53 protein-coding genes and 2 riboswitches (1 of these 55 only partly in view) are annotated in these 55,221 nt (G+C 67.0%); of the genes, 11 read left to right on the top strand and 42 right to left on the bottom strand.

What is annotated here, in order from left to right:
• Together GVL12_RS18520 and GVL12_RS18515 are read right to left on the bottom strand one after the other, a co-directional pair.
• On the bottom strand, positions 1–712 hold the 5' portion of the coding sequence (locus tag GVL12_RS18520; RefSeq protein ID WP_200843892.1) for an ABC transporter substrate-binding protein. 266 nt of this gene lie to the left of the window's left edge; 712 of the gene's 978 nt are visible here — the first part of the coding sequence; the start codon lies at positions 710–712; its stop codon lies beyond the left edge, outside the window.
• A complete protein-coding gene (locus GVL12_RS18515; RefSeq protein WP_200843891.1) occupies positions 682–2,901 on the bottom strand; it encodes a TonB-dependent receptor in 2,220 nt (739 codons plus the stop codon). Before GVL12_RS18515 ends, GVL12_RS18520 begins: the two co-directional genes overlap by 31 nt.
• Before the next feature lie 181 nt (positions 2,902–3,082).
• Positions 3,083–3,324, bottom strand: a riboswitch (cobalamin riboswitch).
• A gap of 406 nt (positions 3,325–3,730) precedes the next feature.
• Here GVL12_RS18515 and GVL12_RS18510 point away from each other — a divergent pair.
• Both GVL12_RS18510 and GVL12_RS18505 read left to right on the top strand, forming a co-directional pair.
• Entirely contained in the window at positions 3,731–4,519 is a 789-nt protein-coding gene (locus GVL12_RS18510) for a MetQ/NlpA family ABC transporter substrate-binding protein (RefSeq protein WP_159916788.1), read from the top strand.
• Between the two features lie 378 nt (positions 4,520–4,897).
• Positions 4,898–5,224 (top strand): hypothetical protein, encoded by a 327-nt coding sequence (locus tag GVL12_RS18505; protein WP_159916786.1) that lies wholly within the window; start codon positions 4,898–4,900, stop codon positions 5,222–5,224.
• An 18-nt stretch (positions 5,225–5,242) separates the two neighbouring features.
• Here the strand turns inward: GVL12_RS18505 and GVL12_RS18500 are convergent, their stop codons facing one another.
• Positions 5,243–5,881 (bottom strand): LysE family transporter, encoded by a 639-nt coding sequence (locus tag GVL12_RS18500; protein ID WP_159916784.1) that lies wholly within the window; start codon positions 5,879–5,881, stop codon positions 5,243–5,245.
• Between the two features lie 69 nt (positions 5,882–5,950).
• Between GVL12_RS18500 and GVL12_RS18495 the strand changes: the two genes are divergently transcribed.
• Positions 5,951–6,904, top strand: a complete 954-nt coding sequence (locus GVL12_RS18495) for an HTH-type transcriptional regulator ArgP (protein WP_159916781.1) — start codon at positions 5,951–5,953, stop codon at positions 6,902–6,904.
• Positions 6,905–6,915: 11 nt separating this feature from the next.
• Here the strand turns inward: GVL12_RS18495 and GVL12_RS18490 are convergent, their stop codons facing one another.
• Positions 6,916–7,407, bottom strand: a complete 492-nt coding sequence (locus GVL12_RS18490; protein ID WP_159916779.1) for a hypothetical protein — start codon at positions 7,405–7,407, stop codon at positions 6,916–6,918.
• A gap of 309 nt (positions 7,408–7,716) precedes the next feature.
• On the opposite strand from GVL12_RS18490, the gene GVL12_RS18485 reads away from it, so the two are divergent.
• Positions 7,717–7,860 carry a DUF3149 domain-containing protein gene (locus tag GVL12_RS18485; RefSeq protein WP_159916776.1) on the top strand — a complete coding sequence of 48 codons (144 nt, stop codon included), beginning with the start codon at positions 7,717–7,719 and terminating at the stop codon, positions 7,858–7,860.
• Between the two features lie 73 nt (positions 7,861–7,933).
• Here the strand turns inward: GVL12_RS18485 and GVL12_RS18480 are convergent, their stop codons facing one another.
• Complete coding sequence (locus GVL12_RS18480) at positions 7,934–8,158, bottom strand: SlyX family protein (protein ID WP_159916773.1); 225 nt, start codon at positions 8,156–8,158, stop codon at positions 7,934–7,936.
• A 3-nt stretch (positions 8,159–8,161) separates the two neighbouring features.
• Positions 8,162–9,358: a PLP-dependent aminotransferase family protein gene (locus GVL12_RS18475; RefSeq protein ID WP_159916771.1), complete on the bottom strand. Its 1,197-nt coding sequence runs from the start codon at positions 9,356–9,358 to the stop codon at positions 8,162–8,164.
• A gap of 184 nt (positions 9,359–9,542) precedes the next feature.
• Between GVL12_RS18475 and nth the strand changes: the two genes are divergently transcribed.
• A complete protein-coding gene (gene nth, locus GVL12_RS18470; RefSeq protein ID WP_159916768.1) occupies positions 9,543–10,181 on the top strand; it encodes an endonuclease III in 639 nt (212 codons plus the stop codon).
• 90 nt (positions 10,182–10,271) lie between these two features.
• Here nth and cobT read toward each other — a convergent pair whose 3' ends face one another.
• The 13 genes from cobT to GVL12_RS18405 form a co-directional block, all read right to left on the bottom strand.
• A complete protein-coding gene (gene cobT, locus GVL12_RS18465; RefSeq protein ID WP_159916765.1) occupies positions 10,272–11,345 on the bottom strand; it encodes a nicotinate-nucleotide--dimethylbenzimidazole phosphoribosyltransferase in 1,074 nt (357 codons plus the stop codon).
• A gap of 244 nt (positions 11,346–11,589) precedes the next feature.
• Positions 11,590–11,889: a hypothetical protein gene (locus GVL12_RS26335; RefSeq protein WP_200843890.1), complete on the bottom strand. Its 300-nt coding sequence runs from the start codon at positions 11,887–11,889 to the stop codon at positions 11,590–11,592.
• Between the two features lie 339 nt (positions 11,890–12,228).
• A complete protein-coding gene (locus GVL12_RS18455) occupies positions 12,229–13,737 on the bottom strand; it encodes a cobyric acid synthase (protein ID WP_200843889.1) in 1,509 nt (502 codons plus the stop codon).
• Entirely contained in the window at positions 13,734–14,792 is a 1,059-nt protein-coding gene (locus tag GVL12_RS18450) for an aminotransferase class I/II-fold pyridoxal phosphate-dependent enzyme (protein ID WP_159916760.1), read from the bottom strand. Before GVL12_RS18450 ends, GVL12_RS18455 begins: the two co-directional genes overlap by 4 nt.
• Positions 14,782–15,795, bottom strand: coding sequence for an adenosylcobinamide-phosphate synthase CbiB (gene cbiB, locus GVL12_RS18445; protein ID WP_159916757.1), 1,014 nt, complete (start codon positions 15,793–15,795; stop codon positions 14,782–14,784). The genes GVL12_RS18450 and cbiB overlap by 11 nt, the downstream gene beginning before the upstream one ends.
• Positions 15,789–16,547: a 5,6-dimethylbenzimidazole synthase gene (bluB, locus tag GVL12_RS18440; RefSeq protein ID WP_200843888.1), complete on the bottom strand. Its 759-nt coding sequence runs from the start codon at positions 16,545–16,547 to the stop codon at positions 15,789–15,791. The genes cbiB and bluB overlap by 7 nt, the downstream gene beginning before the upstream one ends.
• A gap of 53 nt (positions 16,548–16,600) precedes the next feature.
• Positions 16,601–17,170 carry a cob(I)yrinic acid a,c-diamide adenosyltransferase gene (gene cobO / locus GVL12_RS18435; protein WP_159916754.1) on the bottom strand — a complete coding sequence of 190 codons (570 nt, stop codon included), beginning with the start codon at positions 17,168–17,170 and terminating at the stop codon, positions 16,601–16,603.
• A 58-nt stretch (positions 17,171–17,228) separates the two neighbouring features.
• Positions 17,229–18,026: an ABC transporter ATP-binding protein gene (locus tag GVL12_RS18430; RefSeq protein WP_159916752.1), complete on the bottom strand. Its 798-nt coding sequence runs from the start codon at positions 18,024–18,026 to the stop codon at positions 17,229–17,231.
• Positions 18,023–19,036: an iron ABC transporter permease gene (locus GVL12_RS18425; RefSeq protein WP_159916749.1), complete on the bottom strand. Its 1,014-nt coding sequence runs from the start codon at positions 19,034–19,036 to the stop codon at positions 18,023–18,025. Before GVL12_RS18425 ends, GVL12_RS18430 begins: the two co-directional genes overlap by 4 nt.
• Positions 19,033–19,923 (bottom strand): ABC transporter substrate-binding protein, encoded by an 891-nt coding sequence (locus GVL12_RS18420; RefSeq protein WP_200843887.1) that lies wholly within the window; start codon positions 19,921–19,923, stop codon positions 19,033–19,035. The genes GVL12_RS18425 and GVL12_RS18420 overlap by 4 nt, the downstream gene beginning before the upstream one ends.
• A 170-nt stretch (positions 19,924–20,093) precedes the next feature.
• Positions 20,094–20,663: a bifunctional adenosylcobinamide kinase/adenosylcobinamide-phosphate guanylyltransferase gene (locus GVL12_RS18415; protein ID WP_159916743.1), complete on the bottom strand. Its 570-nt coding sequence runs from the start codon at positions 20,661–20,663 to the stop codon at positions 20,094–20,096.
• Positions 20,660–22,066 carry a cobyrinate a,c-diamide synthase gene (locus GVL12_RS18410; RefSeq protein ID WP_159916740.1) on the bottom strand — a complete coding sequence of 469 codons (1,407 nt, stop codon included), beginning with the start codon at positions 22,064–22,066 and terminating at the stop codon, positions 20,660–20,662. The genes GVL12_RS18415 and GVL12_RS18410 overlap by 4 nt, the downstream gene beginning before the upstream one ends.
• Positions 22,048–23,910: a TonB-dependent receptor gene (locus GVL12_RS18405; protein ID WP_200843886.1), complete on the bottom strand. Its 1,863-nt coding sequence runs from the start codon at positions 23,908–23,910 to the stop codon at positions 22,048–22,050. The genes GVL12_RS18410 and GVL12_RS18405 overlap by 19 nt, the downstream gene beginning before the upstream one ends.
• Before the next feature lie 75 nt (positions 23,911–23,985).
• Positions 23,986–24,224: riboswitch (cobalamin riboswitch) on the bottom strand.
• A 139-nt stretch (positions 24,225–24,363) separates the two neighbouring features.
• Here GVL12_RS18405 and GVL12_RS18400 point away from each other — a divergent pair.
• The gene (locus tag GVL12_RS18400) at positions 24,364–24,579 is read left to right on the top strand and encodes a DUF904 domain-containing protein (protein ID WP_159916737.1); all 216 of its coding nucleotides are present in this window, start codon (positions 24,364–24,366) and stop codon (positions 24,577–24,579) included.
• Entirely contained in the window at positions 24,576–24,947 is a 372-nt protein-coding gene (locus tag GVL12_RS18395) for a cell division protein ZapA (RefSeq protein WP_159916734.1), read from the top strand. Before GVL12_RS18400 ends, GVL12_RS18395 begins: the two co-directional genes overlap by 4 nt.
• A 459-nt stretch (positions 24,948–25,406) precedes the next feature.
• On the opposite strand, the gene GVL12_RS18390 is transcribed toward GVL12_RS18395, so the two are convergent.
• The 6 genes from GVL12_RS18390 to hemN all read right to left on the bottom strand — a co-directional run bounded on the left by GVL12_RS18390 (position 25,407) and on the right by hemN (position 33,049).
• The gene (locus GVL12_RS18390; protein WP_159916732.1) at positions 25,407–25,982 is read right to left on the bottom strand and encodes a hypothetical protein; all 576 of its coding nucleotides are present in this window, start codon (positions 25,980–25,982) and stop codon (positions 25,407–25,409) included.
• Positions 25,983–26,085: 103 nt separating this feature from the next.
• Positions 26,086–26,304: a CsbD family protein gene (locus GVL12_RS18385; protein WP_159916729.1), complete on the bottom strand. Its 219-nt coding sequence runs from the start codon at positions 26,302–26,304 to the stop codon at positions 26,086–26,088.
• Between the two features lie 456 nt (positions 26,305–26,760).
• The gene (locus GVL12_RS18380) at positions 26,761–29,250 is read right to left on the bottom strand and encodes an EAL domain-containing protein (protein ID WP_159916726.1); all 2,490 of its coding nucleotides are present in this window, start codon (positions 29,248–29,250) and stop codon (positions 26,761–26,763) included.
• Positions 29,247–30,542, bottom strand: coding sequence for an HD-GYP domain-containing protein (locus GVL12_RS18375; protein WP_200843885.1), 1,296 nt, complete (start codon positions 30,540–30,542; stop codon positions 29,247–29,249). The genes GVL12_RS18380 and GVL12_RS18375 overlap by 4 nt, the downstream gene beginning before the upstream one ends.
• 290 nt (positions 30,543–30,832) lie before the next feature.
• Entirely contained in the window at positions 30,833–31,570 is a 738-nt protein-coding gene (locus GVL12_RS18370) for a sulfite exporter TauE/SafE family protein (protein ID WP_159916721.1), read from the bottom strand.
• A 96-nt stretch (positions 31,571–31,666) separates the two neighbouring features.
• Positions 31,667–33,049 carry an oxygen-independent coproporphyrinogen III oxidase gene (gene hemN, locus GVL12_RS18365; protein WP_159916719.1) on the bottom strand — a complete coding sequence of 461 codons (1,383 nt, stop codon included), beginning with the start codon at positions 33,047–33,049 and terminating at the stop codon, positions 31,667–31,669.
• A 209-nt stretch (positions 33,050–33,258) separates the two neighbouring features.
• Here hemN and fnr point away from each other — a divergent pair, with 209 nt between their 5' ends.
• Complete coding sequence (fnr, locus tag GVL12_RS18360) at positions 33,259–33,981, top strand: fumarate/nitrate reduction transcriptional regulator Fnr (RefSeq protein WP_159916716.1); 723 nt, start codon at positions 33,259–33,261, stop codon at positions 33,979–33,981.
• A 334-nt stretch (positions 33,982–34,315) separates the two neighbouring features.
• On the opposite strand, the gene GVL12_RS18355 is transcribed toward fnr, so the two are convergent.
• The 8 genes from GVL12_RS18355 to GVL12_RS18320 form a co-directional block, all read right to left on the bottom strand.
• Positions 34,316–34,600 (bottom strand): hypothetical protein, encoded by a 285-nt coding sequence (locus GVL12_RS18355; RefSeq protein WP_159916713.1) that lies wholly within the window; start codon positions 34,598–34,600, stop codon positions 34,316–34,318.
• A gap of 80 nt (positions 34,601–34,680) precedes the next feature.
• Positions 34,681–34,962 (bottom strand): FixH family protein, encoded by a 282-nt coding sequence (locus GVL12_RS18350; RefSeq protein ID WP_159916710.1) that lies wholly within the window; start codon positions 34,960–34,962, stop codon positions 34,681–34,683.
• Between the two features lie 171 nt (positions 34,963–35,133).
• A complete protein-coding gene (gene ccoP, locus GVL12_RS18345) occupies positions 35,134–36,045 on the bottom strand; it encodes a cytochrome-c oxidase, cbb3-type subunit III (protein WP_159916707.1) in 912 nt (303 codons plus the stop codon).
• Positions 36,046–36,075: 30 nt separating this feature from the next.
• Positions 36,076–36,216 carry a cbb3-type cytochrome c oxidase subunit 3 gene (locus tag GVL12_RS18340; RefSeq protein ID WP_159916705.1) on the bottom strand — a complete coding sequence of 47 codons (141 nt, stop codon included), beginning with the start codon at positions 36,214–36,216 and terminating at the stop codon, positions 36,076–36,078.
• Between the two features lie 12 nt (positions 36,217–36,228).
• Entirely contained in the window at positions 36,229–36,858 is a 630-nt protein-coding gene (gene ccoO, locus GVL12_RS18335) for a cytochrome-c oxidase, cbb3-type subunit II (protein WP_159916702.1), read from the bottom strand.
• A 16-nt stretch (positions 36,859–36,874) separates the two neighbouring features.
• Positions 36,875–38,314 (bottom strand): cytochrome-c oxidase, cbb3-type subunit I, encoded by a 1,440-nt coding sequence (gene ccoN / locus GVL12_RS18330; protein ID WP_159916699.1) that lies wholly within the window; start codon positions 38,312–38,314, stop codon positions 36,875–36,877.
• Positions 38,315–38,377: 63 nt separating this feature from the next.
• A complete protein-coding gene (gene ccoS / locus GVL12_RS18325; protein WP_159916696.1) occupies positions 38,378–38,515 on the bottom strand; it encodes a cbb3-type cytochrome oxidase assembly protein CcoS in 138 nt (45 codons plus the stop codon).
• Complete coding sequence (locus GVL12_RS18320) at positions 38,515–40,962, bottom strand: cation-translocating P-type ATPase (RefSeq protein WP_159916694.1); 2,448 nt, start codon at positions 40,960–40,962, stop codon at positions 38,515–38,517. The genes ccoS and GVL12_RS18320 overlap by 1 nt, the downstream gene beginning before the upstream one ends.
• Positions 40,963–41,070: 108 nt before the next feature.
• Here GVL12_RS18320 and GVL12_RS18315 point away from each other — a divergent pair, with 108 nt between their 5' ends.
• Positions 41,071–41,514: a universal stress protein gene (locus GVL12_RS18315; protein ID WP_159916692.1), complete on the top strand. Its 444-nt coding sequence runs from the start codon at positions 41,071–41,073 to the stop codon at positions 41,512–41,514.
• Between the two features lie 152 nt (positions 41,515–41,666).
• On the opposite strand, the gene GVL12_RS18310 is transcribed toward GVL12_RS18315, so the two are convergent.
• From GVL12_RS18310 to GVL12_RS18280, 7 genes are all read right to left on the bottom strand, one after another.
• Positions 41,667–43,226 carry a malonyl-CoA synthase gene (locus GVL12_RS18310; RefSeq protein WP_159916689.1) on the bottom strand — a complete coding sequence of 520 codons (1,560 nt, stop codon included), beginning with the start codon at positions 43,224–43,226 and terminating at the stop codon, positions 41,667–41,669.
• Positions 43,227–43,253: 27 nt separating this feature from the next.
• Complete coding sequence (locus tag GVL12_RS18305) at positions 43,254–44,084, bottom strand: enoyl-CoA hydratase/isomerase family protein (RefSeq protein WP_159916686.1); 831 nt, start codon at positions 44,082–44,084, stop codon at positions 43,254–43,256.
• A gap of 4 nt (positions 44,085–44,088) precedes the next feature.
• The gene (locus GVL12_RS18300) at positions 44,089–45,081 is read right to left on the bottom strand and encodes a tripartite tricarboxylate transporter substrate binding protein (RefSeq protein WP_159916683.1); all 993 of its coding nucleotides are present in this window, start codon (positions 45,079–45,081) and stop codon (positions 44,089–44,091) included.
• 201 nt (positions 45,082–45,282) lie between these two features.
• Positions 45,283–46,743, bottom strand: coding sequence for a malonyl-CoA decarboxylase (locus GVL12_RS18295; protein ID WP_159916680.1), 1,461 nt, complete (start codon positions 46,741–46,743; stop codon positions 45,283–45,285).
• Positions 46,744–46,868: 125 nt separating this feature from the next.
• Entirely contained in the window at positions 46,869–47,690 is an 822-nt protein-coding gene (lgt, locus tag GVL12_RS18290) for a prolipoprotein diacylglyceryl transferase (RefSeq protein ID WP_159916678.1), read from the bottom strand.
• A gap of 171 nt (positions 47,691–47,861) precedes the next feature.
• Positions 47,862–49,721, bottom strand: coding sequence for a dihydroxy-acid dehydratase (gene ilvD / locus GVL12_RS18285; RefSeq protein ID WP_159916675.1), 1,860 nt, complete (start codon positions 49,719–49,721; stop codon positions 47,862–47,864).
• A 105-nt stretch (positions 49,722–49,826) separates the two neighbouring features.
• A complete protein-coding gene (locus GVL12_RS18280; protein ID WP_159916672.1) occupies positions 49,827–50,066 on the bottom strand; it encodes a TIGR04438 family Trp-rich protein in 240 nt (79 codons plus the stop codon).
• A 93-nt stretch (positions 50,067–50,159) separates the two neighbouring features.
• Between GVL12_RS18280 and GVL12_RS18275 the strand changes: the two genes are divergently transcribed.
• Entirely contained in the window at positions 50,160–50,465 is a 306-nt protein-coding gene (locus tag GVL12_RS18275; protein ID WP_159916669.1) for a c-type cytochrome, read from the top strand.
• Between the two features lie 150 nt (positions 50,466–50,615).
• Here GVL12_RS18275 and GVL12_RS18270 read toward each other — a convergent pair whose 3' ends face one another.
• Complete coding sequence (locus tag GVL12_RS18270) at positions 50,616–51,110, bottom strand: LapA family protein (protein WP_159916667.1); 495 nt, start codon at positions 51,108–51,110, stop codon at positions 50,616–50,618.
• A gap of 164 nt (positions 51,111–51,274) precedes the next feature.
• A complete protein-coding gene (acs, locus tag GVL12_RS18265) occupies positions 51,275–53,269 on the bottom strand; it encodes an acetate--CoA ligase (protein ID WP_159916664.1) in 1,995 nt (664 codons plus the stop codon).
• 737 nt (positions 53,270–54,006) lie between these two features.
• Between acs and proV the strand changes: the two genes are divergently transcribed.
• Positions 54,007–55,221: glycine betaine/L-proline ABC transporter ATP-binding protein ProV (gene proV / locus GVL12_RS18260; protein WP_159916661.1), on the top strand; the 1,215-nt coding region annotated here is incomplete at its 3' end.

The raw sequence follows: 55,221 nt of genomic DNA, 5'->3' as shown, positions 1-55,221 counted from the left end.
CATGGCGCGCGCCGGCGCGCAGCATGGCTTCATTGGTGTAGGTGCCGGGGCGCGCGACCAGCAGCATGCCGTTGCCCATGCGCCCGGTGACCATCAGCGCGCGCGGCGCATGCCGGCCCGCCACCTGCGCATCCACCGCGCGCAGGCGCTGCTGCAGTGACTGCACCAGCGCCTCGCCGCGCGCGTCCACGCCCGCGGCCTGCGCGACCTGGCGCACATTGCCCATCACCTCGTCCAGGCTGCGGCTGAGCAGCACCATCACCGGCACGCCTATGCGCTCCATCGGATCGACGAGCTGGTTGGCGGCCTGGCGCGCGGGCGTGACGATCACCAGATCGGGACGCTGAGCGACCACCGCATCGACCGAGAAACCCAGGCGCCCGCCGACCTTGGGCAGGCCCGCGACTTCGGGGGGAAAGCGCGTGTATTCCTCGACGCCGACGATGCGCTCCATCAGGCCCAGCGACGCGACGAGTTCGGTGTTCGACGAAAAAATCGTCACGATGCGCTGCGCCGGCCCGGGCAGCACCACGTCCCGGCCCAAGGCATCGCGCAGGCGTATGGGCGCCGCCGCGGCCCGGACGGGCAGCAGCGCGCTCAGGCCCAGCGCCCCGCCGGCACGCACCAGCGCGCGCCGCTGGAGCACGCCAGCCGTGCCGCCCGACAGGCGCATGCCCACGCTCAGAAGTCGGCCTGCAGGCCGAGCATCCATTCGCGTCCCGGCATCGACGTGCCGCAGCCACCGTTCTGGAAGATCGGGTTGGCGATGCACGACCGCTGATCCCGCGCGATGAAGATCGGGTGGCGGTTCAGATCGAAGATATTGTTGATGCCGGCAAACAGCTTCATGCCGCGGCTCACGCGGTATTCGCCGCGCAGGTTCCAGACCGTGAACGCGCCCTTGCGGTGGATGAAGGTGCTGCTGGGCTCGCCCTGGGGGATCAGCAGGTTCTCTTCGGTGTCGTACCACATCGGACCGCGCAGCAGCGCCGTCAGCTGCGCGCTCCAGTCGCCGGGATGGCGGTCCATGCCGCGCGACAGGCGCAGGCCGCCCGCGGCTTCATACTGGTACATGCGCTGCACGCGGTCGGTATTGGCCGAAGCGGCCGCGCCCTTGTCCTTCATCTCGAAGTGATAGTAGCCATTGCCGAACACGCTGAGCACCGGGCCGCCGAACGACACGCCCAGCAGCTTGCCCACATCCGCATTGGCGCTCAGTTCCAGCCCGCGCGCGACAATGTCGGCGGCGTTGTTGGCGTAGTCCGACGTGTTGGTCGTCGGGCCGCGCGAGACGGTGATGATGCGGTCTGAAATCGTGTTCTGGAACAGCGCAGCGTCGACCTTCCAGGCGCTTTGCCGCAGCGTGGTGCCGACTTCGATCTGGCGGCTCGATTCCGGCTTGAGGTTCGGGTTGCCGAAGCTGCGCCCGCCGCCGACCGCGGTGAAGTCCGCCGACAGCTCGCTGGCCGTCGGCGCGCGAAAGCCCGTGGCTGCGCCCGCGCGCAGCGACCAGGCGTCATCGACCTTCCAGGTCGCTCCGGTCGACCAGGTGGTCTTGTCGTAGTCGCGCGAATTCACCACGGCCATCGCCACATTCGGCGTCTGGTCGAAGCGCGTCTCGCCCCAGGTCTTGCGCACGCCGGCGCGCACCGTCACGCGGTCGCCGAAGAAGTTCTGCGCATCCTCGAAATACAGCGCATGGGTGTGCTCGGTCTGGTTGTTGTCGTAGGGTGCGACCTGGCCCGCAGGGCCGCCGGGCATCGCATTGCGCTCGCGTTCCGAGCGCAGGCGATTCTTCTCGTAGTCGAAGCCCAGCAGCAGGTCGTTCGAATCCGACAGGCGCAGGCGCGGCTGCAGGCGCAGGCCGCTGGCGTCGAGCTTGCGAATGTTGTAATCGCGCGCTGTTCCGGGAACGGCATTGACGCCCGACCGGATGACCGGCGACGCCCAGTTGAATTCGTCGACATCCTCGAACGTATAGAGGTGGGCCAGCCAGCTCACCCGCTCTCCGGGCAATGCGCCTTCATAGCGCAGGTCGGCCGACTGGTTGTAGCGGTTGTCGCGGCTGTGGATGTTCGCGCCCGAACCCCGAAAGCCGGCGTTGTAGATGCCGTCGGTGCGCAATTGCACTTCGACGCGGTGCAGGTCGGCAATCTGCCAGCCGAGCGCGCCGCTGGCGCCGCGGCGCTTGTAGCTGGTGTTCTTCTGCTCGCCGCCGCCGCTGCCCGCGCTGTAGTCGTCACGCCCGCCGGCGTTCGCGCCTATGTACCAGTCCCATTGCTCGTTCGCGCCGCTGATCTGCGTGTCGGCACGCCACAGTCCGGCGCTGCCGCCGACCACGGACGCGCGGTTGCCGCCGCCGCTGGCGCCCGTGCGCAGGATGATGTTGATCACGCCGCCCATGTTCTGGCTGCCGTAGACGACCGAAGCCGGGCCGCGCACGATTTCTATGCGTTCCACATCCGACAGGCTCAGCTTGGACAGATTGGCCGTGCCCGCGCGCCGACCATTGAGCAGCACCGCGACCTGGCCGCGGTAGTCACGCCCCTGGCCGTCGGTGGCGGCGCCGCGCAGGTTCATCGACGTCTGCGCCGCCGTCCATTCGCTCAGGAAACCGACAGCATGCTCGGCCAGCAGGTCCGTGACCGAACGCGCCGATGAGCGCTCGATGTCGGCGCGGTCAATGGTCTGCGTGGTCGCGGCAATGCGCGAGCGGTCTTCAGGGCGCGCGGTGGCGGTGACGAACACATCGCTGAGCGCCGGCGTATTTTGAGATGCCGCGTCGACCGCGGCATGGGCCATGCCGCCAGCGGCTGCGGACCAGGCCAGCACGCACAGCGCGGCCGAGCGCTGCAGGCGAAAGCCCGGGCGCAGTTGCGCAGAAATGGAGGGAGAAGACAAAGCGGCGCGGCCAGGCGCGGGCCGCGAACTACCAAAGGAGTGCATACGATGATTTCATATCCGTGCTTCGCTCACCCGCGAAGCCCGACGATCAATACCCACCGCAGTGTGCACCCAGGCAAAGGAGTGGCCGCACGCACGCGCAGCCACCCACTTGCCCGGACATGCGCACTCCCGCGGCGTCCGAAGCGATAGCAAAGGCCGGTATCCGGGCTTGCGAAACGCCGGCCTGCTCGTATCTGTCGAGCATTCCGACTCAGCCCTCGCCTTCCCACGCCATGTTCCGACGCAGTGACTGCCAGCCATCGATTGACCAGCCTGAGGACCTGAGATTTCGCCTACCGTTGCGGGGGCAGCGCAGGAATTGCCGGAGCGCACCTGCTTGTCGTTGAACCCTTGAGAGCGGCTAACACGCCCCTTGAGGCGTCGTTGCATTGCCTTGCCGTGCTACTCGCACTGTCTGCGGCAATGCGCCTAGCCTCAACCGCAAATCTTCGATTTGCTGGGTCGTGTTAGCCGCTCTGGAAGGGCACCTTCGAATCTGGGCGTGACCGGCTTGCGGGCTTGCGCCCGCCGATCTCCGCCTGGGCGCCATTATCAGGGAATACGCCCATTCTCGGAGTGGATTTATTGGCGCGACAGGTGCGCATGGCCTGCGCCAGCCGAGAAACGGTAGGATTGCATAAAAAACCACATTCTTATAACCAAAATTGCTTTTTTGATGCGCGCGCCATCCACAGCGCACTAGACTAGCGTCTGCTGCGCTGCAGGTTCACTGGTTTCGGCGCTGGCGTTGATCGATATATCCACATCCAGGAAAGCCTTTGTCATGCTGAAGAAAACCCTGTCCGCCATTGCCCTTGCGAGCCTGGCCTTGACCGTCCATGCGGCCGACGTGGTACTCAAGGTCGCGGCCACCGCCGTGCCCCACGCCGAAATCCTCAACCACATCAAGCCCGCGCTGAAGAAGCAGGGCATCGAGCTGCAGGTGCGCGAATTCAGCGACTACGTGCAGCCCAATGCCGCGGTCGAAGACAAGCAGCTCGACGCCAACTTCTTCCAGCACCAGCCCTACCTCGACAGCTACAACAAGGACCGCAAGACCTCGCTCGTGGCCGTGCCCAACGGCACCGTCCATGTCGAGCCGTTCGGCGCCTACTCCAGCAAGATCAAGAACATCAAGGACCTCAAGGACGGCGCCACCGTGGCCATCCCGAACGATCCGTCCAACGGCGGCCGCGCGCTGCTGCTGCTGGCCAAGCAAGGCCTGATCGAACTCAAGGACCCCAAGAGCCTCACGCCCACTGCGCTCGACGTGGTGAAGAACCCCAAGAAGCTCAGGTTCCGCGAACTCGAAGCGCCGCTGCTGCCGCGCGCCCTGGCCGACGTCGATCTGGCGCTGATCAACACCAACTACGCGATCGAAGCCAAGCTCAATCCGACCAAGGACGCGCTGTTCATCGAAGGCAAGGACTCGCCCTACGCCAACATCGTCGCCGCGCGCAAGGACCGCGCCGACAGCGCCGAGATCGCCAAGCTGATGCAGGCCCTGCGCAGCGAAGACGTGAAGAAGTTCCTGCAGGACAAGTACCAGGGCGCCGTGGTTCCGGCATTCTGAGTGGCGACTGCCTCCTGATCAAGCGCTGCCTGGCAGCGCTTTTTTCATCGCCGGGCCGCCCCAAGATGAAAAGCATCTGGGGGGCTTCGCCCCCCAGCGCGGACCTTGCGCAGCAAAGGGAGCGTGGGGGCCATTTTTCATAGCCGGGCCGCCCCAAGATGAAAAGCATCTGGGGGGCTTCGCCTCCCAGCGCGGACCTTGCGCAGCAAGGGGAGCGTGGGGGCCATTTTTCATGGGCCGACGGCAGCCTTGAACGACACAAAAATGTAATCAAACGCAACACAATTGAGGCCGTCTATGGTGAAATCGGCGCCATGCCGCCCGCACGGGAGCTCCTCCCGCGCGATGCACTCTTCCCTTCGCCCACGGAATCTCTCCATGTCTGAAGATACGCTGTCCCCTCCCCCTGCCCTTTGCCTGGACCAGGCGGTTCACGTCGGCCTGAACGAAGTCACGCGCACCAAGACGCTGGAGCTGTATGCGCGCAAGTACGGCCAGCCCGACGCCAGCGCGCCGCTGCTGCTGTTTCGCGGCGACGTGGCCGAAGCCCACCAGTACGACAAGATCCGCCCGCTGTCCGCCGCGCGCGCGCTGGGCAATGTGATCGTGATCGAGGCCCAGAGCCAGAAGCTGGGCACCACGGGGCACTACCAGATCCAGTGCAATCAATGGAACCTGCTGGAAGTCCTCGCAAAACTGGCCTGACGGCCTTCAGCGACGGCCTCAGGCCACGGCGGCCATACCGCTCCAGACCCACCACGACAGCGCCAGCATCATCACGCCGGTGAGCGCGTCGAGCATGCGCCAGGGCATGGGGTGGGCGAACCAGTGCTGCAGGCGCCGGCCCGCGCAGGCCAGCAGCATGAACCACAGCAGGCTCGCGCAGGCCGCGCCGGCGACAAACACGGCCTTGAGCGCACCGTCCTGGCGTGCGCCTATGCTGCCGACCAGCAGCACCGTGTCGAGGTAGACATGGGGGTTGAGCAGCGTGATCACGGCCAGCGTGCTCAGCACGCTCAGCAGGCCACGCTGCGCGGCGTGCGCGCCCTGCAGCGCCACATCGGCCGCGTAAAACACGCGCCACAGCGCGTACAGGCCATAGGCCAGCAGGAACAATGCGCCGCCCAGCGACAGGTAATAGGCCCAGTCGGGCTCACGCCCGAGCAGCTGCGACATGCCGGCCACGCCGATGCCGATCAGCAGCACATCGCTGAACACGCACCACGCCACGCAGGCCCGCACATGCCGGCCCTGCACGGCCTGGCGCAGCACATAGAGGTTTTGCGCGCCTATCGAGATGATCAAAGACAGGCAGACGGTAAAGCCCGCGATCCAGGAGGAAGAAATCAACGTTGTCCACATAAGGGAAATTGTCGATTCATCCAGATATTAAGTAAAATTAAATTAGTTGCAACCTATTAAGACAAACTGATGCTCGACTACGCCGGATTGGAAGCCTTGGCCGCCGTGGTGCGCGAAGGCAGCTTCGAGCGCGCCGCGCGCAAGCTGCACATCACCCCTTCGGCCGTCTCGCAGCGCATCAAGCTGCTCGAGGAACGCGTGGGCCAGGTGCTGGTGCTGCGGGGCCAGCCCTGCACGGGCACCGAAGCCGGGCGGCGGCTGTGCCTGCATGTCGAGCAGGTCGCATTGCTTGAAAACGAACTGCGCCGCACCAACCCGGCGCTGGTGTCCGAAGGACAGTTCATGCCGCCGACACTCAAGCTCGCGGTCAATGCCGACTCGCTGTCGTCCTGGTTCATGGATGCGATGGCGGCGTTCACGCGCGAAGGCAACGAGCTGCTCGACATCAGCATCGACGACCAGGACCACACGGCCAAGCGCATCAAGGAAGGTGCGGTCATGGCCGCGGTGACGGCCACATCGACCAGCATCACGGGTTGCAACACCTGGCCACTGGGCTCTATGCGCTATGTCGCGGCCGCGAGCCCGGCTTTCATGCGCCAGCACTTTGCGCAGGGCGTGACCCCCGAAACAATAGCGCGCGCGCCCATGCTCAGCTATGACCGCAAGGATGCGATGCAGGACAAATGGCTGCACGCCCAGGGACTGGCTTCGCGCCATGGACCGCCCAAGCATTGGCTGCCGTCGGCCTATGCCTTCGTGCGCGCCTGCGAGGCGGGCGTAGGCTGGGCGATGCAGCCCACGGTGCTGATCCAGCGCTACCTCGATGCGGGCACGCTGGTGGAAGTTCTGCCCGACACGGGCGTGGATATCCCGCTCTACTGGGCCCATGCGCGCAACGCCCAGGCCGGGCTGCAGCGTCTGACGCATTGCGTGATCACGGCCGCCGCCGGTTGGCTGCAGCCCCTGCCTGCGGATGGCCCAGAGGCAGGGGCTGCGGCGCCGAAAAAATCACCGGGCTGAGGCCCGGACGCTCACTCCTGCTTGTTGAACACATAGTGTTCGTTGGCGCGCTCCCACGCGGCCTTGGCCGCAGGCTCGGCCTCGTACCAGCGCAGGCGCGAGCCATGGGGCTCGCCATCCCAGCGGCGCGACCAGTCATCACGCACCTGCTCCCAGCGGTCGCGGCCCGCGGCGCGCTCTTCCCAGCCGGCGCGATAGGCCGGCGCATAGTCGTCATAGCTGTAATCCGACCGGTAGTAGTCCTGCTTGTCGTACGTGCTGCGCCAGTAGGCCTCTTCGGCCGTCGGGTTGATGGCTTCGGCCACGCCGTGGCCCGCGAGGCCGCCGGCCACCGCACCGACCACGGCACCCACGGCCGCGCCCACCGGGCCGCCGATGGCGCCCGCAGCAGCACCGGCCAGCGCACCGCCACCGGCCCCCAGCCCCGTGCCTACGGGGTGGGCTCCGGGCTCGTCCGTGATCGGGTCAAGATTGAGGTTATTGCGTTGTTCGGGTGTGGTCATGTGTGCTCCTGCTGAAAACAAAGGGCCATCGGCGCGCCGGCTGCGCGTGTAGCGGCCTGTGCGCCTGCTGCGGCGGTACGGACGCTTTCGCAATCCGCCCGCAACACCTTGAGCTTGCCTGCGAAACACGCCAGCACTTGTAGTCCAAACGGCGATGGACCTGCGGGCCTGAGCGCAATTGCATGGATGAGGCCTGCCATGGCGCTTTTTGCGCCGGCCCTTGACCTGGCGCAAGCGCCAAGGCCTGGCCCGCGGCGATAGTCCTCCCATGGCGCCGGAGCCGCACCCCGGGCCCGACTGGAGCTATGCATGAAATTGTGGATCGACCTGTTCTCTACCGACTACGGCCTGATGAGCCTGATCTCCATTTTGCTGATCATTGGCATGGGCATCTTCTTCCTGCTGCTGTTCCTGGGCAAGATGAAGACGATTGCGAACAAGGCGCCCGAGTAGGCCTGCGCGCGGCGGTGCCCATAGGCGCAAAAAGGGCTTCCCCGGGAAGCCCTTTTGCATTGCTGATCGACGTTCAATAGTGAGGTGGTAATTCGTCGCGCAGATTGCGACCGCCCCCGCCGCCTTCGGCCGGCACCTGCTGGCGCAGGTTGCGCACTTCGGCGATCAGCGCGTCGATCTGCTGCTGCTGGCGGTAGATGGTCATGTTCAGCTGGTCGAGCGTGTCCTCGACATAGCTGGCCTTGATTTCAAGCTCGGTGATGCGTTCCTGCGCGCGCTGCGCCTGGTCGTCGGCCATGCCTCAGCCCCGCAGCGCCTGGCCCAGGCGGGCCATGCCGTCCTGGATCCTGGCCACGTCGGCGGTCGCGAACGACAGGCGAAAGCTAGAGACATCGGGATTCTGCGCGAAGAAGGGTGGGCCGGGCACGAAGGCCACGCCCTTGTCGATGGCGCGCTTGGCGAGCACATTCGCATCCTGCAACTGTCCGCGCGCACCGGTGAGCCTGACCCACAGGAACAGGCCGCCCTGGGGCGCGACGAAGCTCGCCGCGTCGCCCAGCTCCTTGCGCAGCGCGTCGCCCATGGCCTGGGCGCGCTCGGCATAGACCGCGCGCACCTTGGCCAGCGTCGCGGGCATGTTGCCGGCCTGCAGGTATTGCGCCGCCGTCGCCTGGGCAAAGGTGCTGGTGTTGGCGTCGCTGAACTGCTTGCACATCACCGCACGATCGCGCAGAGCTTCGGGAGCGACCAGCCAGCCTATGCGCAGGCCGGGACTGAGCACCTTGCTGAGGCTGCCGCAGTGCGCGAGCCAGTCGCGGCTGCCTGGCACCTGCGCAGACAGCGCCAGCAGGCTGGGCGGCGGCGGCGCGTCGAAGTACAGGTCGCCGTAGGGGTCGTCCTCCACGACCAGCGTCTGGTACTTGACGGCCAGCGCCAGCACCTTCTTGCGGCGCTCGAGGCTCAGCGTCGCGCCGCTGGGGTTGCCGAAGGTCGGGATCAGATAGACCATCTTCGGCTGGTGCTCGGCGATGAGCTTTTCAAGCGCATCGGTATCCACGCCCTGGTCATCGATGGGCGCGCTGATCACTTCGGCGCCATAGAGGCGAAAGCACTGGATGGTGGCCAGGAAGGTCGGGCCTTCGACGATGACCTTGTCCCCGGGGCTGATCATGGTCTTGCCCAGCAGGTCGAGCGCCTGCTGGCTGCCCGTGGTGACCACGAGGTCGGTGGCCGCGACGCCGCTCACGCCCTTGGCAGCCATGAAGGTGGCGAGCTGTTCGCGCAGCGGCTGGTAGCCTTCGGTCGCGCCGTACTGCAGCGCAGCGCCCGGCTCGTGGCTCAGCGCGGCCTCGCTCGCCGCGCGAATGCCCGCGACGTCGAACAGCGCGCTGTCGGGAAAGCCGCCGGCAAAGCTGATGATGCCCGGCTTGCCCAGCAACTTGAAAAGTTCACGGATTGCGGAAGTCTCCACATTGTTCAGACGCTCGGCGAATTGCATAGATAGGGTCCGTTTCAGCAACAAAATTCGGTGGCAGTCGCGCGCGGCCGCCAACCCTGCATTTTTCATCAAATTTGCACGCCATGCGCGCAATACACTGCGCGCGCCAGGATTTGGCGTGGCGCCGCTGCAGCGCGCGTGCGCGGTTTTGCCCGACAATCGCCTTTTGCCTCGGGCTTCCCCCATGCAGACTGCGCAGATCGTTCCCTTTTTCGCCACGCTCAAGGCGGCCAACCCCATGCCCAACACCGAGCTCGAATACACCACGGTGTTCGAGCTGCTCACGGCCGTGCTGCTGTCGGCACAGGCCACGGATGTCGGCGTCAACAAGGCCACGCGCAAGCTGTTTCCCGTGGCCAACACGCCCCAGGCGATTCTCGACCTGGGCCTCGACGGCCTGGAGTCATATATCAAGACCATAGGGCTGTACCACAGCAAGGCCAGGCACCTGCTAGAAACCTGCCGCCGGCTGATAGAGCGGCATGGTGGCCAGGTGCCGCGCACGCGCGAGGCACTCGAAGACCTGCCGGGCGTGGGCCGCAAGACCGCCAACGTGGTGCTCAACGTCGCGTTTGGCGAGCCGACCATGGCCGTGGACACGCATATCTTCCGCGTCAGCAACCGCACGGGCCTGGCGCCCGGCGCCAACGTGCTGGCCGTTGAAAAGCAGTTGCTCAAGCGCGTTCCGCCCGCGTATGCGGTCGACTCCCACCACTGGCTGATCCTGCTCGGGCGCTATGTCTGCCAGGCGCGCAAGCCGCGCTGCTGGGAGTGCATCGTTTCGACTTACTGCGACTTCCAGCCCAAGACGCTGGCGCCCTGAGGCGCTTTTATCGTGAGGGGCAGGCGCCCTGCGCCAGGATGCCCTGCGCCAGGATGCCCTGCGCCAGGCCCAGGGCGAACGGTGTGGCGCTCAGCCCCCGGCGACTTCGGTCTGCTGCCCCGCGACACCGGCCGAGGCAAAGCTCGCCATGTCGCGCAGCATCGCGCAGGCCGACTCGAGCAGCGGCCAGGCCAGCGCCGCGCCCGAGCCTTCGCCCAGGCGCAGGCCCCAGTCGAGCAGCGGCTCGGCGCCCAGCGCCTGCAGCACGATGGTGTGGCCCGGCTCGCCCGAACGGTGGGCAAACACGCAGCGCTCTAGCACCGCGGGGCGCAGGCGGCTTGCGACCAGCACCGCGGCCGTGGTGATGAAGCCGTCGACCACGATCACGCGGCGCTCGTGCGCGGCCTGCAGCACCGCGCCGACCATGGCCGCGATCTCGAACCCGCCCATGGCCGCGAGCACGTCGAGCGGCTCCTGCACCGCGCCATGCAAGGCCAGCACCTCGCGCAGCACGGCCACCTTGCGCGCCACGCCCGCAGCATTGAGCCCCGTGCCCGCGCCCGTGACCTGGGCGACGTCGAGCGCGCACAGCCGCGCGAGCAGCAGCGACGCGCAGGACGTATTGCCTATGCCCATTTCACCGAGCAGCAAGGCATTGCCCGGCAGCGCCTGCACCAGGGCCGCGCCATGGCGCATCGCGGCGTCGCACTGCGCGGCGCTCATCGCGGCCGTCGCCGAGCAGTCCTGCGTGCCATGCGCGACCTTGCAGTGCCACAGCCGCGGCCGGCCGGCCACCACCGGGCGCTGGGCGAAGTCGCGCGCCACGCCGCAATCCATCACATGCAGGGCCAGGCCGTTTTGCCGCGCGAACACGCTCACCGCGGCGCCGCCCGCTAGAAAGTTCTCGACCATCTGCCAGGTCACATCGACGGGATAGGCCGACACGCCGCGCGCCGCAAGCCCATGGTCGGCCGCGAACACCACCATCTGCGGCTGCTCCAGTTGCGGTGCCTCCGAATGCAGAATGCAGGCCAGCCGGTGCGCGATGCGCTCGAGCATGCCAAGCGACCCCAGGGGCTTGGTCTTGTGGTCGATCAGCGCTTGCACGCGTGCATTCCATGCAGGGTCGTGAATGGAAGGGATTTCAGGCAAAAAACGAGTCATCGCGCACCGGCCAGCGGCAAAGTCCAAAGACCGCGAGTATCGCCGGCCCGCGCGGTGCATGGGCCGGGCCTGCACCATCCTCGCGCGCGGGTCATGGTCTTGCGCGCGTGAACAAATCCCCACGCTTGCTCGCTTCGCGTCGCTGCGTCGGGGGCCAAGCCTTCTCAGGTGGATGTTTTTTCCTTGAGGCGACCCAGCTGCAAAAGAGGCCCCGAAGGGCCTCGTGTTGCGCAGTGCCCCGCCGTTACGGCTGCACGGGCACCTGCTCGGTGTACTCGCGCAGCACGCCGCCGTCCCTTACGCTGCCACTGACTTCCGCCGAGCGCACGCGTTCGACGCACGAGCGGCGGTCGTCGGCTTCGCGGAATGCATCGCAGCGCGCCAGGGCATTGCGCTGGTATTGGTCCATGTCCTGGTCGCGTGGCATGCGGCCGGCGCGCTCTTCGGCGCGCACCGCGGCGGCCTCGTGGTCATGCGGGCTCGCATATCTACCGCGCTGGCCCTGGTGGCGCTCGCCCTTGTGACCACGGTGATCACGCTTCATATGGGGCGGTTTCTTGCCATCGTGCTGACCCGCGCCCGGCGGTGGCGGCGCAGGCGCCTGGGCAACTGCGAGCGGCATGGCGGCACCGGATGGTGAAGAGGATGGAGTCTGTGCATTGACCACGCCGAGCGCGCAGACGGCGGCGGCACACAGTGTCATTTGCAAGGAGCGGGACCAGGTGGACTTCATGGTAACTTTCTCCAAAGTGAATCGATGGAAAACGAGTAAGCCGCGGGAGCGGCCTCATCGCTTGCGTTACACAGCTTGCGGCAGTTTGCCCGCCCGCCTTATCAGCCCAGCCCGCCTGCGACTGCAGGCGCGAACCTACATCAGGCGCGTTCAGGCCCGCGCCGGCAGCTGCGCAAACCACTCCTCGACGCCGGCGGCAAGCCGCTCGAAGACGCTGTCCAGCGTCGGCGCATTCGCGCCCAGCAAGGCCTGGACGACGGCGGCGTTCTCGAACATGCCATGCCAGTAGCTCGCCAGGATGCGGCCGTCTGCGCTTTGCCACACGCGGCCCGGCACGCGCTCGTGCACGCCCATGCCCGCGGCCACCATGTCATCGCGCACGCGCGTGCGGCCATGGTGGATTTCGTAGACCTCCAGGTCGAGGCCGGACAGCGCCTGCCAGGGCGCGTCCAGCTGGGGCATGCGCACCTCGGCGCGCAGCAGCCGCTTGTCGACTTCGAACACCGTGACCAGCGGCAGCAGACCCAGCCCGGCCTCGTTGCCATCGACGCCGTGCAGGTCGATCAAGGCCTCGCCCAGCATCTGCAGGCCGCCGCAGATGCCCCACAGCCGCCCGCCCCGGGCCACATGGGCCGTGAGCGCGGCGTCCAGGCCCTGGCGGCGCAGCCAGCGCAGGTCGCTGGCCGTGGCCTTGGAGCCCGGAAGAATCACCCAGTCAACGCCCTGCAGCTGGGCCGGGCTGCGCGCCCAGACCAGGCGCACGCCGGGCACGTTGAGCAGCGGCTGGAATTCGTCGAGATTGCTCGCGCGCGGGTAGGCGATCACCGCCACCGTGGTGTGCACCACCGCGCCGGTGTCGAGTTCGTCGGCACCCGCGTCGTAAACCCCATCCTCCTCGGGCAGGCCATGGCGCGCGAGCCTGGGGATGGTCGCCACGACCGGCACGCCGGTGAGGTCCTGCAGCATCTGCGGGCCGGGCGCGAGCAGGCGCGCGTCGCCGCGGAACTTGTTGAGCACGAAGCCGCGGATCAGCGCCTGTTCCTCGGCAGGCAGCAGCGCCCAGGTGCCGTAGAGATGGGCGAACGCGCCGCCGCGGTCGATGTCGCTGACCAGCAGGCAATGCGCCTGCGCATGGCGCGCGACGCGCATGTTGACGACATCGCTGCTGTGCAGATTGATTTCGGCGGGCGAGCCCGCGCCTTCGATGACCACCACGTCGTTCTCGCCGCGCAGCGCGTCCAGGGCCTGGGCGATGCGCGGCCAGACATGGGCGCTGCGCTCGCGCCAGGGCAGTTGCGTGAGCGCGTTGTCGACCTGGCCCAGCATCACCACCTGGCTGCGCATGTCGGCTTCGGGCTTGAGCAGCAGCGGGTTCATGCGCACGTCGGGCGCGCAGCCCGCGGCCAGCGCCTGCAGGTACTGGGCCGTGCCCATCTCGCCCCAGGCATCCTCCGCGGCCGGCACCACGCGTGCATGGTTGCTCATGTTCTGCGCCTTGAACGGCGCGACCTTGAAACCCTGGTTGCGGTACCAGCGGCACAGCGCCGTGGTGACCCAGCTCTTGCCCGCGCCGCTGCTGGTGCCCAGCACCATCACGCACAGCGCGGGTCGCTGGCCGGGCGTGGGCAGGGGAAGTGAAGTGCTTGTCTTGGGATTCATGGTGTGTTCTTGGTGTTTTGCGCCGAGCGCCAGGCCAGTGCCAGCGCCTGCTGCGATGCCGGGGGCAGCACCCCCAGCCGTACCGCGCCGGCAAGGCCGAAGCTCGTCGCGTCGCGCAGTTTGATGCCGTGTTCGCCGCGCAGCCAGGCCAGGCGCGCGGCCATGCCGGCGTGCTGCGCATACTCGGCCTGGGGCCAGCGCGCGACAAAATAGTTCGCCAGGCTGCCGGGCACAACCTGCCAGCCCAGCGCCGTGCACAGATCGATCTGCGCAGCCTTCCACTGCGCGAGCTGGTCGCGGCTGCGCGCCACCCACTGCTGCACGGCCGGTGTGGTCCAGGCCTCGAGCAGGGCCACGCCATGCGCGCCCACGACCCACGATGCGGCCAGCGCCTGCAAGGCGGCGACGTGGTCCTCGGCGCCTTCGGGTGCGAGCGCATAGGCCGCGCGCACGCCGGTCATGCCCAGCGCCTTGTTCGGTGTCCAGACCTGCCAGACCCCGGCAGCGCTTGCGCTTTGCCGGCCGTCAAGGCGAAGCGGCTGGTAGGCGCAGTCGAGCACACGCAGATCCGCGCCCGCGTCACCCGATGCCAGCCAGTGTGCGAGCGCGGGGTCGGCCTGGCCCAATGGGCTAGACGGCTCGCAGGCCCAGTGCAGGGCCCGCTGCAGCCTTCGCCCTGAGCCTGGCCAAGGGCCCTGCCCCTCCAGGCGCAGGCACGCCAGACTCCAGACGCGCGCCGCCTGTGCATAGTCGCCATAGCTGTGCGCGGGCAGCAGCGCCTGGCGCAGACCCAGGCGCGCCGCATGGGCGCTGATGCGGTAGATGAACTCGCTGGCGCTGCCGGCAAGCACCACGCGCGCGGCAGCGATGCCGTGGAAGTCGCCCAGCCGCTGGCGCAGCGCGGCATAGGCCGGGTCGGGGTATTGCTGCGCATGCGCGGCCTGCAATGCCTGCATTGCCTCAGGACACGGGCCGCAGGCGTTGCGGTTGGTGGAGAAATCATGCGCAGGCACGCCCAGGGCGTCGGTGCCGCCGTGTGTGTGTTCAGACCACATGGAACCACACCATAGCGACCGATGCCTGCCACGCCACCAGGCCCAGCAGCGCAAGCCCTGTCAGCCCGCCAAGCAGATGCACCGCGCGGCGCGTCAGGCGCAGCGCCTGCGCCGTATGCCGCGCCTCGGGCGGCTGGCCCGCGGCATGCAGCACATAAGAGCCGGGCTTGCCCAGGCGCACATCGAGCGCCAGCGCGAGCGCCGCCATGGGCCAGCCGCCGTTGGGCGATGGCGTGCGCCGGCTTTCACGCCACAGACTGGCGAGCGACAGGCCGCCCGCGCTCAGCGCGAGCAGCAGCGCGGTCAGGCGCGCCGGAATCCAGGACAGCAGATCGTCGGCGCGCGCGGCCCACTTGCCGCCCCATTGCCAGTGGCGCTCATTGCGCCAGCCGGGGTAGCCCCACATTGCATCGGCGGTGTTGGCGAAGCGGTACAGCGCCGCGCCGGGCAGGCCCAGCAGCGCAAACCAGAACAGCGGCGCGATCACCGAATCATTGAGGTTCTCGGCCAGGGTCTCGAGCGCGCTTTCGCGCACTTGCGATTCGCTCAGCTGCGTCACATCGCGGCTCACCAGCCACGACAGGCGCTCGCGCCCCGCCGCCAGCGACTGCTGCAGCGCCGCTTCGACGGCCTGCACTTCGGCCTGCAGCATGCGCCAGGCAAACAGCGGCTTGAGCAGCAGTGCGAGCAAGGGGATCGCCAGCCACCATGGCATGCGCAGCAGCAGCGATTGCAGGCCCGCATAGAGCGCGGTCACCAGCAGCGCGCCCAGCGTCCAGGCCAGTGCGCCGCGCAGGAAAGCGCCATAACCCTGGCGCCAGTCGCCGGGCTCGAGCGCTCTGCCGGCGCCGACCCGGCGCCCGCTCCAGGCCAGGAAATTGCCCATGCCGACCACGGGGTGCAGGCGCGCGGGCGGCTCGCCCCAGCAGCGGTCAATGACCAACGCCAGCAGCACGGCGGCCGTGCCCAGAAGCCACCAGAGATAGCCGTTGATGATCAGCATGGATCCTTGGGGGCGTGTGCCCCTGAGCGGTCTGTCGCGGGCGCTTCCCCGCTGACCGGCTGGCCCCAGACTTCATCGAACAGCATGTCGCCCAGCGCCGCACGCTGCGCCCACTTTTCCTGTTGCAGCATGGGCTCGGCATAGAACGCGGGCACCGGGCCCAGGCACAGCACGGCCAGCGGCCGGCTGCCTTCGGGCATGCCCAGCAGCGCGGCCAGCGCGACCGGATCGAACAGCGACACCCAGCCCATTCCCAGGCCTTCTGCACGCGCCGCGAGCCAGAGGTTCTGGATCGCGCAGGCCGCCGAGGCGACATCCATTTCGGGCAGCGTGCGCCGGCCGAACACATGCTGCTCGCGGCCCGGCGGCATGGCCAGCACCAGCACTTCGGCCGCATCGCGCACGCCCTGGACCTTGAGCCGCATGAACTCGCTTTCGCGCTCGCCCAGGGCCTGCGCCGTGCACTGGCGCTCGGCTTCGACCAGCGCATGGATGCGCTCGCGCATTGCGCGCTCGCGCACGCGCACGAAACGCCAGGGCTGCATGAAGCCTACGCTGGGCGCATGGTGGGCGGCGCGCAGCAGGCGCAGCAGCACGTCCTCGGCCACCGTGCCGCCGCTGAAATGGCGCATGTCGCGGCGTTCGTGGATCGCGCGGTAGACGGCTGCGCGGTCCGGCGCGTCAAAAGGCAGCGCGGCCAGCGTGGCACCGGGCATTTCTTCAGTGCGCGCAGGGCTCGGGATGGTGGTCATGGTGGGGCCGTTTCTTCAAGCCAATGGGTCCGGCCATTGTCCGCGCGGCGCCATCAGTCTTCAATGCCACGTTGCGCGGGAATACCCGCCTGGAAGGCATGCTTGATCAGCGTCATCTCGGTCACCGTGTCGGCAAGCGCGATGATTTCTGGCGGGCAGCGCCGGCCCGTGAGCACCACGTGCACATCGCGCGGGCGATCGCGCAGGGTCTGCAGCACGGGCTCGAGCGGCAGCCAGCCATAGATCAGCGGGTAGGTGATCTCGTCGAGCACCACCATGAAATGCGCGCCCGAGGCAATCGCCGTGCGCGCGCGCTCCCAGCCTTCGCGCGCGAGCTGGGCCGAGTGTTCCTGGTCCTGGCTCTTCCAGCTGAAGCCGTCGCCCAGGCCTTCGATGGGCATGCCCAGTTGCTCGAACATCCGGTGCTCGCCAAAGCGTGCGGTGGGCACTTTCATGAACTGGAAGATCCTGACGGACTTGCCGCGGCCGTGCGCCCGCAACGCCAGGCCGAACGCGGCCGTGCTCTTGCCTTTGCCGTTGCCGGTGTTCACCAGCACCAGTCCGCGGCGCTCGCCTTCGGGCTTGGTATAGGGCTTTTCGGTCGGGGCTTGTTCGATTTCCATGAGGGGACTTTCAGCAAAGTGGAATAGCTGGGGACGCGGCCCCGGGAGAAAAATTCAATCAGCGCGGTGCGGGCAGGCGCGGCAGCGCCACCCATTGCCCGTCGATGGCGCGCACCTGGATGCGCTCGTCGAACACCTGTTCGAGCGCGCGGTGGGTCGTGACGTCGGCGCAGCCGCCCTGGTGCAGCACGCGGCCTTGCGCGATCACCACCAGTTCCTGCGCCTGCAGCGCCATCGAGATTTCATGCAGCACGCTGACCACCGTGGTGCCCCGGGCGACGAGTTCCTGCACGCAGTGCAGCCAGTCGGTCTGGTGCGGCGGGTCGAGGTTGGCCAGGGGTTCGTCCATCAGCAGCACCTGGGCCTGCACCGCGAGCGCGCGCGCCAGCAGCACGCGCTGGCGCTCGCCGCCCGACAGCTGGCCCAGGCTGCGCGCGCGCCAGTCCCAGCTCTGCGTCTGGCGCAGCGCCTGTTCCACGGCCGCATGGTCCAGCGCCGATGGCGCGCCCAGCCAGGGCTGGTGCGGCAGGCGGCCGAGCATGGCGACGTCGTAGACCGACATGTCGCCCGCCGTGGCCTGGTTCTGCCCGAGCCAGGCCAGGGTGCGCGCGCGAGCGCGGCCGTTCCAGCCCTGGAGCGCACGGCCTTGCAGCAGCACCCTTCCCTGGTCGTGCCCCATGCCGGCGAGCGCGCGCAGCAGCGTCGACTTGCCCGCGCCATTGGGCCCGACGACGCTGGTCCAGCGCCCCGCGGGCAGACGCAGCGACAGGTCATGCAGGACCTGCTGGCCGCCCAGCGAAACCGACAGCCCTTCGGCCTGCAGCGCCCATTCGGCGGCAAGAGAGGTTGCACTCATGAAAGCTCCTGCACATTGCGCCGGTGCATCAGCCAAAGCAGATAGGTGCCGCCGAGCACCGCCGTGAGCACGCCCACGGGCAGCTCCTGCGGCGCGATCAGCCAGCGCGCGAGCAGGTCGGCGCCCAGCAGCAGCACCGCCCCCATGCCCGCGCTCAGCAGCAGCAGCCAGCCGTGCATGGCACGCACCAGCGAGCGCACCAGGTGCGGCGCGGCCAGGCCGACGAAAGCAATCAGCCCGGTCTGCGCGACGGCCGTGCCCGTGGCCAGCGCCATCACCACGATCAGCAGCATGCGCAGCGGCGCGAGCGGCAGGCCCAGGCTCAGCGCCGTGGCTTCGCCCAGCGCCAGGCCGTCGAGCACGCGGCTGAGCGACCAGGCGACCAGCACCACCAGCGCCAGCACCACGGCCATCAGCGCGCAGGCGCCCCAGCCGACAAACGAGGTGCTGCCGAGCATGAAGGATTGCATGGCCTGGATGATTTCGGGCGACAGCATCAGCACCATCGACGACGCGGCGCCAAGCACCACGCCCACCACCACGCCGGCGAGCAGCAGGCGCATGGTGTTGTGCGCCCCCTTGGCAAGCAGCAGCGTCAGCAGCACGGCGCCCACGGCACCCGCAAACGCCGCGCCGGTGATGCCCAGGCGCAGCAGGCCTTGCAGCGCGAACGGCGACACGCCCAGCGCCGCCATGGCCAGCGCCACGCCCAGCGAGGCGCCCGAAGCGCTGCCCAGCAGATACGGATCGGCCAGCGGATTGCGGAACACGCCCTGGGCCACGGCACCCGCGAGGCCCAGCAGCGCGCCGGCAAGCCAGGCGCCCGTGGTGCGCGGCAGGCGGATATCGCGCACGATCTGCCAGGCCAGCGGATCAGCGTTTGGCGCGCCCAGGCTCCAGACGCTTTCCCAGCCCGTGCTGCCAATGCCCGCGCCCAGCAGCATCAACAGCAGGCTGGCCAGCAGCAGCGCGAGCGCAAGCCAGGAAGGACGCAGCGGATTCGCCTTCATGGGTAGACCTTGCGCACGCAGGCGGCCATGGCCATCGCCGCCTCGGCCAGCCGCGGGCCGGGCCGTATCATGAGATCGGACTCGGCGCCCTCGAAGCGGCAGATGCGTCCGGCCTGCACGGCGCGCAGCGCCGACCAGCCCGGATAGGGCACGCCGCTGTCGCCCAGGCTGCGCTGGCCGCCCATCAGCAGGTCCGGGTCGGCGCGCACCACGTATTCGGGGTTCAGCCGTGGAAACGGCCCCAGGGCCGCGGGCACGACGTTGACCAGGCCCAGCCGGGCCAGCGTCTCGCCGATGAAGGAATGCGCGCCCGCGGCCACCGGACCGCGGCTGGCATCGAAGAACACGCGCTGGCCGCGCGCCTGCGCGGGCATGGCGCGCGCGGCCTGCTCCAGGCCCTGCTCGATCCGCGCCCAGAGCGGATCGGCGCCCTGCTGCGGTGGCAGCGCCAGCATCGTCGCCAGCGTGCGCAGCACGCCATGCACTTCGGCATGGGTGCGCGGCTCGAGCGCGAGCACCTTGAGGCCCAGCGCCTCGAAGCGCTGCACGGCGCGCGAAGCCACCGAGATCAGCACCACGTCCGGGCGCAACGCCAGCACGGCCTCGATGTTCGGGTCCAGATTGCCGCCCAGGCGCGGCAACTGCGCGAGCGCGGGCGGCCAGGTGGTGTAGCGGTCCACGCCGACAATGCGCTCGCAGGCGCCGAGCGCGCAGACCGACTCGGCGAGCGACGGCAACAGGCTCACGATGCGCTGCGGCGGCGCGGCCAGCTGCACGAGCTTGCCGCGCGCGTCGGTAAGCGTGATGGCGGCTGCTGCAGTCGGTACAAGTGCCTCAGCACTGGCCGGCAGCGCCAGGCCAGCGATCAGTGACAGAGCCAGGATCAATGCCGTCCACGACAGTCCTTCGACAGGCGCAGAACGAACAGACCTTTCGACAGGCTCAGGGCGAGCGGCCCCTTCGACAGACGCAGGACGAACAGACCCTTCGACAGGCTCAGGGCGAACGGAAGATTTTACTGCCCGCCTCCAGAAAGCATGTAAGCTGAATCCAATCGTCATGCGCCCCCCTTGAGCACCAGCGGCAGGCCGGCGCACATCAGCGTGGCGTGGCTGCAGGTCGCGGCCACGCGCTGGTTGAGCACGCCCAGCGCATCGACAAACGCCCGCACTTCGCTGCCCAGCGGAATCACGCCCAGGCCGATCTCGTTGCCGACGATCACCACCGGCCCCCGTGCCCGGGCCAGCGCGGCCATGAACGCATCGGCTTGTTCCGCCCAGCGCTGCGCCCCGGGCAAATGTTCGGTCATAGGCATCATCCAGTTGGTCAGCCACATGGTCAGGCAGTCGATGACCAGCAGGCAGTCGGGCTGGCTGCGTTCGCGCACTGCCGATGCAAGGTCCAGCGGCACTTCGAGCGTGCGCAGGCCGGGTACGCGCTCGGCGCGGTCGCGCTGGTGGCGCGCAATCCGGGTCTGCATTTCGGCGTCCCAGGCCTGGCCCGTGGCCAGCAGCCAGGCGCTGCGCGCGGGCGATGGCGCCAGCCATTCCCGGGCCAGGTTTTCGGCGCGGCGCGACTTGCCGCTTTTTTGCCCGCCCAGAATCAACTCGCTGCGCGCTGCAGTCATGCGTCCAACTCCCGATCTTGTCCGTCATCACCCGCACCCAGCAACGCGGCGATGGCGCGGGGGTGCGAAGCGAACCAGGCATGGAAAAAACTCGCGTGCAGGCTGCCATGCCGGTACAGCCATTCGCCGCTGCCTTCGCCCGCAGCCTCGCCCGGCCGGTGGCTGCGCCCCAGCGGCGTCGCCGGGCTGTCAAGCTGCGCGTAGTGAAAAGTGTGGCCGCGCAGCGCCCCCCAGGGCGTGGGCAGTTGCTGCATGCCCAGGCCCGCGAGGCGTTTTTGCATCTGCGCCCTGCCCGGCATCAGCCCCCACAGCGGCGCCCACGCGCCGTCGCTGGTGGTAATGCCTTCGCAAAGCGCAAGCATACCGCCGCATTCGGCCCAGATGGCCTTGTTCGCCTGCCAGTGGGCCAGGATGTCGGCCTGCAGCCCGGTCTGCGCCGCGAGCTGCGCGGCGTGCAGCTCGGGGTAGCCGCCGGGCAGCCACAGCGCGTCGCACGCGGGCAGGCGCTCGCCGGCCAGCGGCGAGAAAAAGCGCAGTTGCGCGCCCATCGCGCGCAGGCAGTCAAGATTTGCGGGATAGACAAAGCTGAAGGCCGCATCGCGCGCCACGGCAATCACGCGCCCCGACAGCCACAGGCCCAGGGCCTCGGGATCGCCTGCGGCGGGAGCATGCGCGGGCGGCGCAAACTCCACCGTCCATTGCTGCCAGTCCTGCCAGCTGCGCTGGCCCAGCGGCGTGGCCGCGAGCGCATCGGCGGCGGCATCGAGCCGCTGCAGGCCATCGTCGAGTTCGTGCGCCGCGACCAGGCCCAGATGGCGCTGGGGCAGCAGCGCGGGCTGTGGGCTCGCGTCGGCAGAAATACGTTGCACCGCACCTTGCCACAGGCTGTCCTCGCGCACGCCAGCCTGCAGCAGCTGCGCATGGCGGGCACTGGCCACGCGGTTGGCCAGCACGCCGGCCCAGCGCAGGCCGGGCTGAAAATGCTGCAGCCCGAACGCCAGCGCGCCCAGCGTCGCGGACATGGCCGACGCATCTATCACCGCAAGCACCGGAATGTCCAGCAGCCGCGCGAGGTCGGCCGCGCTCGGGCTGCCGTCGAACAGGCCCATCACGCCTTCGATCAGGATCAGGTCGGCGGTCTGCGCCGCAGCGTGCAGGCGCGCGCGCGCATCGGCCTCGCCCGTCATCCACAGGTCCAGCGAATGCACGGGCGCGCCGCTGGCCAGTTGGTGCCAGTGCGGGTCCAGATGGTCGGGCCCGCATTTGAAGACCTGCACGCGCCGCCCCTGGCGCGTGTGCAGGCGCGCAAGCGCGGCCGTGAGCGTGGTCTTGCCCTGGCCCGACGCGGGCGCGGTGATCAGCAGCGCCGGGCAGCGCACGCAAGTCAGAGCGTGGGTGTCCATTGCAGGCTCACGAAGAAGCGCCGGCCTTCGGTGGCGTAGGTAGCGGCGGTCTCATAGTGTTTGTCGAACGCATTGTCCAGGCGCGCGAGCAGCTTCCAGTCGCGCGCCAGCGACTTGCTCGCAGAAAGATTCCACAGCGCATAGCCGCCCAGCACCTTGGTGTTGGCGGCATCGTCGAAGCGGCGAGCGCTCCACTGCACGTCGGCGCCCCATTGCCAGCCCGCGATCTGGCGGCTTGCGCCCAGCGTGCCGAACTGCCGGGCGCGGCGCGTCAGGTACAGGCCGGTGGAGCCATCCCTGGCGGAATTGAAGTCCAGCGAACCATGCCAGCGCACGCCCAGCGCCCGGGTCGCGGCCGCGAGCGTCAGGCCCTGGTACTCGGCCTGGGCGACGCTGACATAGCAGCCCAGCGAACTCGCGCAGCCGCGCGCGCCGGCCTGGTACGAGACCTGGTCGCGGATGCGGTTGCGGTAGGCCGTGGCCGAGAACGTATCGTGCCCGGCGCCGTAGCGTACGCCCAGCTCGAGGTTGCGGCCGTTTTCCGGCGTCAGGCTCGCCGTGCCGTAGTTGCTGAAGCGCTGGTAGAGCGTGGGCGCGCGAAACGAGGTGGCCGCCGAGGCCGTCGCGCGCCATTGCGGCGTGAGGTCGTAGCCATAGGCCAGGCTGCCGGTCTGCTTGTCGCCGAATTCGCTGTCGCTGTCATGGCGCACCTGGCCCTGCAGGTGCTGCTTGTCCGCATGCCACTGGTAGCCGAGCGCGAGCGCATTCTGCGCGCGTTCGCGGTCCACGGGCGCATTCTGCAGCGCATCCTCACGGCGCTCCAGCGTCGCCGAGAAAGTCTGCGCGCCCACGCGCCAGTGGTTCTGCCACGACAGGCCGCGCAGCTGCGTGGTGCTCAGATAGGCCGTGGGCGTGGTTTCGTAGCGGTCCTGCGATGCATTGAGCGCGAGCACGCTGCTCCAGCGCTCGCTCCACTGCGCATTCCATTCGAGACCCGCGGCGTGCATGCGGTGCTTGGTGCGATCGTCCACGCCCAGCCGGGGGCTGTTGTCGTAGCCCGCATCGATATCGCTGGCCAGCAGCGAAGCGCGCAACTGGTGGCTGTCATTGATGCGCAAGCCCAGCCGGGCCGCGCCCGACAGGCTTTTGTAGCCATCGCGGTCGGGGTTGCGGCTGGGCCGCACGTCGAAGCCGTCGCTGCGCTCGCCGGCGATGTCCAGCGCATAGTCCCAGGCCTTGTCCACACCGCCCACGCCGCTGACGCCGGCCTGCGCACGCAGTGTGCCGCGCGAGCCTGCGCCTACGGTGAGCGACGGTGCAAACGCATGCTCGGCGCGGCGCGTGAAGATCTGCACCACGCCGCCCATGGCGTCGGAGCCGTAGATGGCCGCGGCCGGGCCGCGCAGCACTTCGATGCGATCGACCATTGCCAGCGGAATGCTTTCCCAGGTCGGGCCACCGCTGCCGCTTTGCGAGGAAAAGCGGATGCCGTCGATATAGACCGCCGTGTACGCCGTGTCCGCGCCGCGCAGCATCAGGCTGGTGGTGTTGCCTATGCCGCCGTTGCGCACCATCTGTATGCCCGGCACGCGCACGAGCACATCGGCCAGGCCCGTGGCGCCGCTGGCCTCTATCGTGGCCCGGTCGATGACCGACATGTCGGCCAGCAGTTCCTGCGCGGACTGCGGCGCACGCGCGGCCGTGACCACGGTCATGGGCACCTGGGTTTCCAGCAGTGGCTGGGCCTGGGCGCAGACGCCGCCGAAGACAGCGGACAAGGCCAGGAACAGAACACCGGGGCGCGCGGCAATGGGCGCTGCAGCGCCAGAAGAAGGGTAAGACATGAAAATCAACATGAAGGCACCCGGCGCCGACCTTCCCGTCGGCAATGGGTCAAAGCAATCCGCGTCGCGGGCGACGACGGACCACACCTCGTTGGCCGGTATCCGGGCTGGGCGGAGCACACTCTTGCAAGCCTTCCCAGCGCAGCGCCAGTGGCAAGTAAAGAAGAGCCGAGCATCGCAAGACGCTCATCCGCTGACCGTTGCGGGGGCAGCGCAGGCACGGAACGCCGGCATCACGGCCGCTCCTCCCTGCTTCCCGTTGAACTATGCGCTTGAGAGCCAAGCGCATGAGCACCAACGGCGCCCATTGTATCCGCGCCTGTTTGCGCACGCTGGCAATGCGACGGGCCCGGCATTTTTGTAGGACCAGGGAGGATTTGGCACGCCGCAACGCCGCTGCGCTACTGTTTCTTACGCACACCCGCGGCTACAAGTTCTACAATCAACCAGTCTATGTCTGCCCAGTCACCCCTCGACCTTATTTCCGACCGCGTGGAGCGACTTCTGTTGCGCCACGAGGAGCTTCAGCGTACCAATGCCCTGCTGGCCGAACAGGTCGCCGCACTGACCCAGGAGCGCGATTCGCTGCGCTCACGCCTGAGCGCCGCCCGGGCGCGTGTCGATGCGTTGATCGAACGCCTGCCCAGCAACGAAGGGGCCGGCGCATGAAGCAGCTCGACGTCCAGATCCTGCACCAAAGCTATCTGCTGACCTGCCCGGAAGGCCACGAAGAGCGCCTGCTCGAAGCGGTCGCGCGCGTCAACGACACCATGGGCCGCATCCGCGATGCCGGCAAGGTGCGCTCGCGCGAACGCGTGGCCGTGCTCGCCGCGCTCAACATGGCGTTCGACATCGTGACCGCCGAGCGCATGCCCGCACCGGTCGCAGAGCCCGTGGAGCAGCCCGCCGAGGAGGACCCCGCTGCTGCCGCCGCCTGGGCCCAGGCCATGATCCAGCAGCAGGCCGATGCCCAGCGCATCGTCGCCCTGCTCGAGCGCCTCGACCAGGCGCTCGAAGCCGACGCACAATTACTGTAAAAAAATTGTGCGGCCAGCGCCAGGTTGCGTGCATCCACACTACAATGAAGACGTCTGCAAATCTGCCGGGCTTTATATTTCCTTGAACCAATGCTCATTGAGCCCGGGCTTGGTACATCGCTTGGTGAGCGTGATCGTCTCGCGTTAGATGAACCCAACGTCAAGCTGCCCTTGCCCCCCTGAACCCCGGTTCAGGATGCCGGTCCGGTGATTTGCAGACACCTATTCCCGTGCAAGCCTGCAAGGCTTGCACTTCGCGCTTTGATACAGTCCGCTTCGGCGGACTTTTTTTTGCCTGTCGTATTTGCGAGTGGCTGCGACCGGCCAAAAAAGGGCCAAAAGCCGCAGCCCCATTGAGGGACTGCGGCCTTGGTGGCCGGCATGGGCTGTTATCGCTGGCAATGGCCTGGAGCGCAGCCTTCGATACCGCCGTGAGCCAGCAAGCAGCTCGGGGTGCTGTTATTGCCCGTGAATGCGCTTGGCATCGGCAACGCACTTGTCCTTGACATCGCCGCTCAGGGCATCGCAACGCTCACGCGCAGCCTTGTATTCGGCTTCACGCACATTCTGGCTTGCGTCCTTGCGGGCTTCGGACACGTCAGCAGCCTTGCGGGCCGGCGAGACGTTGCTTTCGGCGCGTGCATCGGCAACCTTTGCGGCTTCCAGCGCCTTCACGCGGGCGGCCTTGGCATCCTTGACGCAGACATCCTTGGGATTGCCCTGGAGGTCGTCGCACTTTTCCTTGTCGACCTCGTAAATCGCATTGGCCTTGGCCTTGGCGAGGTTATGGCGATTGCGTTCGCTGGCGTCAGCGCGGTAATCGAGTTCGGCCTCGGCGACCTTTTCACGGCCCTTGGCTTCCTTCTCACAAACGTCCTTTGCATTTCCCATCAGGGAATTACAGTGGGCTTTCGCCGCCTTGTAATCAGCGCTGATCTGCTCCTTGGCGGCCTTGTGTTCTGCGGGCGTCACGGCAAACACCGAAGACATGCAGACAACAGCGCACACGGCAGTCAGTTTCTGTTTGAAGTTCATGATTATCTTCCTTTATTTATGACGGACAGACAGAAAGCGCGGCATGGAAAATAAAATACGGCGCCCTGAATGCATCTGAAAGAATGAATGCTGGAGAAAACCGTCAGTCGTCGAAGCGGAAATCGGGATTGCGCTCCTCCCAATCCTTGAGCTGCTTCTCGGCGTCTTCCTTGAGGATGCCCTGACGCTCCTGGATCTTGCCGATGAACTGGTCTCGCTTGCCGGCAACGACGTCAAGATCATCGTCGGTGAGCTTGCCCCACTGCTCGCGGAGCTTGCCCTTGAATTGTTTCCAGTTGCCTGCGATTCGATCTTCGTTCATAAGAAATCCTTTTCTATCAAAGCAGGCATTTAATGAATGCCTGCTGATTTTCAAACACATTCACCCGTAAGCAAGATGTGCATTTAATGTATATCGCCATTCCGGCCTGCTCTGTGGGAAATGAAGTTTTACGCCAGTCGGTTTACGCCTACAGCAAATCCAAAAATCAACCGGATTTAAAAAATGATAGTCGCAATTAATTACAACATATTCATATACACCAATGATTAATCTCGTTGCGAGAAAGTGTATCTATATATGTCATTAACTGCGCTGCATTTTCATTCTGAAACCACTGCAGCAAGGCACGCGCCCACGCATGCCCGTGCAGCGGGCAGCGCGCGGCGGATCCATGCCCTGGAAAAGGCAGGCCGCCGCAAACAGTGGGAGCGCAGGCCCAAGTACCTGCCCGCGGTGGCGCCGGCCGGTCCGCCCCGTCGAGGCAGGGGTCGGGCGTTACTGACGACCCGAGCTGCCGCTCTGTATGCCCAGGCCTGGCCCCGCAGCCGAACCGGAGCGCCACTCGTCCTCGACGAGCACGCCCTGCTCGCGCATGCGTGCGCCGAAGGCTTGCGCAGGCAGGCCGGGCGAGCACAGGAAGCCCTGGAAGAAGTGGCAATGCAGCTCCCTCAGGCAGTCGCGTTGCTCGCTGGTCTCCACGCCTTCGGCGACGACTTCCGTGCCCAGCGCCTGCCCCAGGCTGATGATCGCGCTGACGATGGCGCGGTCGCCCGGATCGTGCGGCAGGCCGCGCACAAAGGACTGGTCGATCTTGATCTTGGCGATAGGCAGCTTCTTCAGATAGCCAAGGCTCGAGTAACCCGTACCGAAGTCATCAATGACCAGGCCCACGCCCAGCTCGGCGATCGAGCGCACGCGCGCCGCCATTTCCTGCGCGTCCTGCAGCAGGATGCTTTCCGTGAGTTCGAGCTCCAGCAGGTGCGAGGGCAGGCCATGGCGCAGCAGCAGCAACTGCAGCCGCTCGACAAAATCGGTCTGGCGAAACTCCAGCGCCGACACATTGACCGAGACTTTGAGCGGCAGACCCTGGGTGCTCCAGTGCACGGCTTCGCGGATCGACTGCTCCAGCACCCAGGCGCCCAGCGTCACGATATAGCCCGACTCCTCGGCCATGGGTATGAACACCGCGGGCGAGACCACGCCGAAATCGGGATCGGTCCAGCGCAGCAGGGCTTCGGCGCCCATGATGCGGTTGCTGCCGATATGCACCTGCGGCTGGAAATAGACCGCCATGCGTCCGTGCTCGAGCGCCTGGCGCATCGCGTGCTCGAGCTTCATGCGCGACAGCAGGCCGGAGTTCATCTGCGGCTGGTAGAAGCTGTAATGGCCGCGGCCGCGCTCCTTGACGCGGTACATCGCCGTGTCCGCCTGCATGATGAGTTCGTCCAGCGTATGGCCGTGGCTCGGATACTGCGCCACGCCGATGCTGCACTGCACCGAAAAGCCCAGGCCGTCGAGCAGGAAAGGCCGCAGCATTTCGCGCAGTATGCGCTGCGCGACGCTCGCCGCCAAAGTCTCGTCGCAGCCCTCGAGGTACAGCACGAACTCGTCGCCGCCCAGGCGGCTGAGCATGTCGGCCGACCGCAGGCAGGCCTGCAGGCGCTCGGCGACCAGCTTGAGCACCCGGTCACCGAACTGGTGGCCCAGCGAGTCGTTGATGATCTTGAAATGGTCGAGATCGATGAACAGGATGGCGAACACTTCATGCGTCTGCGCCGCCCGCTCGATGGCCTGGCCCACGTGCGCGGCCAGGCTCAGGCGGTTGGGCAGGCCGGTGAGCGCGTCGCTGAACGCCAGCTCCTCGATGCGCTGCTGGGCCTGCTGCTGCTGCGTCAGATCGCGCATGAAGCCAATGGTCTGGAAAACCACGTTCTGTGCATCGCGCAGTGCCACCCAGGACAAGCGCACCGGGCAGCGCTGCCCCGCGCCCTGGTCCAGCCAGAGATTGCCCTGCCAGAAACCGCCCGTGCCCCACTCCTGGGCCGCCGCCGTATACCAGTTCGCCGGCACGCTGCTGCCGAACAGATCGCGCACGTCGCGCCCCGCGCCATTGCGCTCACCCATCAGTCGCAGGCAGGCGGGGTTGGCGCGCACCAGGCTGTGGCCGGCGTCGGCAATGAAAATCGCGTCGAGGCTGCAGTCGAACACCCGGGCGGCGAGCTCCAGGCCGGCCTGCACTTCGACTTCTCGCGTGATGTCGCGGAAAGTATGGATGCGGCCGATGGGCGCGCCACGCTTGAGCTGGGGCACGGAGCGCCGCTCGATGATCTGCCCGCCCTCGAGCGCCAGCACATCGGTGCTTTCCAGCAAGGGCTGGCGGTGCAGCGCCTCCAGGCGCTGCGCATAGCCTTGCCGGTCAACGACCTTGCCGGCCATGTAATCGAGAATGCCCGCGTCGTTGCGCTCCGTCAGCATGCCCTGGGGCAGCCCCCAGATCGTCGCCAGACGGTGGTTGAACGCGCGTATGCCGCCGTCCTGGCTGCAGACCAGCATGCCGTCGGCCGTGGAATCGAGCGTCGCGCGCAGGTCGGACAGAAGGGCTTCGAGTTCGTTCTCGTTGCGCGCCTGCTCGCTGCGGTCGAGCATGCTCAGCATCAGCCAGCCGGCCGAGCCACCCGAAGGGAAAGCGATGCGCTCGACGCGCTGCTCGACGGGCCGCAGGACGCCATCGCGGCACAGCACCTGGGTCAGGGTCTGCGAGCCGCTGCGCCACTGGTTCGCATCCTCCCAGAGACACAGGTCCTGGGGCGTGGCCGCGAGCGCCTGCACGGGCATGCCCTGCATGGTCTGGCGGTCATAGGACGTGAGCTTCTCGGCCGCGCGATTGGCGAAGCGGATGCTGAGCGTTTCCTCGTCGACCAGCCAGACGGCCTCCAGCAGCGCATCGAGCGTCTGGTGCCAGAGGGCTTCGAACGGCTGGGTCATGGCGCCTGCTCCTTGGGGGCGCAGGGCTCGACGGCGCGCTCGAAGAAGTAGCAGATACGCTGGCGCGGCGAAAGGTAGCTCAGCGCTTCGCGCGGCAGCTGGTCCGGGCGCAGGCTGCGCCGGATGCCTATTTCCTCGAACATCTCGAGGTCCAGCGGCAGTGCCTGGGCAAGCGGCACCTGGGCGTCGTAGACCAGCACCTGGGGCTTGAGCGGGCGCGAGCTGTTGACCGAAACGACCATCGCGAAACGCCCGTCCGCGAGCTGCACGACCGAGCCGGGCGGGTACACGCCCATCATGCGGATGAAGGCTTTCAGAATGGCCGGATCGAAGCGCTCCCGGTACTGGGCATAGAGCACGGACAGCGCTTCATGGGGCGTCTGCCCTTCCTGCGCGAATTCCGGATTGCAAAGGCGGTCGTAGGCGTTGACCAGGCACAGCACCTTGCCCGCGGCACTCAGGTCTTCGCCTATCAGATGCAGCGGAAAACCGCTGCCATCGGCAAATTCGTGGTGCTGGGCCATGGCCGTGAGCACATCGCTGGACACCCCCATGCCCATCGCCAGCGCCACCGAGTCCCCGACATGGCGCTCGTACTGCACGCGCGGCATGGGCGTGGCGCCGGGCTTGGGGTCCTTGCCGATGTCATGCAGCAACGCCGCCAGGCCGAGTTCATACAGGTCCGCAGCGTTCATGCCCAGCGTACGGCCCAGCAGCAGGCACAGCACCGTCACGTTGACCGGGTGCTCGGCCTGGCGGTGTCCCGAGCTTTCGGACAGCAGGCGGATCACCAGATCGCCCGCGGGCAGCACATCCTGGAGATAGCCCTGGACCATGCCGTGGCTCTTGGCGAGTGCCTGTTCGGGCTGTGCGGCCGCGCAGGCGTATAGCTGCATGTATTCGCGCGCCGCGGCGCGAAAGCGCTCATCGCAGCGCCGCCACAGCGGGGGCAGCGCATGCGAAGCCGGCTCCAGCGCGGACCCGGGCTCCGGCGGCCTGGCTTGCGCAGCCTCGGCTGCATCGCCAGGCGCTGCGGGTGCAAGCTGCGTCATGGGGGCGGCGTGCGCCGGCGCCGCGTCGGCATCGCCCACGCTCTCGAAGGAAGCGATTTCACTGAGCGCAGGAAAATAGCGAATAGCATCCAGCCCCAGCGCCTTGAGGGTCTGGAGCTGGCTATCGGAAACAATGCGAAAGCTGTTGACGGGAAAGGGATGGCGCATCCAGCCGACTTCCAGCTGGATGTACATGCCGACGCGCAAGGCATTCGGATTGATCAGGACAGATGAATTCACTGTTGAAAGCGTTACAGTACAAAAGGTTGCACAACTGTCCATTTGTTTCTGACATTATCACCAGTTCTTGAGGGCATGCGAGCCTTCTGCGGGCTGGGCTGGACTTTTTGCGCGGCTGGCGCAGATAAGAGCGTGTTCACGATACCAAAGAGCTTGTGCCATGCCAGCCGCCCTGCGACAAGCTGCGGGGAACGGTGCCTGGGAATTTTGGCACGGGGCTTCTTCGCCCATTCGTCCCGGGGCCCCTCGGCGGGCCCGCCGAAGAATGAACCAACGCGTGCGCACGCGCCTTATCTACACCATAGTGACGGTTTGTAGACCAGATCCATCCACAATGCCCAGGCCGCGACGCCAAACAGCATCAGCCCGGCAGCGCGGCTGCCCCAGTCGGCGCGCAGCGCATTGAGCTGCCCGCGCAGCCGGCCCCAGAGCCAGGGCGCGGCCAGCAGCCACAGCCCGCTGCCGATCGCAAAAGCGGCCATGGACAATGCGCCCGGCAGCGCGCCGCCGCTCAAGCCCGCGACCAGCAGCGCCGAATACAGCAGGCCGCAGGGCATCAGCGCCCAGACAAAGCCGGTGGCAAAGCTGCCGCCAGGCGCGGCCACCACGGGCTGCACGCGCCGCCACAGCGCGCGGCCCGCCGATTCGATCCAGGCCGGCTGGCGCGCCTGGGCCATCATCAAAATGCCCCAGACCATGATGGCCAGGTGCATGAAGGTCCAGACCGGCCCCATGGCCGTGGTGCGCATGTTGAGCCAGGCCAGCCCCTGCACCGCGACGGCCGCGAGCGCGCCCAGGCTCGCATAGCCCGCGATCCGGCCCGCATGGAACAGCGCGCTGCGCTGCCACAGCCGGCTGCGCCGGCCAGGGACCTGGACCTGGACCTGGACCTGGACCACGCCGACGCTGCCCGCGGCACCGGCCGTCGCCGACGTCACCACGGCGCATGGCGCGGCGCACATGGCCAGGCAATGCGGGCCGCCCATGAGGCCCATCACGGCGGCCGTCCAAACCAGCGAAAACAGCATAGGCTCAGCGCCTGGTCACGCAGGCAGAAAAGTGTGAATGGGAACCGGCGGCCGCAGTGCGCTTCGACAGGCTCGGCGCGAACGGACCCGCTCGCTCTAGATGATCCTGGAAAACCGCGCGCGGTTTCTGTCGGCCTGCAAATAGCGGTCAAACGTCATGGCGACTGCGCGCACGAAATACCAGCCCATGGCCGTGACGCGCAGGCTTTCGGCGTCGATCTCCACCAGCCCCTGGTCCTGCAGTTCGGCGAGCATCGCCAGTTCGGCGGCAAAGTAGCGCCGCGAATCGATCAGCCAGGCCTGGTCCAGCGACTCGAACAGCACTTCGCCCTGGCACATCAGCGCCATGATCACCGCGCGCCGTATCAGGTCGTCGCGGCCCAGCGCGAGGCCGCGCACCACGGGCAGCCGGCCCTGGTCAAGCAGGTCGTAGTACTCGGCCAGCGTCTTCGCATTCTGGCTGTAGGTGGCCCCCACCCGGCCTATGGCCGAGACGCCGAGCGCGATCAGGTCGCAGTCGGGCTGGGTGCTGTAACCCTGGAAGTTGCGGTGCAGCCGCCCCTGGCGCTTGGCCACGGCCAGCGCATCGGTGGGCAGTGCGAAGTGGTCCATGCCCACATAGACATAGCCGGCTTCCTGGAAGCTTTCCAGCGAGCGCGCGAGCATGGCCAGCTTCGCGCCCGCGCCGGGCAGCGCCGCGGCATCGATGCGCCGCTGCGGCTTGAAACGCTCGGGCAGATGGGCATAGGCGTAAAGCGCGATGCGGTCGGGCCGCAGTTCTCCGACCTGCTCGAGCGTGCGCTCGAACGATTGCGGCGTCTGGCACGGCAGGCCGTAGATCAGGTCGACGTTGACGGACTCGAAGCCCAGCGCGCGCGCCGCCTGCACCAGCGCGAACACCTGCTCGGCGGGCTGCTCGCGATGCACGGCTTTTTGCACCTGGGGATCGAAATCCTGCACGCCAAAGCTCAGGCGGTTGAAGCCCAGCTGCGCGAGAAACGCCAGGCGCTCGGGCGTCACGGTGCGCGGATCGACTTCGATCGAATACTCGCCGCCGGGCTGGAACGCGAAGTGGCGGCGCAGCAGGTCCATCAGCTCGGTCAGGCCTTGGTCGCTGAGGAAGGTCGGCGTGCCGCCGCCCAGGTGCAGCTGGCTCACAGGCTGGCCCGTGCCGCAGTGGCTGGTATGCAGCGCGACTTCGCGCGCCAGGTATTCGAGATAGGTGCGGGCGCGCTCGGGGTGGCGCGTGATGATCTTGTTGCAGGCGCAGTAGTAGCACAGCGCGGCGCAGAACGGGATGTGCACGTACAGCGACAGCGCCCGCGCCTGACCGGGCGCGCCCTGGCGGCGCTGCGCCAGCGCCAGGGTGTAGTCGTCCTGGCCGAAGGCTTCGACGAAACGGTCGGCCGTCGGGAACGAGGTATAGCGCGGGCCCGGCACGTCAAAACGCTGCAACAGCTCGGGGGTGATTGCGGTCATGGGATATTCCTTGCTTTGCGGTACTTTGCCGCATTGCAATCTCCAGGACCTTGATGTCGATCAAGTCTTGCGCAGCCCGCGCCTGCGACAATTTGATGCATGTCAGTAGCAGCCGTGATTCCATGCGCTGCACGCTGCGGCGTTCCATGCGATAAACAGGGCTCGCGCCGGCCTTCAGACTCGCATCCGCCCACCCCGAGGTCCCCTTCATGAATCTACAAGCGATCAAAGCCTCCTGCTCCACCTGCAATCTGCGCGAGCTGTGCCTGCCCATAGGCCTGAACGAAGAACAGATGCAGCGCATCGACACCATCGTCGCGGTGCGTCGCAAGGTCAAGCGCGGCAGCCTGCTGTTCCACAACGGCGAGGCGTTTTCTTCGCTTTATGCCATCCGCACCGGATTCTTCAAGACCAGCGTGGCAACCGAGGACGGGCGCGACCAGGTCACGGGCTTTCAGATGGCCGGCGAGATCATAGGCCTCGACGGTATCGTCAACGACCACCACACCTGCGATGCGGTCGCGCTCGAGGACGCCGAAGTCTGCGTGATGCCATTCGACAAGCTCGAGGAGCTGTCACGCGAAGTCACGGTGCTGCAAAACCATGTGCACAAGGTCATGAGCCGCGAAATCGTGCGCGAGCATGGCGTGATGCTGCTGCTGGGCAGCATGCGCGCCGAAGAGCGCCTCGCGGCCTTTGTGCTGAACCTGGTGCAGCGGCTGCACACGCGGGGCTTCTCGGCGTCGGAACTGGTGCTGCGCATGACGCGCGAGGAAATCGGCAGCTACCTGGGGCTCAAGCTCGAGACCGTGAGCCGCACTTTCTCGAAATTCGTCGACGACGGCATCGTCGAAGTCAAGCAGCGCCATATCCGCATTCTCGATGCCGATGCGCTCAAGCGCATCGTCAACAACCAGCATGGTTGTGAATAGAAAAGCACCCCCTGAGCCGCTACGCGGCTTCCCCCTCTCTCGCTTCGCGGGAGGGGGACGGCAGCCTCGCTGCGGGGCGGCCCTTGCTCGCTGCCTCCATGCTGAGGCATGCCAGTTATATAGGCTGTGCGACTGACCTGGGTATCAGTCCAATGCGGGTCCCGCCCTCAACCTTCGGTGGAGGGGGGCGCCCGGCCAGGGGCGCCCGGCGAGGGACGCCCGGCCAGGGACGGCAGCATCGCTGCGGGGCGGCGTGCTGAGCTCCGTCGAAGGGCTCGCTGCCCCCATGTGGGGCATGCCAGTAGCTAAAGCCTTGCGCTATGGCTAACCAGGATCAGTCCAGGGCCGGTGCCGGATCACGCAATCGTGTCGCGTCCTTGTCCCTGCCATTGATTTCCGCCGGGCTTATGCCCAGCAGACAGGTCAAGGCACTCGCGCCGCTGATGACCAGCCAGAACACAAAGAACGACAGCGTATAGAACGCCTGCCGGCTCCAGTCGAGCGCCGCGCCCTGCCACTGGATCTCGCTCGGGTCGACGAGCGCGAACACCAGCATTTCCATCGCGCAGGCGGCAAGGAACGCGGGCCAGAGAATCCACACCAAGCGCTTTGCCCACATCAGGAACTCCTTTCGCAGCAAGAATTTCATTTTGCAGCCAAAGAGGCGCGAAGGCGCTGCGGAAAACCCGCGGGCGCGGCTCAGCGGTCGGTGGGCGCGTGTTCGGCCGGCGTGGCCGCATGGTTGCGGCCGGTCAGCGCGGGCGCGAGGCGCAGGTCGGGCTTGCTGGCCAGCGTCTCGTTGATTTCCATGCCGTGGCGGTAGTAATCGGGGTCTATCACCGGATCGGGGTTGGTCACCGCTATCCAGAACGTGACCAGACCCGCGACCACGACCACGGCCGGGCCGCCGATCACCATCCAGACAAAACCGAATTTCCACCAGGGCCGGGGATCGTGTGCGGGAGAGACATTTTGCGACATAGGTGTACTTTCAAATTTGCGCTCAGGGCGCGGCACGTGAAACTGGCACGCCCCAGCGGGGGACGCCGAGCCCTTCGACAAGCTCAGGACGCCGCCCCGCAGCGAGGGCGCCGTCCCTGAGCCGGGCGCCCCCCTCCCGCGAAGCGAGAGAGGGGGAAGCGCCGAAGGCGCTCAGGGGGTGCTTTTCCGATTCGAAAGGCTCCATACATACGAAGTCAGCACGTCAATCTGGCCTTCGGTCAGCTTGTCCTTTTGCGCCGGCATCTGGTTTTGCTTGCCATTGGTGATGATGTCGACGATCGCGGCTTCACCCCAGCCGTGCAGCCAGATGTCGTCGGTCAGGTTGGGCGCGCCCAGTGCCTGGTTGCCCTTGCCGTCCATGCCGTGGCAGGCGGCGCAGGCCGTGAACTTGGACTTGCCCAGCGACGCGCGCAGCGAATCGGCGGGGCTGCCCGACAGGCTCAGCACATAGTGCGCGAGGTTGCGCACGTCTTCGGGCGTGCCCACGGCTTCGGCCATCGGCGGCATGATGCCGAAACGGCCGTCGGTGATGCTCGCCCTGATGGTCTGCGGGTCGCCGCCATAGAGCCAGTCGCCATCGGTCAGGTTGGGAAAGCTCTTGCCGCCGCCAGCATCCGAGCCATGGCATTGCGCGCAGTTGTTCATGAACAGGCGCTCGCCAATGGCCATGGCCTGGGGATCCCCGGCACGCTGCTCGGGCGTCATCGCCGCGAAGCGCGCATACAGCGGCTCGATCTGCGCCTTGGCCTTGGCCCTTTCGGCCTCGTAGGCGCCGACCTGCGACCAGCCCAGCTTGCCCGCCATCGCGCCCAGGCCCGGATAGGCCGCGAGATAGACGATGCCGAAGATCAGGGTGATGATGAACAGCCACACCCACCAGCGTGGCAAGGGGTTGTTCAGCTCGCGCAGGTCGCCGTCCCAGACATGGCCGGTGGTGTTGTCGGCAGTGGCCGCCACCTTCTTGCGCATGGTGAAAAACAGCAGGGCGACACAGAAGGCGATGCCGCCGAGGGTCAGCAAGATCACATAGACCGACCAGAAATTGTTTACGAAATCGCTCATGGGTGGTTCTCGTTATGCAGACAAGACACTTCAGTCTTGTTCAAACGGCAGTTGCGCTGCCTCGTCGAAACGGGCCTTGTTGCGGCGGGCGTAAGCCCACCACCAGATGCCGACAAAGAAGGCAAACGACGCCAGCGTGACCACGATGCGCATGGTGGTGATGATGTCCATGGTGCTTTCCTCTTACTTGAGCGCCGTGCCGAGAACCTGCAGGTAGGCGATGACGGCTTCCATCTCGGTCTTGCCCTTGACCTCGTCGGTCGAGGCCTTGATCTCGTCGTCCGTGTAGGGCACGCCCACGCGGCGCAGCGCGGTCATGTGCGCGGCGACCGAGCCGTGGTCGGCAGGCGTCTTGTCCAGCCACGCATAGGCGGGCATGTTCGACTCGGGCACCACGTCGCGCGGATTGTTCAAGTGGATGCGATGCCATTCATCGCTGTACTTGCCTCCCACGCGGTGCAGGTCGGGACCGGTGCGCTTGGAGCCCCACTGGAACGGGTGGTCGTAGACGAACTCGCCGGCCACCGAGTAGTGGCCATAGCGCAGCGTCTCGGCGTAGAAGGGGCGGATCATCTGCGAGTGGCAGTTGTAGCAGCCTTCGCGCAGATAGATGTCGCGGCCCACGAGTTGCACCGAGGTGTAGGGCTTGACGCCCTGCACGGCTTCGGTCGTCGACTTCTGGTAGAACAGCGGCACGATTTCGGCGAGGCCGCCGACGGCCACGACCAGCAAGGTCAGCACGATCAGCCAGAAGTTGCTGGTTTCCACCTTTTCGTGGGTGAAGCCGCTCGGTTTTTTGTTTTGATCAGACATGTGAGGCTCCTCGAACTCAGGCGTGCGCCGGGTTCACTGCGGGAATGGCAACCTTGACGGAGCGGCCGCTGATCACCGTCATCCAGGTGTTCCAGGCCATGACCAGCATGCCGCCCAGGTACAGCAGGCCACCGACCACGCGGATCACGTAGAACGGATAGGTCGCCTTCACGCTTTCGACGAAGGTATAGGTCAGCGTGCCGTCGGGGTTGACCGCACGCCACATCAGGCCCTGCATCACGCCGGCAATCCACATCGCGGCGATGTACAGCACGATGCCTATGGTCGCCATCCAGAAATGCAGCTCGATCGCGGGCACCGAATACATCCTGTCCTTGCCGAACAGGCGCGGAATCAGGTAGTAGAGCGAGCCCATGGTGATCAGACCCACCCAGCCGAGCGCGCCCGAGTGCACGTGGCCAATGGTCCAGTCGGTGTAATGCGACAGCGCGTTGACGGTCTTGATGGCCATCATCGGGCCTTCGAAGGTCGACATGCCGTAGAACGACAGGGCCACGATCAGGAAGCGCAGGATGGGGTCGTCGCGCAGCTTGTGCCAGGCGCCCGACAGCGTCATCACGCCGTTGATCATGCCGCCCCAGCTCGGAGCCAGCAAGATGATGGAGAACACCATGCCCACCGATTGCGTCCAGTCGGGCAAGGCCGTGTAGTGCAGGTGGTGCGGGCCAGCCCACATGTAGGTGAAGATCAGCGCCCAGAAGTGGACGATCGACAGCCGGTAGCTGTAGACCGGACGGCCGGCCTGCTTGGGGATGAAGTAGTACATCATGCCCAGGAAGCCGGCGGTGAGCAGGAAGCCCACGGCGTTGTGGCCGTACCACCACTGGATCATCGCGTCCTGCACGCCGGCATAGGCCGAATAGCTCTTCATCCAGCCCGCGGGCACGGAAATGTTGTTGAAGATGTGCAGCAGCGCGATGGCGATGATGTAGGCCCCGAAGAACCAGTTGGCCACATAGATGTGCTTGACCTTGCGGATGCCGATGGTGCCGAAGAACACGATGGCGTAGCTGACCCAGGTGACCAGGATCAACAGGTCGATGGGCCATTCGAGCTCGGCGTATTCCTTGCCCTGGGTATAGCCCAGGGGCAGGCTGATCACGGCGCCGACGATCACCAGTTGCCAGCACCAGAAGGTCAGGCTCGCGAGCCTGGGCATGAACAGCCCGGTCTGGCAGGTGCGCTGCACCACGTAGTAGCTGGTGGCGAACAGCGCGCTGCCGCCAAACGCAAAGATCACCGCATTGGTATGCAGCGGCCGCAGGCGGCCAAAGCTCAACCATGGCACGCCGAAGTTGAGTTCGGGCCAGGCCAGCTGCGCGGCGATGAACACGCCGACCGCCATGCCGATCACCCCCCAGACCACGGCCATTATCGAAAACTGTCTTACGACCTTGTCGTCGTAATGCACAGCACTGTTTTTTAGAGCATCCATCGCGCACCTCTTGTATTGCTTGCGAAGTGTTCATCCACCGGACTTCTGGCGTATTGATGCATGTCAATCGTTCCTCAGAATCCGCTCCCCCTCTTGCTCCACACTCTCGAACTGGCCGCGATAGACCGCCCACCACAGGGCGGCCACGATGGCCAGCACCAGGACCACCGATAACGGGATCAGCAAATACAGAATTTCCATCAGATCGCTCCCGAGAGGGCGGGCGCGGGCAGTGCGCCGGAGGCGGGGGCGGGGGCCGGGGCCTGCGCCAGCGGCATGGCGCGCGCCAGGCGCGCCGCGTTCAGCACCACCAGCAGCGAACTCAAGGCCATGCCCAGGCCGGCAAGCCAGGCGGGCATCCAGCCGACCACGGCCAGCGGCACCGAGACCGCGTTGTAGGCCGCGGCCCAGCACAGGTTCTGGCGCACGATGCGCAAGGTGCGCCGTGCCAGCAGCAGAGTCTGGGCGACCAGTTCCAGATGCTCGCCGAGCACCACGAAGTCGGAGCGCGATTGGGCCAGCGGCACCGCGCGCCCGAACGCAAACGAGACATGGGCTCCCGCGAGCACCGGCCCGTCGTTGAGGCCGTCGCCGCACATTGCCACCTGGCGGCCCCGGGTCTGCAGGGCCTGCAGGCGCGCGAGCTTGTCCTGCGGCGTGCAGTCGCCCACGGCGGCGGCTATGCCGGTCCGGGCAGCGATGCGCTGCACGGCCGCGTCGCGGTCGCCCGACAGCAGCAGCACCTCGATTCCCGCGGCGCGCAGCTGCGCCACCACCGCCGGCGCTTCGGCGCGCAGGTCTTCGCTCAGGCCCAAGCGCACGAGTTCGCGCCGCAGGCCGTCGTCGCCCTCTTCGGTGAGCACGACCTGCTGCAGCGGCGACGCCGCCTGCTCGCTCGCGCCCGTATGGCGCAGCGAGCCCAGGCGCAGTTGCCGCAGCCGCTCGGGCTGCAGCTTGTCGCTGACGCTGGCGATCATGCCGAAGCCCGCGCGTTCCTGCACCTGCACGATCTGCCAGCGCGCGGACAGCGCCTGCGCCGGGGCATCGGCTTGCGCGGCGCGCGCCACGGCGCGCGCGGCCGGGTGCATAGACTGGCGCGCAAGCAGCCCGGCAAGGGCGAGTGCCTCGGCCGCATCGACCCCCACGCCCGGCTGCAGGCGGCGCACCGCCATGCCATCGCGCGTGAGCGTGCCGGTCTTGTCAAAGACCAGCGTGTCGACCGCGGCCAGCGCTTCGAGGCCCTGGAGATTGCGCACCAGCACGCCGCTGCGCGCCAGCGTTCCCGCCGCGGTGAGCATGGCCACAGGCGTGGCCAGCGACAGCGCGCAGGGGCAGGTCACGATCAGCACCGCCACCGCGATCATCATCGCGTGGCTGGGATCGGTAGGCCACCACCAGGCCGCGGCCAGGCCCGCAGCCAGCAGCACGGCCACGAGGAACGGGCGCGCGACACGGTCGGCGAGCTGCGCCAGACGAGGCTTTTGCAGCGAAGCGCTTTCCATCAGCGCGACGATCTGCGCGAACTGCGTGCCCTCGCCCACGGCCGTGAGGCGCACCTGCACGGCCGCATCGAGGTTGTAGCTGCCGGCCGCCACCGCATCGCCCACATGGCGCAGCACCGGCGTCGATTCGCCCGTGAGCAGGGCCTCGTCGGCATGGGTGCTGCCGGCGACGATTTCGCCGTCGGCGGGGAACGCTTCGCCGGGCAGCACGCGCACCGTGTCGCCGGCCTGCAGGCGGCGCGTGGCCACGCGCTCCCAGGCGCCGCAGGCGGCGCGCCGCTCGACGCTGTCGGGCAGGCGGTTCATCACGGCTTCAAGCGCGCCGGCCGTGCGATCGCGCAGGCGCATCTCGAGCAGCCGGCCCGAAAGCAGGAAGAAGACGAACATCGTCAGCGAATCGAAGAACACCTCGCGGCCGAACGGCCCCGAAGGATCGAACGTGCCGATCGAGCTCACGACGAAGGTGATCAGCATGCCCAATGCCACCGGCAGGTCCATGCTCACGCGCCGCGCGCGGATGTCGCGCAGCGCGCTCGAGAAGAACGGCCCGCAGGCAAACAGCACCACGGGCAGCGACAGCACCCACGATGCCCAGCGCAGCAGCGTTTCCATCTCCTGCGTGAGATCGCCCGGCTTGGACGAATACGCGGGCCAGGCGTACATCATGACCTGCATCATGCACAGGCCGGCCACGAGCCAGCGCCACAGCGCATGCCGGCTTTCGCGCTTGCGGATCTCGCGCGCAAACACGTCACGCGCGGGAAAGGCCTGATAGCCTGCGCGCTCGACCGCGGCGATCCACGCGGATGGCAGCACCTGGGCAGGTTTCCAGACCACGCGCGCGCGCTGCGTGGCGGCACTGACTTCGGCCCGTTCGACGCCGGGCACGCTGCGCAGCGCGTCCTCTATGGTCAGCGCACAGGCGGAGCAGTGCATGCCGTGCAGGACCACATGGGAATCCCAGGTGATGAAGGCATTTGATGGGGGCTCGGATGCGTGGGTGGCAGCCGGCACGACGGGCCTCCCGAACGCACTCCACTCCTGTGGATCGTCCAGCAGCGAAGCGCTTGCCTCGGTGGGCAGGGGGCCGAAATCGGGCGCTGCCGTCTCCGCCGCAAGCGGCTGTTCGGGATTCTTGTAGGACATGGCGCAAGCGTAACTCGGGCGATTCATACGCATATTGATCTTCATCAATTGCGAAAACCCAGATAAGCTTAGGCTGCGATCCATCCATGTTTCATCCAAGGAGGCCGTATGTACCAACGCATTCTCATCGCCACCGATAGCTCCCCGCTGTCCGACCAGGCCGTCGAAAGTGGGCTCTCACTCGCGGCGCTGTGCAAGGCCAGCGTCGTGGTCGTCAAAGTCGTTCCGCTCTATTCGCGCAGTTATCTCGAGGGCGGCGACTACACCAGCATCGAGGACGTCAAGCGCATCGAGGACCAGTGGGTCCACAGCGCGCAACAGTTGCTCAACGGCATCGTGGTCACCGGCGAAGCCCGCGGCGTGGCAGTGAAGACCATTGTCATGAAATCGGACTTGATCGCGGAGACGCTGGTCAGCGTGGCCAAGGAGCATGCCTGCGACCTGATCGTCATGGCCTCGCATGGCCGCAAGGGCCTCAAGCGCCTGCTGCTGGGCAGTGAAACCCAGCATGTGCTGACGCACTCGAGCGTCCCTGTCCTCGTGCTGCGCTAAGAGCCGCTAACACGACCCTTGAGACGTCGTTGCTGCGCCTTGCCGTGCTATTCGCACTGTCTGCGGCGCAGCGCCTAGCCTCAACCGCAAATCTTCGATTTGCTGGGTCGTGTTAGCGACTTCAAGCAGCCCACCTGAGCGGCTCACGCCGCTCAGGATGTGAACAACTGCTGATACTGGGCACGCAGCAGATTCTTCTGCACCTTGCCCATGGTGTTGCGCGGCAGCTCATCGACCACAAAGCAGCGCTTGGGAATCTTGAAGTTCGCCAATTGGCCCTTCAATGCATCGACCAGCGGCTGGGCCTGCAGTTGCGCGCCGGGCTTGGCCACGACCACGGCCACGCCGACTTCACCGAAATCGGGGTGCGGCACGCCGACCAGCGCGCTTTCGGCCACGCCCGGCAGGTCGTTGATGAAGCTTTCGACTTCCGCAGGATAGACGTTGTAGCCGCCCGAAATGATCAGGTCCTTGCTGCGCCCGACGATGCTCACATAGCCGCGAGCGTCGATGCGGCCCACGTCGCCGGTCTTGAACCAGCCGTCGGCCGTGAATTCCTCGGCGGTCTTTTCGGGCATGCGCCAGTAGCCGGGAAACACGTTCGGCCCGCGCACCTGGATATTGCCGATCTCGTCCACACCTGCAACTTCGCCCGCATCGGTGAGCACGCGCACGCCGACACCCGGCAGCGCAAAGCCCACGGTGCCGGGGCGGCGTTCCGACTGGCCGCCCTGGGCGGCGTCGGGGCCCCAAGGGTTGGACGTCAGCATGATGGTCTCGCTCATGCCGTAGCGCTCGAGAATCCGGTGGCCCGTGCGTTCCTGCCAGGCCTGGTGGGTTTCGGGCAGCATGGGGGCCGAGCCCGAAACGAACAGGCGCATGCGCGCAGCGGCTTCGCGCGTGAGCCGCGCGTCGGCGAGCATGCGCACATAGAGCGTGGGCACGCCCATGAACACGCTCGCGTCGCGCATGCGCGCGATCACCGCCGCAGGGTCGAACTTCGCGAACCAGAGCATCTTGCTGCCATTGAGCAGCGCGCCGTGGATAGCGACGAACAGGCCGTGCACGTGGAAGATCGGCAGCGCGTGGATCAGCACATCGCCCGGCTGCCAGCCCCAATAGTCCTTGAGCACCTGCGCGTTCGACAGCAGATTGCCATGCGTGAGCATCGCGCCCTTGCTGCGGCCCGTGGTGCCGCTGGTGTAGAGGATGGCCGCGAGGTCGTCGGCCGTGCTCGCCACGGGCGTGTGCTGATCGCTGTGGTGGGCGGCGCGCTCGAGCAGGCTGCCGCTGCGGTCGTCGCCCAGCGTGAACACCGACCGGGTGCCGGCCTGGAACGCGATCTTGGACACCCAGCCGAAGTTGGCGGGAGAGCAGACCACGACCGCGGGCTCGGCATTGGCGATGAAGTATTCGATCTCGGCGCTCTGGTAGGCGGTATTGAGCGGCAGGAACACATGGCCGGCGCGCAGCGTCGCGAGGTATAGCAGCAGGGCTTCGACCGATTTCTCGACCTGCACCGCAATCCGGCTGCGCGCCGGCAGGTTCAGCGAGGCGAGCAGATTGGCGATGCGCGCGCTGGCCTGGTCGAGGTCGCGCCAGGTGTAGAACAGGCTCAGGCCGTCGGCGCCTATGGCCTCGACGGCCGTGGCGTCGAGGTCCGAGGGAAAGGCCGCGCGCAGCGCGCCAAACAGGTTGTCGTCAGAAAGCATGGAAATCTCGAAGAAGTTCGGAAATATTCAAAACACCGGCGCACGCTTGCCCAGAAAGGCATCAATGCCCTCCCGGTGCTCGGCCCCGTCGGCATACGCATAGACATCATCGCCGGGCTGGCCCGGCGCGCCCTGCCCCGCCAGGGCCTGCGCGGCGGCCAGCGGCGCGGCCAGCAGCGCGCGCAGGATCTGCTTGTTGCGGCGCGCGGCCTGGGGCGCGAGCGCCGCGATGCGCCCGGCGCTGGCCTGCGCGGCGACTTGCAGCTGGCCGTCTTCAACGACCGTGCCGACAAAGCCGCGCGCCGCCATCTCCTGGGCGCTGAATGTCGCGGCCTCGAGCAGCATCTGGCGCGCCGTGAGCGCGCCCACGGCCGTGGCCACGAGCGCGGCTTCGCGCGGCGCCATGGGAAAGCCCAGGCGCGCGATCGGTGCGCCGAAGCGCGCCGATGCGGCGGCAAGCCGCAGATCGGCGCAGGCCGCGATTTCCACGCCCGCGCCCATGCAGGCGCCCGAGATCGCGGCAACGATGGGCACATCGCAGTCGAGCATGGCCGACAGGCCGCCCCAGACCGCGCCTTCATGGAAATCGCGCAGGCGCGCGGCGTCGAAGCGAAAGCCCGGGTATTCGGAAATATCGCCGCCCGCGCAAAACGCCACCTGGCCCGCCCCGCCCTCACCAGGCCCGCCGCCTTCGATCAGCACGCAGCGCACGCGCGCATCGGCCTGCAGCGCGACAAAGGCCGCGCGCAGTTCGCGCCACATCGCCACCGACATGGCGTTGCGCTTGCCCGCATGGCACAGCTGCACGCGCACGATGCCGGCCGCGTCCTGCGGCAATACTTTCACTTCACCCGACATTCGTTTACTCCACCTTTGCACCCGAGGCCTGGACGACCTGGGCCCAGCGCTTGACTTCGCCCGTGACCATGGCCGCGAACTGCTCCTTGCTCAGGCTGCCATACTCGGCGCCATTTTGCGCCCAGATGGCCTTGATTTCGTCCGTGCGCCCGAGGCGGCGCACTTCCTCGATCATGTAATTCTGCTGTTCGGGCGGCGTGTTCTTCGGCGCCCACAGGCCATACCAGGTGGTCACGGTGTAATCGGGCAGGCCCACTTCGGCCGCGCAGGGCACGTCGGGCAACGAAGGGTTGCGCTTGCTGCCCGAGACCATCAAGGCCTTGATGCGCCCGCCCTTGATATGCGCCGCCGACGAACCCAGGCCGTCGAACATCATGTCGACATTGCCGCCGATCAGGTCCTGCAGCGCCGGGCCCGCGCCGCGGTAGGGAATATGCGTCACGAAGGTATTGGTCTGCAGCTTGAACAGCTCGCCCGCGAGATGGTGCGAAGTGCCCGCGCCCGCCGACGCGTAATTGAAGCTGCCGGGCTTGCGGCGCAGGTCGGCAATCAGTTCCTGGATGGTCCTGGCCGAGACGGTGCGGGGATTGACGACCACCACCTGCGGCACGCTGGCCAGCAGCGCCAGCGCAACGAAATCGCGCTCGAGGTCATAGTCGAGCCGGGCATAGACCGACGGCGCGATCACATGGTGGGTGCCGCCCATGAAGTAGTTGTAGCCGTCGGCCGGCGCCTTGGCCGCGAAGCTCGCGCCCAGGGTGCCGCCCGCGCCGCCGCGGTTGTCGATGACCAGCGCCCGGCCCGTGCTCTTGGAAAACTGCGCGGCCAGCGGGCGCGCAAACGCATCGGTGCCGCCGCCCGCGGGAAACGGCACGACCATGTTGACGGGCTTGGTCGGCCAGCCCGGGCTCTGCGCCCAGCTGCTGCCCGTGAGCGTGACCATGGCCGCAGCCGCCGCGCGCAGTGCATCGCGGCGTTGCAAAGAGATATCCGGCATCGCTTGTCTCCTGTGATTTTTAGTTTGGCTCCGGCCCATGCACGGTTGCCTTCTGGCTAACTACTTCTGCATCAGTTAACGGTCTACGACACTGGCGTGCTCCAGGTCAGGGGCACCGAGCAAGGGCCGCCCCGCAGCGAGGGTGCCGTCCCCCTCCACCGAAGGTTGAGAGGGGGAAGACGCGAAGCGGCTCAGGGGGTGTCATCCTTTAATCAGGCTCTCGATGTCGCGGGACACCGGTATCCGGCCCTGCGCCAGCAGGCCACGATGCTTGTCGATCTTCTTGAGGTCGTAGAGGTAGTTGACCATCAGCCCGAAGGACTGCCTGGCGCCCTTGGCCGATGGGTCGCCAGCCCAGTTCAGGCGCTCGACGCGCGCGCCATTGCCCAGGTGAAAGCGCGCCACGGGATCGAGCGGGCGGCCGTTGTGGCTTTCCTTGCCCAGGTAATGCGCGGCGCACCACAGCAGCGCGCGGCGCACGGGCGAGTTCTGCGGCAGCTGCGCGGCCTTTTCGGCGGCTTCGAGCAGCACGGCGGCATCGAGCGGCAGCTTGGGCGCGATGCCCAGCGCGCGCGCGAGTTCGCCGCGCGGCTTGTCGGCCATGCGTGCGAGCAGCGGCGTGCCATTCTTTGCGAGCCAGGTGCGAAAGCCGGGAATCGGCGACAGCGTGGCAAACGTGCGCAGCTTGGGAAACTCGGCGCTGAGCGTCTGCGCGACATGCTTGATCAGGGAGTCACCGAAACTCACGCCGCGCAGGCCGGCCTGGGTGTTGCTGATCGAATAGAAGATGGCGGTGCTCGCGCGGCTGATGTCGGCCGTGGCCGCGCTTTCGTCGAGCAGCGGCGTGATGCTGTCCGAGAGATCGTCGACCAGCGCGACTTCGACGAAGATCAGCGGCTCGCCCGGCAGGCGCGGGTGGAAGAAGCCATAGCAGCGGCGGTCGCTGTCGAGCCGGTTCTTGAGATCGGTCCAGCTGCGGATATCGTGCACCGCTTCGTACTGGATCAGTTTCTCGAGCAGCGAGGCGGGCGAGTCCCAGCTCAGGCGCTGCAGCTCGAGAAACGCGACGTCGAACCAGGTCGAGAACAGGTGCTCGAGTTCGGCGTCCAGCGCCGCGAAGCGCTTGTCGGACTTGGGCAGGGCCAGCAGCTCGGCGCGCAGGTCGAGCAAAAAGCGCATGCCGCCTGCGGGCACGGCAAAGCGCTGCAGCAGCCGCGTGCGCGCCGACGACAGCGCGCGCCGCAGCGCAATTTCGGCCTGGCCGCGCTCGAGTTCGGAGTCGGCTTCGTCATAGTGCTGGCGCGCGCGCTGCAGGCGCTCGGCGTCGGGGCCGAACTGCTCGCAGACCAGCAGCCACAGGTCCTGGCGCTCGCCGGCCGGGGCCGTCGCATACCAGTCCATCACATCCTTGGCGCGGCGCCCGCCTTCGACTTCGCTGACCTGCTCGGCCGATGCGGCCTGCAAGTCCTCCATCAGCCGGCGCAGCACGCGTGGCGCCAGGGCTTCCGCGCCGCGGCGCAGCGTGGCCTTGAGGCGCTCGTGGGTCGAACGCACCGGCAGCACCTTGGCCGCGGGCTTGCCGCCCTCGGCCGGGCTTTGCACCGGTTCCGGCGAACGCAGCTTAGACACACCGCGCGTAATCCATTCCGAAGCCAGATTCATGCAGCAAGTCCCTCATGACAGATATGGCCGAGGATCGCATCCTCATGGCCCTGGCACCATTATGGGTTGCCCTGCCCCGGTCTTGTGGTCGGCTTCGCCGACCGTGTCACGGATGCGACGCGCAATCAGGCAGCGCTGCGCTGCGGCTGGCGCTGGGCCCAGAGCCACAGGCCGACACCTGCGGCCATCATAGGCAGGCACAGCCACTGGCCCATGCTCAGCCCCATCGACAGCAGGCCCAGGTAGTCGTCGGGCTCGCGGAAATATTCGGCGATGAAACGCAGCAGGCCGTAGCCGAACAGGAAGGCCGCGGCAACCTGTCCCTGGCGATGCTCCTTGCGCGCGTAAAGCCACAGCAGCACGAACAGCAGCAGGCCTTCGAGCAGGAACTGGTAGATCTGCGACGGGTGGCGCGGCTGCATCGAGCCGCTGTGCGCGAACACCATGCCCCATGGCAGGTCGGGACTCGAGAAACGGCCCCAGAGCTCACCGTTGATGAAGTTGCCTATGCGCCCGGCCGCCAGGCCCGTGGGCACGCAGGGCGCGACGAAGTCGGCGACCTGCAGCCAGGGGCGGCGGCGCGAGTGCGCGAACCACAGCATCGCGCCGACCACGCCCAGCAGCCCGCCATGGAAGGCCATGCCGCCCTGCCAGACGGCAAAGATTTCCAGCGGATGCGACAGGTAGTAGCCAGGCTTGTAGAACAGGCAGTAGCCCAGGCGCCCGCCGATCACCACACCGACCACGCCCAGGAACAGGATGTCCTCGACGTCCTTGCGCGTCCAGGCCTGGTCGCCCGTGAGCCGCACGAACGGCGGATGGCGCAAGCGCCTGATGCCCAGAAAAAGAAACAGGCCGAAAGCGGCCAGATAAGTCAGTCCGTACCAGTGCACGGCAATCGGGCCGAGCTGCAGCGCGACGGGGTCGATTTGGGGATAGGTCAGCATGGCGACGATTGTGCAGTATGAACATCACCCCCTGAGCGGCTACGCCGCTTCCCCCTCTCATCCTTCGGTGGAGGGGGGCGGCACCCTCGCTGCGGGGCGGCCCTTGCTCGGTGCCCCCCGGTAGGGGGCACGCCCAATTTTTAGCGCCGCTCGGGCGCAAAAAACACAGGTTCAGTCTTCGAGCAACGACAGGTCGCGCACCGCACCCTTGTCCGCCGACATCACCAGCTTGGCATACGCCTTGAGCGCGGCCGAGACCTTGCGCGGGCGCGGCTTGGCGGGCTTCCAGCCCTTGGCGTTCTGGGCTTCGCGGCGCAGCGCGAGTTCCTCGTCGCTGACCAGCACGTTGATCGAACGGTTCGGGATGTCGATCAGGATGCGGTCGCCGTCCTGCACCAGGCCGATCGCGCCACCGGCTGCGGCTTCGGGCGAGCAGTGGCCTATGGACAGGCCCGAGGTGCCGCCCGAGAAGCGGCCGTCGGTCAGCAGCGCGCAGGCCTTGCCCAGGCCCTTGGACTTGATGTAGCTCGTGGGATACAGCATTTCCTGCATGCCCGGGCCGCCCTTGGGGCCTTCGTAGCGCACGATCACGATGTCGCCGGCAACGACCTTGTCGGCCAGGATGTTTTCCACGGCTTCGTCCTGCGACTCGGTCACATGGGCACGGCCTTCGAACACCAGCAGCGAGTCGTCCACGCCCGCGGTCTTCACCACGCAGCCGTCGAGGGCGATGTTGCCGGTCAGCACGGCCAGGCCGCCTTCGAGCGAGAACGCGTGTTCCACCGAACGGATGCAGCCTTCGGCGCGGTCCGTGTCCAGGCTGGGCCAGCGCGTGCTCTGGCTGAAAGCCGTCTGCGTGGGGATGCCGGCCGGGCCGGCCTTGTAGAAGGTCTGCACGGCTTCGCTGGGCGCGCGCGCGATGTCCCACGCGTCGAGCGCATCCTTGAGCGAGCCGCCATAGACCGTGGGCACGTCGGTGTGCAGACGGCCGGCGCGGTCGAGTTCACCGAGGATGGCCATGATGCCGCCCGCGCGGTGCACGTCCTCGATGTGGTACTTGTTGGTGTTGGGCGCGACCTTGCACAGCTGGGGCACGGTGCGCGACATGCGGTCGATGTCGGCCATGCCGAAGTCGATCTCGGCTTCCTGGGCAATCGCCAGCAGGTGCAGGATGGTATTGGTGGAGCCGCCCATGGCGATGTCCAGCGTGATCGCGTTCTCGAAGGCCTTCTTGCCCACAGAGCGCGGCAGCGCCGATTCGTCGTCGCCTTCGTAGTAGCGCTTGGCCAGCTCGACAATCGTGCGGCCCGCGCGCAGGAACAGCTGTTCGCGGTCGGAGTGGGTGGCCAGCACCGTGCCGTTGCCCGGCAGCGACAGGCCCAGCGCTTCGGTCAGGCAGTTCATGGAGTTGGCGGTGAACATGCCCGAACACGAGCCGCAGGTCGGGCAGGCCGAGCGTTCGACTTCGGCGACCTGCTCGTCGGTGTACTGGTCGTCGGCGGCCATCACCATGGCGTCGACCAGGTCGAGCTTCTTGAATTCGATCTTGTGCGTCGTGGGGTTGGCCAGCTTGACCTTGCCGGCTTCCATCGGGCCGCCCGAGACGAAGATCACGGGAATGTTCAGGCGCATCGCGGCCATCAGCATGCCGGGCGTGATCTTGTCGCAGTTGGAAATGCAGACCAGCGCGTCGGCGCAGTGGGCATTGACCATGTATTCGACCGAGTCGGCAATGATGTCGCGGCTGGGCAGCGAATACAGCATGCCGTCGTGGCCCATTGCAATGCCATCGTCGACGGCAATGGTGTTGAATTCCTTGGCCACGCCGCCCGCCCTCTCGATCTCGCGCGCCACCAGCTGGCCCAGGTCCTTCAGGTGCACGTGGCCGGGCACGAACTGGGTGAAGGAGTTGGCAATGGCAATGATGGGCTTGCTGAAATCTTCGTCCTTCATGCCGGTGGCACGCCACAGGGAGCGCGCACCAGCCATGTTGCGGCCGGCAGTGGAAGTCTTGGAACGGTATGCGGGCATGGTGTTTATGAAAAAGGGTTGCGGGAAAGCACGTGGAATGGGGTCAATTATGTCGCACCTGACCCGTGGCCGCCGCCCACAGGGTCAGTCCCACCACCGCAGCCCTCAGCGCGGAGGCCTGCGCGTGCCCAGGGCCTGCTTTTGCCGCGCGATGCGCTGGAGGCGCCGCGCCTCTTGCTGATCGCCCACGCGGCGCTTGGTCAGGCCGGTCGCGTCGGCAAAGCCCCACCAGGCCGCCGTGAGCCCGTAGGGCACGAGCAACCACCACCAGGACCACCCGGCCAGGGGACCGACCTCGAAGTATTTCAATACCGTCAGCAACAGGGCAATCAACAGCATCCACATACCAGACTCCTCGCATAAGAAACCCGCGGCCCGCGTGCGTGCGCACGCACCACTACAATTTCCCGCAGAACAGAACACAGCCGAAAGTTTACGATGAAGCGCACCCTGATCACTCTCGCCCTGGCCTTGAGCGCCGCTGCCCCGGCCATGGCGGACCTGGCCCTGGCCAAGTCCAAGAACTGCATGGCCTGCCACGCCGTCGACAGGAAGCTCGTCGGCCCCTCGTTCAAGGACGTGGCCGCCAAGTATGCGAACCAGAAGGATGCGAGCGACAAGCTCGCGGCCAAGATCCTCAAGGGCGGCAGCGGCGTCTGGGGCCCTCTGCCCATGCCCGCCAACCCCATGGTCAACGACGCCGACGCCAAGGCGCTCGCCGCCTGGGTGCTGCAACAGAAGTAAACGCGGCGGGCCGCAATGCAAAAAAGCCGCCTTGAAAGGCGGCTTTTTTGTCGCCGGGCCGCCCCAAGACAAAAAGCAGCCCCCTCGGGGGGCAGCGCAGCCACACGCAGTGAGGCAAGCGTGGGGGCCCTTTTTCCGCGGCGATCGCCCTTACGGAAATTCGCGTGCAGGCGGCACAAGGCCGCGGTCATCGCTGCGGCGATCGCGCAATTGCTGCTCGAGCTGGCCCAGGTAGGCGGCCGTGCTGTTCTCGAGTTCCTTGGCACGCACCTGGGCGCGCGCTTCCAGCGTCTCCAGGCGCTCGAGCACCGCGTTCTGGCCTTGCAGATGCTGGGCTTCGAGCACGGCGCGCAGTTCGGTGAAGCGCGACGCCTCGGCCTTGTCGGCGAGTTCGCGCTGGGCCTGCAGTTCCTTGGTATGGCGGCGCGTCTCGAGCAGCACCGAAGTCTGCAGCGACAGCACATAGGCGATGAAGAAGATCGCCAGCAGCACCGTCAGGCCCAGCATGATCACGCCCAGCGAGGCCTGCACGGTGGTCACACCGAGCTCCACCGTGGAAATGGCGGACAGTGCGGGCCAGTTCAGCGCCGCGAGGGCGGCAATGACCAGCACGATGATGGCCAGCAAGATGGTTCGAAAATGCATGGTGGTTGTTCTCCTCGATCGGCGCGCCGCCCAGGACAGGGCCGCTGGCACCCTGCGTTTTTACCCCATGCGCGGCGCGCTTGCGTACCTGCCGTTACAAGAACGAAGCTGTCCTACAAAGCCCGCTTCACACCGGGCGCGCCTGTCGCGCGCCCGGACGGGGCTTAGTTGGGCTTGGAGAGCTGCTCCAGGATCGCGGGGTTTTCCAGCGTGCTCGTGTCCTGGGTGATGGCTTCGCCCTTGGCAAGCGCGCGCAGCAGGCGGCGCATGATCTTGCCGCTGCGCGTCTTGGGCAGGTTGTCGCCGAAGCGGATTTCCTTGGGCTTGGCGATGGGCCCGATCTCCTTGGCCACCCAGTCGCGCAGTTCCTTGGCGATCTGCTTGGCCTCTTCGCCCGTGGGCCGGCCGCGCTTGAGCACCACGAAGGCGCAGATCGCTTCGCCGGTCACATCGTCGGGGCGCCCCACCACGGCGGCTTCGGCCACGAGATCGGTCTTGGAGACCAGCGCCGACTCGATTTCCATCGTGCCCATGCGGTGGCCCGAAACGTTGAGCACGTCGTCGATGCGGCCGGTGATGCGAAAGTAGCTGCGGTCGCTGCTGCGCACCGCGCCGTCGCCGGCCAGGTAGTAGCCCTTGAGCTCCTCGGGGAAGTAGCTTTTCTTGAAGCGCTCGGGGTCGTTCCAGATGTTGCGGATCATGCTCGGCCAGGGGCGCTTGATGACCAGAATGCCGCCCGTGCCGTCGGGAATGTCGTTGCCCAGTTCGTCGACGATGGCCGCGGTGATGCCCGGCAGCGCCAGCGTGCACGAGCCCGGCACCAGCGCCGTGGCGCCGGGCAGCGGCGTGATCACATGGCCGCCGGTCTCGGTCTGCCAGAAGGTGTCGACAATAGGGCAGCGCTCGCCGCCCACATGGCGGTAGTACCACATCCAGGCTTCGGGGTTGATGGGCTCGCCCACGCTGCCCAGCAGGCGCAGGCTGGTCAGGTCGCTGCGGTCGGGGTGCACGGCGGCATCGGCCTCGGCGGCCTTGATCAGCGAGCGTATCGCCGTGGGCGCGGTGTAGAAGATGGAGCAGCGGTGGCGCTCTATCATCTGCCAGAAGCGCCCCGCGTCGGGGAAGGTCGGCACGCCTTCGAACACGATCTGCGTCGCGCCGGCTGCCAGCGGCCCGTAGGCCACGTAGGTGTGGCCCGTGATCCAGCCGATGTCGGCCGTGCACCAGAACACGTCGTCGGCGCGCAGATCGAAGGTCCAGTCCATGGTCAGCTTGGCCCACAGCAGATAGCCGCCGGTGCTGTGCTGCACGCCCTTGGGCTTGCCCGTCGAGCCGCTGGTGTAGAGGATGAACAGCGGGTGCTCGGCACCGACCGCGACCGGCGCGCACTCCTTGGACTGGCCCGCAAGCACTTCGGCAAACGTCTTGTCGCGGCCCTCCTGCATGGCGCAGGGCGTGGCCGTGCGCTCATAGACCAGCACCTGGCGCACGCTGGTGCATTCGCCCGATGCGAGCGCGTCGTCGACGATGGCCTTGAGCGGCAGCTCCTTGCCGCCGCGCAGCTGGTAGTTGGCGGTGATCACCACCACCGCGCCCGCGTCGATGATGCGCTCCTGCACCGCCTTGGCCGAGAAGCCGCCGAAGACCACGCTGTGCGTGGCGCCTATGCGCGCGCAGGCCTGCATGGCGACCACGCCTTCGATGGTCATGGGCATGTAGATCAGCACGCGATCGCCCTTTTGCACGCCCTGGGCCTTGAGCGCATTGGCGAACTGGCTCACGCGCTCGAGCAGTTCACGGTAGCTCACGCGGGTCACGGCGCCGTCGTCGGCCTCGAAGAGGATGGCCGTCTTGTGCTCTACGTCCGTGCCCATGTGGCGGTCCAGGCAGTTGGCGCTGGCATTGAGCTCGCCATCGGCAAACCACTGGTAGAACGGCGCGTTGGAGCTGTCGAGGGTCTGGCTGAACGGCCGGCTCCAGTCGAGGTGCTCGCGCGCCAGCCGCGCCCAGAAGGCCTCGTAGTCGGCCTCGGCTTCGGCGCACAGTGCCGTGTAGGCAGGCATTCCCGAAATGCGGGCCGCCTGGGCAAATGCCGCAGGCGGAGGAAAGACGCGGTTTTCGACCAGCACGGACTCAATCGCAGATGACGACGCACTCATGATATTTCTGTCTCCTTGGCTAACTTGGGCATTGTGCCGTGACTGTCGCCCGCGGGTCTTACACGTCACTGACTGGACGGAGAAAAACAGCGCCGCGCTCGCTTATCCATCGCGCTCGCGGCGCCTGAGCCTGGCCTGTTCGGGCGCCGGGGCATGCCAGCTTCCTGCGTTGCGGGTGACCCGGGCAGTGCGGTTTTTGCACCCGCTGCGCGCGCACCGGCTGCGCTGCCGGCGCGGGGCGCACGCGCGTGATAGCACAGTCATAAATAACCATTTATTGACACAAAAGCACTCAATTAATAGAATAGAACGCTTATTTACAACCTGCCATGCAGGTAATCAAAGCGCTTTCGGCGCTTCGATCCACTTCAGGCGGCGTTGCCTTGGCAGCCCCGTCATCGGGCCGATCGTGGTCCTGATGCCCAGTGGCCGGCTTTCGCCGCCCCTGGATCGCCAGCAGGCGCACAGGCCTTGACCCCCTGTCGCGCCCTGGCATCTTGCCTGGCTCTTGCGTGCTCCCCGGAGCACCATTCGAGCCCATGCGTGTGCTGCGCGCGCGCATTTTCGGCCTCCACCGGTCCCTTTTCGGAAGCCCGGTGACCCTTGCATCAGGTGCTGCCCTCGGCTTTGGGGTCCTCTGCACAAACCTCCAGGGATTTGTGCAGAGGCTCTCTTGCACGCCAGCCTTTGTCGCAAAGCGCTGGACTGTATTCAATCCATTCAGGGAGAGCGAAACAGTGGCCAAACAGATCACCATCGAACATGTTTTCAAAGTCTTCGGCGATGCGCCGCAGGACGCGCTGGAACTCGTCCAGCAAGGTCTGAGCAAATCGGACATCCTGGCACGCACCGGCCAGTCGATCGGCGTCTTCGATGCCGATTTCCAGATCAAGGCCGGCGAGATCTTCGTCATCATGGGCCTGTCGGGCTCGGGCAAATCCACGCTGGTGCGCATGCTCAACCGACTGATAGAGCCGACATCGGGCCGCATCCTGGTCGACGGCACCGACATAGGCACGCTCAGCCCCAAGGACTTGCGCGCGCTGCGCCGCAAGGACATCTCCATGGTGTTCCAGTCGTTCGCGCTGCTGCCCCATGTGAACGTGCTCGACAACACCGCCTTCGGGCTGGAGCTGGCCGGCGTGGACCGCAGCGAACGCCAGGCGCTGGCCCAGGCCGCGCTCGAGCAGGTGGGCCTGGACGGCTGGGGCGCGAGCTACCCCGATGAACTGTCGGGCGGCATGCAGCAGCGCGTGGGCCTGGCCCGGGCGCTGGCGTCCGACCCGTCCATCCTGCTGATGGACGAAGCCTTTTCCGCGCTGGACCCCATCATCCGCACCGAGATGCAGTCCGAGCTGCTGCGCCTGCAGGAAGTCAAGCGCCGCACCATCGTCTTCATTTCGCACGACCTCGACGAAGCGATGCGCATCGGCGACCGCATCGCGATCATGAAGGACGGCCAGGTGATCCAGGTCGGCACGCCCGACGACATCCTGCGCAACCCTGCCAACGACTATGTGCGCCACTTCATCCGCGGCGTCGATGCAGCGGCGGTGTTCAAGGCCGGCGACATCGCCCGCCGCGCATTGACCGTGGTCAACGAGCACAGCGACCGCGGCTGCCGCCCGGCGCTGCGCATGATAGAGGAATCGGACCGCGACTTCGCCTATGTGCTGAGCCCGCGCCAGCGCTACCTGGGCACGGTGTCCGCCGAATCGCTGCGCAACGCGCTGCAGGGCCACGTGGGCACGCTGGGCCTGCAGCATGCCTATCTGGACAACGTCGCATCGGTGGCGGTCGACGCGCCCGTGGCCAACCTGTTCGGCCAGGTCGCGGCCGCGCCCTGCGCGCTGCCCGTGGTCCACAGCGACGGCCGCTTCGCGGGCGTGATCAGCAAGACCATGCTGCTCAAGTTCCTCGACCGGGACACGCCGCCCCTGCCGCCCTCCCCC

The sequence above is a fragment of the Pantoea sp. 18069 genome (assembly GCF_902706035.1).
Taxonomy (GTDB): domain Bacteria; phylum Pseudomonadota; class Gammaproteobacteria; order Burkholderiales; family Burkholderiaceae_C; genus Comamonas.
The sequence above is the reverse complement of the archived record's forward strand: the minus strand, read 5'-3'. Positions and strand labels throughout refer to the sequence as shown.

Excerpts from the sequence above, each read along its gene's own strand:
- GVL12_RS18510 (WP_159916788.1), top strand. The coding sequence starts at position 3,731 with ATGCTGAAGAAAACCCTGTCCGCCATTGCCCTTGCGAGCCTGGCCTTG.
- GVL12_RS18505 (WP_159916786.1), top strand. The coding sequence starts at position 4,898 with ATGTCTGAAGATACGCTGTCCCCTCCCCCTGCCCTTTGCCTGGACCAG.
- GVL12_RS18500 (WP_159916784.1), bottom strand. The coding sequence starts at position 5,881 with ATGTGGACAACGTTGATTTCTTCCTCCTGGATCGCGGGCTTTACCGTC.
- GVL12_RS18495 (WP_159916781.1), top strand. The coding sequence starts at position 5,951 with ATGCTCGACTACGCCGGATTGGAAGCCTTGGCCGCCGTGGTGCGCGAA.
- GVL12_RS18490 (WP_159916779.1), bottom strand. The coding sequence starts at position 7,407 with ATGACCACACCCGAACAACGCAATAACCTCAATCTTGACCCGATCACG.
- GVL12_RS18485 (WP_159916776.1), top strand. The coding sequence starts at position 7,717 with ATGAAATTGTGGATCGACCTGTTCTCTACCGACTACGGCCTGATGAGC.
- GVL12_RS18480 (WP_159916773.1), bottom strand. The coding sequence starts at position 8,158 with ATGGCCGACGACCAGGCGCAGCGCGCGCAGGAACGCATCACCGAGCTT.
- GVL12_RS18475 (WP_159916771.1), bottom strand. The coding sequence starts at position 9,358 with ATGCAATTCGCCGAGCGTCTGAACAATGTGGAGACTTCCGCAATCCGT.
- nth (WP_159916768.1), top strand. The coding sequence starts at position 9,543 with ATGCAGACTGCGCAGATCGTTCCCTTTTTCGCCACGCTCAAGGCGGCC.
- cobT (WP_159916765.1), bottom strand. The coding sequence starts at position 11,345 with ATGACTCGTTTTTTGCCTGAAATCCCTTCCATTCACGACCCTGCATGG.
- GVL12_RS26335 (WP_200843890.1), bottom strand. The coding sequence starts at position 11,889 with ATGAAGCGTGATCACCGTGGTCACAAGGGCGAGCGCCACCAGGGCCAG.
- GVL12_RS18455 (WP_200843889.1), bottom strand. The coding sequence starts at position 13,737 with ATGAATCCCAAGACAAGCACTTCACTTCCCCTGCCCACGCCCGGCCAG.
- GVL12_RS18450 (WP_159916760.1), bottom strand. The coding sequence starts at position 14,792 with ATGTGGTCTGAACACACACACGGCGGCACCGACGCCCTGGGCGTGCCT.
- cbiB (WP_159916757.1), bottom strand. The coding sequence starts at position 15,795 with ATGCTGATCATCAACGGCTATCTCTGGTGGCTTCTGGGCACGGCCGCC.
- bluB (WP_200843888.1), bottom strand. The coding sequence starts at position 16,547 with ATGACCACCATCCCGAGCCCTGCGCGCACTGAAGAAATGCCCGGTGCC.
- cobO (WP_159916754.1), bottom strand. The coding sequence starts at position 17,170 with ATGGAAATCGAACAAGCCCCGACCGAAAAGCCCTATACCAAGCCCGAA.
- GVL12_RS18430 (WP_159916752.1), bottom strand. The coding sequence starts at position 18,026 with ATGAGTGCAACCTCTCTTGCCGCCGAATGGGCGCTGCAGGCCGAAGGG.
- GVL12_RS18425 (WP_159916749.1), bottom strand. The coding sequence starts at position 19,036 with ATGAAGGCGAATCCGCTGCGTCCTTCCTGGCTTGCGCTCGCGCTGCTG.
- GVL12_RS18415 (WP_159916743.1), bottom strand. The coding sequence starts at position 20,663 with ATGACTGCAGCGCGCAGCGAGTTGATTCTGGGCGGGCAAAAAAGCGGC.
- GVL12_RS18410 (WP_159916740.1), bottom strand. The coding sequence starts at position 22,066 with ATGGACACCCACGCTCTGACTTGCGTGCGCTGCCCGGCGCTGCTGATC.
- GVL12_RS18405 (WP_200843886.1), bottom strand. The coding sequence starts at position 23,910 with ATGTCTTACCCTTCTTCTGGCGCTGCAGCGCCCATTGCCGCGCGCCCC.
- GVL12_RS18400 (WP_159916737.1), top strand. The coding sequence starts at position 24,364 with ATGTCTGCCCAGTCACCCCTCGACCTTATTTCCGACCGCGTGGAGCGA.
- GVL12_RS18395 (WP_159916734.1), top strand. The coding sequence starts at position 24,576 with ATGAAGCAGCTCGACGTCCAGATCCTGCACCAAAGCTATCTGCTGACC.
- GVL12_RS18390 (WP_159916732.1), bottom strand. The coding sequence starts at position 25,982 with ATGAACTTCAAACAGAAACTGACTGCCGTGTGCGCTGTTGTCTGCATG.
- GVL12_RS18385 (WP_159916729.1), bottom strand. The coding sequence starts at position 26,304 with ATGAACGAAGATCGAATCGCAGGCAACTGGAAACAATTCAAGGGCAAG.
- GVL12_RS18380 (WP_159916726.1), bottom strand. The coding sequence starts at position 29,250 with ATGACCCAGCCGTTCGAAGCCCTCTGGCACCAGACGCTCGATGCGCTG.
- GVL12_RS18370 (WP_159916721.1), bottom strand. The coding sequence starts at position 31,570 with ATGCTGTTTTCGCTGGTTTGGACGGCCGCCGTGATGGGCCTCATGGGC.
- hemN (WP_159916719.1), bottom strand. The coding sequence starts at position 33,049 with ATGACCGCAATCACCCCCGAGCTGTTGCAGCGTTTTGACGTGCCGGGC.
- fnr (WP_159916716.1), top strand. The coding sequence starts at position 33,259 with ATGAATCTACAAGCGATCAAAGCCTCCTGCTCCACCTGCAATCTGCGC.
- GVL12_RS18355 (WP_159916713.1), bottom strand. The coding sequence starts at position 34,600 with ATGTGGGCAAAGCGCTTGGTGTGGATTCTCTGGCCCGCGTTCCTTGCC.
- GVL12_RS18350 (WP_159916710.1), bottom strand. The coding sequence starts at position 34,962 with ATGTCGCAAAATGTCTCTCCCGCACACGATCCCCGGCCCTGGTGGAAA.
- ccoP (WP_159916707.1), bottom strand. The coding sequence starts at position 36,045 with ATGAGCGATTTCGTAAACAATTTCTGGTCGGTCTATGTGATCTTGCTG.
- GVL12_RS18340 (WP_159916705.1), bottom strand. The coding sequence starts at position 36,216 with ATGGACATCATCACCACCATGCGCATCGTGGTCACGCTGGCGTCGTTT.
- ccoO (WP_159916702.1), bottom strand. The coding sequence starts at position 36,858 with ATGTCTGATCAAAACAAAAAACCGAGCGGCTTCACCCACGAAAAGGTG.
- ccoN (WP_159916699.1), bottom strand. The coding sequence starts at position 38,314 with ATGGATGCTCTAAAAAACAGTGCTGTGCATTACGACGACAAGGTCGTA.
- ccoS (WP_159916696.1), bottom strand. The coding sequence starts at position 38,515 with ATGGAAATTCTGTATTTGCTGATCCCGTTATCGGTGGTCCTGGTGCTG.
- GVL12_RS18320 (WP_159916694.1), bottom strand. The coding sequence starts at position 40,962 with ATGTCCTACAAGAATCCCGAACAGCCGCTTGCGGCGGAGACGGCAGCG.
- GVL12_RS18315 (WP_159916692.1), top strand. The coding sequence starts at position 41,071 with ATGTACCAACGCATTCTCATCGCCACCGATAGCTCCCCGCTGTCCGAC.
- GVL12_RS18310 (WP_159916689.1), bottom strand. The coding sequence starts at position 43,226 with ATGCTTTCTGACGACAACCTGTTTGGCGCGCTGCGCGCGGCCTTTCCC.
- GVL12_RS18305 (WP_159916686.1), bottom strand. The coding sequence starts at position 44,084 with ATGTCGGGTGAAGTGAAAGTATTGCCGCAGGACGCGGCCGGCATCGTG.
- GVL12_RS18300 (WP_159916683.1), bottom strand. The coding sequence starts at position 45,081 with ATGCCGGATATCTCTTTGCAACGCCGCGATGCACTGCGCGCGGCGGCT.
- GVL12_RS18295 (WP_159916680.1), bottom strand. The coding sequence starts at position 46,743 with ATGAATCTGGCTTCGGAATGGATTACGCGCGGTGTGTCTAAGCTGCGT.
- lgt (WP_159916678.1), bottom strand. The coding sequence starts at position 47,690 with ATGCTGACCTATCCCCAAATCGACCCCGTCGCGCTGCAGCTCGGCCCG.
- ilvD (WP_159916675.1), bottom strand. The coding sequence starts at position 49,721 with ATGCCCGCATACCGTTCCAAGACTTCCACTGCCGGCCGCAACATGGCT.
- GVL12_RS18280 (WP_159916672.1), bottom strand. The coding sequence starts at position 50,066 with ATGTGGATGCTGTTGATTGCCCTGTTGCTGACGGTATTGAAATACTTC.
- GVL12_RS18275 (WP_159916669.1), top strand. The coding sequence starts at position 50,160 with ATGAAGCGCACCCTGATCACTCTCGCCCTGGCCTTGAGCGCCGCTGCC.
- GVL12_RS18270 (WP_159916667.1), bottom strand. The coding sequence starts at position 51,110 with ATGCATTTTCGAACCATCTTGCTGGCCATCATCGTGCTGGTCATTGCC.
- acs (WP_159916664.1), bottom strand. The coding sequence starts at position 53,269 with ATGAGTGCGTCGTCATCTGCGATTGAGTCCGTGCTGGTCGAAAACCGC.